Source organism: Parasedimentitalea psychrophila, assembly GCF_030285785.1.
Taxonomy (GTDB): Bacteria; Pseudomonadota; Alphaproteobacteria; order Rhodobacterales; family Rhodobacteraceae; genus Parasedimentitalea; species Parasedimentitalea psychrophila.
This window is the reverse complement of sequence record NZ_CP127247.1, coordinates 3293222-3350460: the sequence shown is the minus strand read 5'-3', so window position 1 is coordinate 3350460 and position 57239 is coordinate 3293222. Positions and strand designations below refer to the sequence as shown.

Here is a 57239-nt window from a genome sequence, read left to right as displayed (position 1 = left end):
CGCTCGAACTTCTGCAAGTCCACCTCGACAACAATCACCCCCAACACTTCTGAGGAATCCTCCAGACGCCGTGCATAGGTAAACCGGTAGCCGCCGGCCTCTCGCTCGATCACCGAAAACACCGTGGTATTGGCCCGCACCGCATCGACAAAATAGGGTGCGCTGCGGTGAAGCTCCCCCAGACGGAGCCGATCCGTTGCCGCCACGGTGCGCCCGTCTTGCGACAACAGCATGAGCGACGCGGCGCCGATTTCATCGACAAACGAGATCAGCCGCTGGGTGGATAAAGAGAAATCATTGGACTGCAGCGCTGAAATCAAGGTCTGATCCCGCGCCAAGAGCTGCGGCACAATCGCATTCTGGCGCAGTTCGCTCAACAGGTTGCCAGAGTAAAGGGCCAGCCGTAATTCGGCCCGGTTCCGGGTGGCCTGGGTGAACCGGTTGGACAGCAACCGGTTGGTTTGCCACACCGTGACCGCCACCACCATCAGCAACAACGCCAAGGCCAGCCGCACTTTCCAGGAAAATGTCTGGGAGGGAGGGCTGGTGTCAGATTTTTGGGGAAGAGTATCTGGGGCAGTCATGACGCAAATCTACGCTGACCGCCCCGGCATCACAAGTCACGCCGTAGCAACGATACCCGCCAATGCGCGGAACACTGCCACCCCATCGGTGCCACCGTGGGCTGCATCTGCGGCCCGTTCAGGGTGCGGCATCATCCCCAGAACCCGGCGGTTCTGCGACAAGATACCCGCGATATCGGCCATCGCGCCATTGGGGTTATCGCAATAGGTAAAGGCAATCCGATCCTCGCCCTGCAGCTTCGCAATGGTTTCCGCATCGGCAAAGTAATTGCCGTCATGATGGGCAATGGGCACGCTGATCACATCCCCGGCACAATAGCCTTCGGTGAAGACGCTGTCGGCAGTTGTGACCTTCAAATCAACGCTGCGGCAGATATATTTCAGCCCCGCATTGCGCAGCAATGCACCGGGCAGAACACCGGTCTCAGTTAACACCTGAAAACCGTTGCAGATGCCGATCACATAGCCACCGCGATTTGCATGTTCCACCACGGCCTTGCAAATCGGAGACTGCGCCGCAATCGCGCCACAGCGCAGATAGTCGCCATAGGAAAACCCACCCGGCACACCAACGATATCTACCCCTGCGGGAAGCGCGCTCTCCTTGTGCCAGACCATCGCCACCTCAAAACCGGCGCGCTCAAAGGCAACCGCCAGATCGCGATCGCAGTTCGAGCCGGGGAACACAACAACCGCCGCCTTCATCACAGCAACTCGATGCTGTAGGATTCGATCACCGTATTGGCCAGCAGCTTTTCACACATGTCCGTCACATCTGCCTCGCTCGAGTCCGCAGCCAGGGTCAGATCAATCACCTTGCCCTGACGCACGCCGGTCACCTTGTCAAAGCCCATCGCCCCCAGGGCATGGCGCACGGCCTCCCCCTGCGGATCCAGAACTCCCTCTTTCAGCATCACATGCACACGTGCCTTCATCGCGTCATTCCTCGGTTGCAGTGGCAAAGCCCAAGAGCTTCTTTTTGCCAAAAATACTCATATTCCAACCCCCAGTCCGAGGGCTGGACGTTAGTTGACCAGTGTCGGCTTGCCGGATTTGGGCGGCGTGTTCGGCATCAAACCCAATCGCCGCGCCACTTCCGAATAGGCATCCGTCAGGCTGCCAAGATCACGGCGGAACACATCCTTGTCGAGCTTCCGACCGGTCTCGATGTCCCACAAACGGCAGCTGTCAGGGCTGATTTCATCAGCCACAACCAAGCGCTGAAAGTCACCCTCATAAACCCGGCCGAACTCAATCTTGAAATCGATCAGGCGAATGCCAACAGCCAGCATCACACCGGACATGAAATCATTGACCCGCAGGGTCATGCTCAGGATATCATCCATATCCTGCTGACTGGCCCAGCCAAAGGCCGCAATATGCTCTTCGCTGACCAAAGGATCGCCCAGGGCGTCATCCTTGTAACAGAACTCGACAATCGGACGCGGCAACTGGGTGCCTTCGTCGATGCCCAGCCGTTTTGACAGGCTGCCAGCGGCATAATTGCGCACGATCACTTCCAGCGGCACAATCTCACAAGAGCGGATCAACTGCTCACGCATATTCAAACGTTTGATAAAATGGGTTGGAACGCCGATTTGCCCCAGCCCGACCATGAAATATTCGCTGAGCAGGTTGTTCAGAACGCCCTTGCCTTCGATAGTGGCTTTTTTCTCGGCGTTGAAAGCAGTGGCATCGTCTTTGAAATACTGCACCAGAGTTCCCGGCTCGGGGCCTTCATACAGAGTTTTGGCCTTGCCTTCGTATATTTTTTTGCGACGCGCCATGGACAGCCTTTCAGGTAAGCCTGGTGAGGATGAGTGAATCCCGGATATGCCGCCCTCATAGAGCAAGCCCGCCAGTGCCGCAAGCGACCCGCGCACCCTTGTACCGATGCGTTGCGGGGCTAGTATCAGAACTATAGGATTTCACTCTTAAATAAGGCGAAGCCGCATGACTACATTTGATGAACGTGAACAAGCGTTTGAGGCAAAATTTGCCCGCGACGAAGAGATGCAGTTCAAAGCGCAGGCGCGATGCAACAAAATGCTGGGCCTTTGGGCTGCCGAAAAAATGGGGAAATCCGGCGTTGCCGCCGAAACCTATGCCAACGCCCTGGTCACCGCCAGTGTCGAGGACGCCGACCATGAGGATGTGGTGCGCAAAGTAACGGCCGATCTTCAGGGACATGTGACCTCGGATGAGATCCGGCAAAAACGCGCGGCCCTGTTGCCCGCTGCGCAACAGCAAATCCTGTCAGAAGCCAGCTAGCCCTGCCAGTTCGTTGCGAAACCCGCGGTCACCGCCCAAAAGGCGGATGGCACCACGCCCAAAGTCGGCAACGGACTCTGCAATTCCGTGTCTCACTGGCCAAACGCTTGCCCCCTCCTCCCAGCCCGAGCTTTGATCCGCCAAAGGTCGGCGCGTCGCTGCCAATCGCTCCGGCCCCGGGGTGGTGAAAACCGGCGCCTCATAATGAAGATGAGCAAAATGAATTTGCCTTGTCGGCAGCTGCGTGACACAGGACATCAAAGATAATTGAACCACCGATGCGGTTCGGGGTCTTGCCCCAGCGTTCACAGGATACCAGACATGACCAATACCTTTATTGATTTGCTCAACAGCAAAGATGTACTGCTCGCCGATGGCGCCACCGGCACCACCCTGTTCAACATGGGCCTGCAAGCGGGTGATGCACCAGAATTGTGGAACGTGGACAAGCCCGCCAAGATCAAAGCGCTCTATCAAGGTGCGGTTGACGCAGGCAGCGACCTGTTCCTGACCAATACCTTTGGCGGCACCACCGCGCGGCTGAAACTGCATAACGCCCAGGATCGGGTGTTTGAACTGAACCGGATCGGCGCCGAGCTGGGCCGCGAAGTTGCCGACAAATCCGCCCGTCAGATTGCCGTGGCCGGCTCGGTCGGCCCAACAGGTGAGATCATGCAGCCGGTCGGCGAACTGAGCCATGCCCTGGCGGTTGAAATGTTTCACGAACAGGCCGAAGGTCTGAAAGCTGGCGGTGTTGACGTTTTGTGGCTGGAAACCATCTCAGCCCCCGAAGAATTCCGGGCCGCAGCCGAGGCCTTTGCCCTGGCCGACATGCCCTGGTGCGGCACCATGAGCTTTGACACCGCCGGTCGCACCATGATGGGCGTGACCTCATCCGCGCTGGCTGATCTGGTCGAACACATCGACAATAAGCCGCTGGCCTTTGGCGCCAACTGCGGCACCGGCGCCTCGGATATTCTGCGCACCGTCCTGGGCTTTGCCGCTCAGGGAACCGAACGTGCGATCATCTCAAAAGGGAACGCGGGTATTCCCAAATATGTTGATGGCCACATTCACTATGATGGCACGCCTGCACTGATGGGCGAATATGCGGTCATGGCCCGTGACAGCGGTGCCAAGATCATTGGTGGCTGCTGTGGCACCCTGCCCGACCACCTGCGTGCCATGCGCGAGGCGCTGGATACGCAACCGCGCGCAGCGCGCCCGACGCTGGAGAAAATTGTCGATGCCCTTGGCCCGTTTTCCTCGGCCGGCGACGGCACCGGTGACGACGTCGCCCCCGTACGCGAGCGCCGCGGACGCCGCAAAAGCTAACAGCAAATGTCATCGCAGCGATATAGGGCTGCGGTGACATTGCTCTGGCGGCGCAGTTTGCGCGTCAATGCCGCCACCAATAACAGCGCCCCACGGCCGCCCCAAAGCCACCGCGACAGGCGTTAGAAGAACGACAGTTGATCGCCAACTTGGGCCGGGCTGGAAAACAAATCACACCGCAGCTCTGCCGTTTTCTCCTGCAACCCCAGCTTTCTGCATGCAGTCTTGAACCTATGTCCGATCATCCGGGCATATTCTCCCTCGCCGCGCATACGTTGCCCCCAACGCGGATCATAATCCCGCCCCCCATGCATCTCTCGCAGCCGAGCCATCACTTTGGCGGCCCGTCCCGGCTCATGCTCCGCCAGCCATTGTTGCCACAGCTCCGATACCTCACGCGGCAGCCGCAGCATGATCCAGCTGGCCGCATCGGCGCCAGCCTCGGAGCCCGCAGCCAACAGCGCTTCGATCTCGTGATCCGTCAGCCCCGGCACCACCGGGGCCACCATGATCCGCACCGGTATTCCGGCCTCGCTGAGCCGCCGGATGGTCGCCAGCCGCCGGGTTGGGGTTGGCACCCGAGGTTCCATCCGGCGGGAAAGATCAGGATCCAGTGTCGTCACCGAAACCCCTACCCGGACCAGCCCCCTGGCCGCCATTGGCGCCAGAATATCGATATCCCGTTCAATCAACGCCCCCTTGGTGATCACCGCTACGGGATGGTTAAATTCGCTCAGCACCTGCAAGCAGCGGCGCATGACCAATTGCTGCTTCTCGATCGGCTGGTAGGGATCTGTATTGGTGCCAATGGCCAAGGGAGCCACCCGGTACTTGCCGGCCCGCAGCTCCTGACGCAGCAGCTCTGGCGCATTCGGCCGCGCCACCAGTTTGGTCTCAAAATCCAATCCGGCAGACAGCCCGAGATAGGCATGGGTCGGGCGCGCAAAACAATAGATGCACCCGTGTTCACACCCCCGGTATGGATTGAGAGACCGGTCAAAGGGCAAATCCGGCGATCGGTTGTAACTGATGATGGTCCGGGCCGCCTCCTGACGAATCTCAGTCGCAACACGGGATGCGTCCGGCTCGGAAACCCAGCCATCTTCAATCGTCTCGCACGACAGGTCAAAACGCCCAGCTTGGTTGCTTAGCGCAGCCCGGGCCGTATGGATTCTGATCTTGGTTCGGTCTTGGCTCTGCATGGCCCCCTACATGCCACACAAATGAGAACAAAAATAGAACAAAATCACCAAACCGAAGATCTCCATGTGAAATCTTCATTATTATTTTGATGTTTTTGCGCCTATAAGTCGGTTCACGCCATGGCAGTGTCGCAAATATTGCAGTTCCCTCGCGACCTTTTGGCAAAAAGGGACAGGAACACGGCCACACCGGGGCAGCCCCCCGACTTAAGTCAAGGAAGACACCCATGTCAGAAGAAGAAGACATCATCCTGGCGGAACTGGACGACGAAGAACTTGTCCAGCAGATGTTTGACGATCTTTATGATGGTCTGCGCGAAGAAATCGAAGAGGGTGTCAATATCCTTCTGGCCCGCGAGTGGACGCCCTACAAAGTCCTCACCGAGGCGCTGGTCAGCGGTATGACCATCGTTGGTGCCGATTTCCGCGACGGCATCCTGTTTGTGCCCGAGGTTCTGTTGTCGGCAAACGCGATGAAAGGTGGCATGGCCATCCTGAAACCGCTGCTGGCGGCGACCGGCGCGCCCCAGGTTGGCAAAATGGTGATCGGAACGGTCAAAGGCGACATCCACGACATCGGCAAAAACCTTGTGTCGATGATGATGGAAGGCGCCGGCTTTGAAGTGGTGGATCTGGGGATCAACAATCCTGTAGAAAACTACATCGAAGCGCTGGAGCGGGAAAAGGCTGATATTCTCGGCATGTCCGCTTTGCTGACCACCACCATGCCTTACATGAAAGTGGTCATCGACACGCTGATCGAACAGGGCAAACGCGACGATTATATCATTCTGGTTGGCGGCGCGCCGCTCAACGAAGAGTTTGGCAAGGCGATTGGCGCTGACGGCTATTGCCGCGACGCGGCTGTTGCGGTGGAGATGGCCAAAGACTTTGTTGCGCGCAAACACAACCAGATGAGCGCCTGACTTGGCCCGGCGGGGAAGAGCGTCACGCCTGCAAGGCCGTGTCGCTGTTCGCCCGCCACCAACCAGTACCCCACTGGATGAAAACCCAGTGGCTAAAGACCCACTGACGCAACGGCGCCAGGCTGCAGCAGAATTCAAGCCAGGCCGCATTCTGCTCATCGCATGTGGGGCGCTGGCGCGGGAAATCCTCGACATCAACGCCAGCAACCAGTTCAACCATATCGACCTGACCTGCCTGCCTGCCAACCTGCATCTCTATCCGGACCAGATCCCTGCGGCCGTCACCGTCGCAGTGACAAAACATCGCGCCTGCTATAGCCAGATATTCGTGGTCTATGCCGATTGCGGCACAGGCGGCGCGCTGGCACGCCGCTGCGCCGAATTGGGCGTCGAAATGGTTTCGGGGCCACATTGCTATTCTTTCTTCGAAGGCAATCAAGCCTTTGAAGACAAAACCGAGGCCGGCGAGATCACCGCCTTCTACCTCACAGACTTTCTGGTGAAACAGTTCGACGCCTTTATTTGGCGACCCATGGGACTGGACAAAAACCCCGAACTCCGCGAGATGTTTTTTGGCAATTACACCAAGCTGGTCTATCAATCCCAAGTCAGTGATCCCGCCCTCGTACAGCGGGCTGCAGACTGCGCAACGCGACTTGGCCTTGCCTTTGAGCACCGCCATACCGGCTATGGCGACCTGGAGATTACCCTGCGGGATTGGGCCGGCTCCGCTCCTTCATCTGGCTGAAAATATCCCGGGGTGAATTGGCCGCAGGCCAAGAGGGGCAGGCCCCTCTGAAAAAGCCGTGTCAGCCTTTTTCTGCCTCAGCCGTGATCAGACGAATTCGATCAATCATTGAACGGACGCCATTTGAGCGCTGCGCCGACAGGTGATCGTTCAAGCCAAGACGGGCAAGCTCGGCCCTAGCATCCACCAACCCGACTTCTGCCACAGGCAAGCCGCTATACAAGGCCCTCAATACGGCAACCAACCCGCGCACAATCATCGCGTCACTGTCCCCATCAAACGAAAATATGCCCTGGTTGATTGTCGGATGGAGCCACACCTGACTGGCGCAGCCATGGACTTTGGTCGAGGGCACCTTCAGGGCGTCATCCATCGCCGCCATCGCCTTGCCATAGTCAATGACATAGCGATATCGGTCCTCCCAATCCTCTAGGAATTCGAAATCCTCGACGATGTCCTCAAAGGCAGCGCTGGCCATGATTTGGATCCGATCAATTGATGCAAATGAACTGTCTTCGACCTATGCTGACCGATGTTTTTTTTCAACCGCTTTTCATCATGCTCACAATCGGGTAATCCCTTGTAAGGACAATTCAAACGGGCGGCTTCCATGCGCATTTCTATTGCAGTTCTTTTGGTTACCGGAATTACACTTTCCGGTTGCAGCGGTTGGCAGGGTTCCAAAGCGAACCCCAGCAACTGGTTTAGTAAATCACAAACCGCCGATGCTGCCAGCGATGCCAGCACTGGCGAGGTCAATGCGCTGATCCCCGAGAAAGAAGGCTCCGGCCTGTTCAGCAGCTCCGACGGCCCCGAAGAGGATTTCAGCGTCGCTATCGCCCAGGTGACCGAGTTGAAGATCGAAAAGACACCCTCTGGGGCGATCATCTATGCCACCGGGCTGGCCAGCCGACAAGGCGCCTATGATGTCCGGCTCGGCCTGAACGAGGATAGCGACGGCGCCAGCCTCGACTATAGTTTCCGGGTGGTTTATCCCGAACAGGCGACACCCATTGGATCGGAAAACAGCCGAACCCTTCGGGTCGCCGTGAGCCTGACCCATCAAGAGCTGGCGGGCATAAAGCTAATCCGTGTTTCCAGCGAAAGCAATGCGCGCGAAACACGGCGCTAAGGAAGATTGCAGACGAGCGCCCCTTGGGGGCCTCGTCCTGACCGTTTCAGACCCAGTCCCGTTTCGGACCAGACCAGACCCGATCAGAGTTCGACAACCCGGACCATCTGACCTTTGGCCGCCAGGCCGATCTCGCCATCACAAAGCCTGAGAGCATCTGCGCCAAAAACCTCTAACCGCCAGCCCGACAGGGCAGCAACATCGCGTTGTCCGGCGGCAATGGCGTCCAGATCAGCGCTTGGCGCAATCAGTTTTGCGGCCACACCGGCGTTTTCAGTTTTAGATTTCAACAACACTCGTAACAGGTCGGCCAGGGCCGGATTGACTTGCAGCTTTTCCTTACTGCGATCCACTTTTGGCATTTTATCCGCCGGACAGTTCACCCCAATGGTGACGGCTTCAAGGATACCGTCGGCGATGGCACCGCGGCGGGCCTCGCGCAGCAATAGCCGTGACGCCCCCAGATCAGATCCCGTCTTTGGCTTGGTCGAGGCCAGCTCGACCAGCGCGTCATCCTTGAACACCCGGTTGCGCGGCACATTGTTGGTCTGGGCGTAATCCTCACGAAAGGCGGCCAACTCACGCACCACGGCCAGAAACTTGGACGAGTTGGTACGGGTTTTAATGCGCTGCCAGGCGTCCTGCGGCTGAATGTCATAGGTGCCGGGATTGGTCAGCACCTGCAGCTCTTCGGTGACCCAATGGCCCCGCCCGCTCTTCTCCAGCTCGGCAGCCAAATACTGATAAACGACGCGCAGATGGGTCACATCCGCCAGCGCATAGGTCTTTTGAGCATCGGTTAGCGGACGCCGCGACCAGTCGGTAAAGCGAGAGCTTTTGTCGACACTCTCTTTCACGATCTTGCGGACCAGAGTTTCATACCCGGCCTGATCGCCGAAGCCACAGACCATTGCCGCCACCTGGGTGTCGAACAGCGGTTTGGGGAAGACTTTGGCGTCTACCCAGAAAATCTCCAGATCCTGGCGCGCGGCATGGAACACCTTGACCACCGATTCATCGCGAAACAGATCATACAGCGGATCAAGCGCCAGATCGGCAGACAGCGGGTCCACCAGCACCGCATTTTCATCCCCTTCGCCGGGAAAGGCCAGCTGTATCAAGCAGAGCTTGGAATAGTAAGTTCGCTCGCGCAGAAACTCGGTATCCACCGTCACAAAGGGATGTTTTGCAGCTTCTAAGCAAAACTCTTTAAGCTCTTCGGTGGTGGTCAGAGTTTTCATAAACGGCGTCTTTTCCTGTTTTTTCCAGCATTGTTCATCCCTGATACGCGCTTGTGGGTCGCTTTGCAAACCGCCCCACAGGTTGCGCAGGATCACCCCAGAAGAACTGGGGTTCGATCACCCGCAGCATAGCGGCGCAACACCGCCGGGTATAGAATATGTTCTTGGGTGAGCACCCGTGCCGCCAGCGTCTCGGGGGTGTCATCCGCCAGCACAGGCACCTGCGCCTGCCCCAGCAGCGGGCCATCATCCAACACTGCGGTGACCTCATGGACCGAGCAGCCATGCGCGCTGTCCCCCGCCGCAAGGGCACGGGCATGGGTGTGCAACCCGGTGTATTTGGGCAGCAACGAGGGATGGATATTCAGCATCCTTCCCTGAAACTGGCTCACAAAACCAGCGGTCAGAACCCGCATGAACCCGGCCAGACAGACGATATCCGCGCCTGACTCAAGAATCGGCTTCACCAGCTCTGCCTCAAACGCCTGCCGGTCACCCTTGAACGGGCGGTGATCGACGACAGCGGTTGCAACACCCGCAGCGGCGGCCTTTTCCAGACCACCTGCCTCTGCGGTGTTGGACAGCACCAGACAGGGCCGCGCCGGATGATCGCCAGTCATGCTGTTCACCAGCGTCATCATATTGGAGCCGCCACCCGAAATCAGGATGGCGACCGTTTTATGTCGGCTCACAGCAGGTTGCCAGAGTAACGCATACCCGCGCCTGCCGTGACCGTGCCCAGACGCGATACTGTCTCGCCCTCGGCGGTCAGCAATTCGGTCAGTGCGTCAGCACGATCGGCTGAGACGCTGAGAATCATGCCAAGGCCGCAGTTGAATGTCTTGAGCATTTCGGCTTCGGCGATATTGCCGGTCTGTGCCATCCATTGGAACACGCCCGGCAGTTGCCAGGCATCCAGATCAATGTCAGCGCCCAGATCATCGGGCAGGACACGGGGCAGGTTTTCGGTCAGGCCACCGCCAGTGATATGGGCCAGCGCATGCACGCCCCCTGCCCGCACCGCAGCCAGACAGGATTTCACGTAAAGACGTGTTGGCGTCAGCAGCACCTCGCCCAGCTTGCCTTCCTCGGCAAAGGGGCAATCATCGTCCCAGCCAAGGCCCGCGACCTCAACCAGACGCCGCACCAGCGAGTAGCCGTTGGAATGCACCCCGTCTGAGGCCAGCCCCAGCAGCACGTCGCCTTCGGCCACCTCAGCAGGCAGCGCGGTGCCGCGCTCCATGGCGCCAACCGAGAAACCGGCCAGATCGAAATCGCCCTTGGGATACATGCCGGGCATTTCAGCTGTTTCGCCACCGATCAGCGCACAGCCTGAGCGCACACAGCCCTCGGCGATACCTTCGATGATCCGCGCGGCGGTCTCGGTCTCCAGCTTGCCAGTGGCAAAGTAGTCGAGGAAGAACAGCGGCTCAGCCCCCTGACAGACCAGATCGTTGACGCACATGGCGACCAGATCAATGCCAACGCCGTCAACAACGCCGGTGTCGATGGCGATCCGCAACTTGGTGCCGACACCGTCGGTGGCGCCAACCAGGATCGGATCACTATAGCCGGCCGCTTTCAGATCGAACAAAGCGCCAAAGCCGCCCAGGCCGCTCATCACGCCCGAGCGGTTGGTGCGTTTGGCTGCCGGTTTGATCCGGTCCACCAGAGCATTGCCTGCATCAATATCCACGCCTGCATCCGCATAGGTCAGGCCGTTCTTGCCAGTGGTCATCGCTTGGCTCCTTGGTATGAGGTTTGGGTGCCTTTAGCGCAACATCAGCCAGAATGAAATAAGCGAATCTGTCGCGCCCCAAAAACAAGGCGCAACGGCGGTCCTTTGGCCCGCTGGCCAGGCAGCAACTGCAAACACCGCCTTGCCTTCGCAAAGCCGAACGCCGCCCTAATTCATTCGCCGCCAAGGCCAATCACCGCTTGACCTGTTGCCCACCATTGCATAACCACCAAACCCGGCGGACCTGTCGCTAACGGTGCGAGCAAAGCGCTCATAACTCTTTGGTTGCGGGTTCAAATCCTTGTCAGTAGGCTTATGCGTGCTGATGGATTGATCTGGTCAATAGGCCTTGCGCTTTACGGCTGGTAAGATCAAAAAGACCTTACGGGTACGGCTTGCAAATTCGCTTCCCCGTAAGACACTTGGCCAGACGATCGGCCACCCTTGGCGGTACTGCAGTGTTTTTGTAGTCACCGCTTGTTCCTGGGGGATTAGCTCAATGGTTAGAGCAGAGCGCTCATAACGCTTTGGCTGGGGGTTCGAATCCCTCATCCCCTAGGTGGACATCCCAGACGGCCCAGTCAGGTATCCCGGTCAGATGTGGTGGGCAGATATCGGGGTCAGATCGCGGCGGCCATCAGCCGGTACACAATCTGTGCAGCGGTGAAATCCCAGGCGGCGTTGCCATCCGGGGCCAGTTCAACCACGTCCAGGCCAATGCATTTGCGCCCCTTCAGGGCGTGCTCCACAAGCCGCAGAGCCTGGTAAAATCCCAATCCGCCCGGCACCGGCGTGCCGGTGGCCGGCATTTGTGCCGGATCCAACCCATCGACGTCAAACGAGACATAGATCAGCTCGGGGAAATCCTCGGGGAGATCAACCGCAAGCGTATTGGTGGTCACCAGATCCTCGGCGTCCCTGAAAAAGACGTTGTTTCGGGCCCGGCTGTCCACCTCTTGCTGGCACAGGGCACGCACCCCAAACTGGGCGATGCGGATGCCCTGCTCGCTCAGCAGGTGCATCACCGAGGCATGCGAGTGTGCTTCACCCTGATAGGCGATGCGAAGATCCGCATGGGCATCGATTTGCACGATACCAATGGGTTTCCCCAGTGCCCGTGCAACGCCCATGACAGCCCCGTATGTTAGCGAATGTTCACCGCCCAGCGTGACCGGGATCTGCCCGGCAGACACGGCCGCCTCGGTGCGAAGGGCCAGCCGCTCCATCACCTCTGGCAAGGGACCGTCGCAATTCACAGCGGGCTCGGTGAAAATACCCCGTGCGCAGGGTTCAGACCCATTGCACAGGCGCTCCAGCTCATCGCTGGCCTCAAGAATGGCCTGTGGCCCAGCTTTAGTGCCTGCGCCATAAGACACGGTGCGTTCCAACGGCATTGGGATCACCCGGAACAGCGCGTATTGGCTGCGCTCGGCTTTGGTCAGTTCGCTGTCTAGAAAAATGCTCATGTCATGAAAGCCTGTTGCGGAAGTCGTCATAGGTGAACTCGCGGATCATCGTCAGCTTGTCTGTCTCAGAATTCCACAAGGCAATGGCCGGCAGGGCAACCCCGTTAAAGGTATTGGTTTTGACCATCGAATAATGCGCCTGATCCAGAAACGCAAAGCGGTCGCCGATCTGCAGCGGCTGCGCCCGCGCATAGTCTCCGATCACGTCGCCTGCCAGGCAGGAGGGGCCGCCAAACCGATAGAGGCGGCCCTCCGCGACCTCATCCAGCATCGCCGGGCGATAGGGCGCTTCAATCACATCGGGCATGTGACAGGTGGCCGAAATATCGGTGATGGCAAGATTGATCTGGTTCTGCGGCAGGTCCAGCACCTCGCCCACCAGAATTCCGGCGTCCAGCGCCACCGCCTCGCCCGGCTCCAGATAGATCTGCAAGCCGGTGCGGGCGCGCAGATCGGTTATAAAACCAATCAGGGCGTCGCGATCATAATCGTCGCGGGTGATGTGGTGGCCACCGCCAAAATTCAGCCACTTCAACTGACCGAGATAAGGCGTGATACGCTGCTCGATCGCGGCCCAGGTGCGTTCGAGCGGCGCAAATCCCTGTTCGCAAAGCGTGTGCATATGCAAGCCGTCGACGCCCTTTAGCGCCGCAGGATCTAGCTGCGAAATCGGTGTGCCCAGCCGCGATCCCGGGGCGCAGGGGTCATATTTGGCAATCTCGCCCTCGGAATGTTCCGGGTTAATCCGCAACCCCACATGGATCGGACGACCCGAGGCGGCAACCCGGGGTAGAAAACGGTCCTTTTGCGCCGGAGAGTTGAATATCAGGTGATCCGAGAGCGCTATGATCCGGTCAATCTCGTTGGATTTGTACCCAGCGCAATAGGTGACCACGGTGCCGCCGTATTCTTCGCGCGCCAACCGTGCCTCATAAAGCCCCGAGGCACAGGTGCCGCCCAGATAGCGCCGCACCAAGGGCGCCAGCGCAAACATCGAAAACGCCTTGAGCGCCGACAGCACCTGGGCACCGGATTGATCCGCCACATCGCGCAAGATCGCGAGGTTGCGTTCTACCGCAACCTCATCCACCACAAAGCAGGGGCTGGGAACCCGGTTCAGGTCAAACTGCCTGAAGGCCCCAGCGTCGCCGGCCTGTGTTTGCATCACTTCAGCCAAGGTTCAGAACTCAACCGGGCCGTCAAGTTCATGCACCTGCCAAGGCAGACCTTGGGTGTTCAGCATATCCATGAAATCATCGGGATCCAGCTGTTCCATGTTCCACACCCCCGGCTTGCTCCAGTTGCCCTTGAGCACCTGCGCCGCACCAATCATCGCCGGCACCCCGGTGGTGTAAGACACAGCCTGACTGCCCACTTCGGCGTAACATTCCTCATGATCGCAGATGTTGTAGATGTAATAGGTCTTCTCGCCGCTGCCATCCTTGGCCTGACCTGTGGCGATATCACCGATACAGGCCTTGCCCTTGGTCAGTGCCCCCAGATCGCTGGGATCGGGTAGCAATGTGGTGAGGAATTTGATCGGGATGATCTCATGACCGTCGTGCATCACCGGCGCAATGCCAGTCATGCCGACATTCTGCAACACTTTGGCATGCATGATATAGGCGTCGCCAAAGGTCATCCAGAACCGCGCCCGCTCGATCTCGGGGAAGTGGGTCGACATCGACTCCAGCTCTTCGTGATACATCAGATACATGTTCTTGGGGCCGACACCGGGAAAGTCATATTCGACCTTGTGGGTCATTGCCGGGCTTGGATGCCAGGCGCCATTTTCCCAATGGCGCACCTCGGCCAGCACCTCGCGCAGGTTGATTTCGGGGTTGAAATTGGTGGCAAAGGCCTGACCGTTGTCGCCGCCATTGGCGTCCAACACGTCGATCTGGCGGATGGTGGCCAGTTTGTGCTTTCGCAACCAGGTGGCAAACACCGAAGTAACCCCCGGATCAAACCCCGAGCCCAGAATGGCGGTCAGACCAGCGGCCTTGAACCTGTCCTGATAAGCCCACTGCCAGTGATACTCAAACTTGGCCTCATCCTCGGGCTCATAGTTGGCGGTGTCCAGATAGTTGATACCGGCCTCAAGACAGGCATCCATCAGTTTCAGATCCTGATAGGGCAGCGCCAGATTGACCAGCAGTTCAGCGCCGGTCTCGCGGATCAAGGCCACAACGGCGGCTACGTCCATCGCGTCGACCTGCGCCGTGCGAATGTCGACGCCAGTGCGGGACTTTACCGCAGCGGCAATGTCATCACATTTGAATTTGCGACGCGACGCCAATGTGATCTCGGTGAATATATCCGAGTTCATAGCCATCTTATGCACGGCCGCAGACGAAACCCCGCCCGCGCCGATCACCAGTGTTTTACCCATGGGTTTGCCTCCAGGTCGTTATGTTATTCATAGTAAGTATAGCCGTTTATGCTGTCGCGGTATGCGGCCATTAGTGTTTTTCGATCCCGAGCATCCAGACGGCGTTCCGAAACGGCCTGATCAATCAGCTTGCGAAAGGCCGCAACACAGTCGCGGGGATCATATTCGACATAAGACAGGACCTCGGCAATTGTATCGCCCTCCTGTTCATGCAGCAGATCAAAGCTGGCATCATCGCGCAGCTCAATCGTGGCGATATTGGTGTCGCCAAAAAGATTGTGCAAATCGCCCAGTGTTTCCTGATAGGCGCCAACAAAAAAGGCGCCAATGTAATAGGGTTGGCTGTCGTCCAGCGTATGCACCGGCAGTGATCCGGACACCCCGTCTGCCAGAATGAAGCTGTCGATCTTACCATCCGAGTCGCAGGTGATGTCAGACAGAACCGCGCGTCTGTCCGGCACCTCGTTCAACCTTTGCAAGGGCACCACCGGATGCAGCTGATCAATCGCCCAGACATCTGGCAGCGACTGAAACAGGGAGAAATTGCAGTGGTAGATGTCAGCCAGTTTTTCCAGATGAGCGTCGATTTCGGGAGCCGTCCCCACCTCTGGCGCCAAGTGTTTGATCTTGGACATCAGGTGCAGATAAATCCGCTCTCCCCGGGCCATCTGGCGCAGGTCGATATAGCCACGGCGAAACAGCGCCCTGAGCTCGTTTCGATAGAATGTCGCATCGTTCAGACATTCCTGCAGACGATCCTGGCTGAGGTATTCGGTAATTGCCGCAAGGTCGGTGACCAGATGATGGTCACTGGCATCGGGCTCAGGTGCCGAATGCGCGTCATATAGCGTCGCCTCGAGCACGTTGAACACCAGCATGGATGAGGTGGCAACAACGGCGCGGCCACTTTCCGTCACCAGGGTCGGATGATCGAGCCCGGCCTCGTCCAGCGCATAGGTGACGGTTTCCACCACATTGGCACAATATTCAGCCACCGAATAATTGATCGAGTTTTCACTGGCGGTTTTCTCGCCGGTATAGTCCACGCCCAAGCCGCCGCCGAGATCAAGATGGGTCAGCGGCACCCCTTCGCGGGTCAGTTCGATAAAATAGCGGCAGGCCTCGCCGACGGCGCGGCGCACGTCGTTGACATCGGGAATTTGCGAGCCAAGATGCGAATGCTGCAGTTTTAAGCAATGCAGCAACCCCGTCTCTCGGAGCCGGTCAACCACCGCAACCAATTGGTCTGTGGGCATGCCAAAGGTGGAGCGGTCGCCAGAGCTTTCAGCCCAATTGCCACTGATCTGGTTGGTCAGTTTGACCCGCACCCCCAAAAGTGGCTCCTGGCCCAGCTCAGCGACAACCTCCAAAACGGTTTCCAGCTCTTTGGGGCTTTCCAAAACGATGACGGTATTAAAGCCAAGCTTGCGCGACAGGATCGCCAGCCGGATGAATTCCGCATCCTTCACGCCGTTGCAGACGATCAGCGCATCGCTGGCCAGAGTATGGGCCAGCGCGATCACCAGCTCGGGCTTTGACCCCGCCTCCAGACCATAGGAATAGGGGCGGCCAAATTCGACGATCCGGTCAATCACCTGCGCCTGCTGGTTCACCTTGATCGGGAAAACCCCGCGATATTGCCCCTTATAGCCCACCCTTGTGATGGCAGCGGCAAAGCTGTCGTTGATGCTTCGGATACCCTGTTCAAGAAACGAGCTGACCCGAAGCAGCAGCGGTGTATGGATGCCACGCTCCTGCAGACCGTGGATGATTGACGGCAAGCTGACCACCGGCGCGTCGGGGCTTAGTGGGTTCTTAAGGCCGAGGTCGCCATTTGGCAGCACCGACACCAAATCCATGCCCCATCTGTCAATGGCGTAAACCGCGTGTGGCGTTGTCTTTTGCAATGTCACAGAGGGCCCTCCTGCGATGGGATGTAAGATGGCACGACTCGACCACGTTTTGCTCATATATCCCCAAATATTATTGTAACAAGTGGAAATATTGACTGCATCCGTTTTCGGCCACTGACCTTTGCCGCAACGCAGACCCCAGCTTTAAGTCAGGCTGTGTTTTTTTGCCGGAATCTCCATCCTGCCGATGCCGCAAAAGCTGATGAAAACCATCGCCGCTGCGGTTGCCAAACACAGCGCCAGCCCGCCGATCTGATAGGTCAACCCGGACAGGACCGTGCCAATCAACCGGCCAGCCGCGTTTGCCATATAGTAAAACCCCACATCCAAAGTGACCCGTCTGGCATCTGCCAGAGACAAGATAAGGTAGGAATGCAGCGATGAGTTAACCGCGAACACCCCGCCAAACAGCAGCAGACCCAGGACAATCGCCACCGTCAGGCCGTGGGACGCCCCGCCAGATAACAACACTGCGACAGCCAGTGCAGCGGGTACTGCGACCAACATAGCGGCCCAGACCCGTGCCTGCCCCAGCAGCTCCCGCTCGGACCTGGATTTGGCTTTCAAAATTCTGGGGGCCGATGCCTGAACAACCCCATAAAGGATCGTCCAGACAGCCATGAAAAAGCCAATGGCAAAGAAGGCCCCCCGGTTGCCCAGCTCGGACCCGTCCGACAACACCGAATAGAAATAGATCGGAATACCAACAACAAACCAGACATCTCTGGCGCCAAACAAAAACAAGCGGGCAAAGCTAAGCCAGTTGATGTTGCGGTTTTTTGAGACGACCTCAGAGAATTTTGCACCCTTGCGCCCAACTGGCAGCCCGGATGGCCGCACCGCAACCAGCGCGATCAGCACGATCATCAGCACCGCCGCCATTGCCAACACCGATGTAACAAAGCCAAAGACCGCCAGTAGCGCCGCCCCCAGCAAAAAGCCCAGCCCCTTTACCGCGTTCTTCGATCCGGTCAGCACCGCCACCCAAGTGAACAAGCCGCCGCTCGCCGTCGGCGCCAGGATTTTCACCGCACTTTTGGAGCTCATCTTGGCCAGATCCTTGGCCACGCCCGACAGGCCCTGCACCGACATCACAAAAACAACTGAGACTGATATGCCCCAGGAAGGATCAAGCTGCGCCAGCAACAGCAATGCGATCACTTGCAATCCAAGCCCGGCATATAGCGTTGTCGTCAGGCCAAAACGCGCCGCCAGCCAGCCGGCCGACAGATTGGTGACAACACCTGCGATCTCATAGAGAACAAACAGATAGGCCAGCTGCACCGGCGAAAAGCCCAGCGAGTGAAAATGCAGCAGCACCAACATCCGCAGGGCCCCGTCGGTCAGCATAAAGGCCCAATAGGCCGCAGTTACCGCGACATAGGCCTTGTAGCCCGCCGCATCTGTCACAGCGCGGCGCCCACCATGAACGCCACATCCACCAGGCGATGGGCATAGCCATATTCATTGTCGTACCAGGCATAGATCTTCAGCTGGGTTCCGTTCACCACCATGGTCGATGGCGCATCAATGATGCAGCTGCGTTTGTCATTGGTATAATCCGACGACACCAGCGGGCGGACCTCATATCCAAGAATACCCTGCAAATCCCCTGCCGCAGCCGCCTTGAACAGCGCATTCACCTCGTCCACCGAGGTGTCGCGCTGCATCTCGAATACGCAATCGGTAATCGACGCATTAAGCAGCGGCACCCGAACCGCATGGCCGTTCAGCTTGCCCGCCAGTTCCGGGTAGATCAGAGTGATTGCCGTTGCCGACCCGGTTGTGGTCGGGATCAGATTGTTCAGCGCAGACCGGGCGCGGCGAAGATCCTTTGCCGGGCGGTCAACAATGGTCTGGGTATTGGTCACATCGTGGATTGTGGTGATTGAGCCATGTTTGATGCCAATCCCCTCCATCAGAACCTTGACCACCGGAGCCAGACAATTGGTTGTGCAACTTGCGGCGGTGACGATCTGATGTCTTGCGGGGTCATACTCTCCCTCGTTGACGCCAAACACGATATTGGCTGTCGGCCCATCTTTGACCGGCGCCGAGACAACCACCTTTTTCACGCCCGCAGCAAAATAGGGCGCCAGGCTGGCCGCGGTTTTGAACACCCCGGTGCAGTCAATCACCACGTCCACGCCCGCAAGCGGCAGCTCTTCCAAGTTCCGGCTGCAGGTGACAGGAATACGGGCACCATCAATCGAGATCGACGCATCATCAAAGGAAAACTCAGCCGGCCAGCGCCCATGAACACTGTCAAACTCCAACAGATGGGCATGCATTGCCGGGTCGCCCACAGCATCATTGATGAAGGCAATATTGGCGCCGCGCTCCAGCAAGGGGCGCAGCGCAAGTTTGCCCATGCGGCCAAGGCCATTCAAAGCATAAGTCGTCATATCTCAGATATCCTGCGTTGACTGATATTGGCCGATTTCAACAATCCGCCGTTGACCTGACGCTCTATCCAGAGATTTGAGGCTGTGCGCCGTTCAATAAGGAAAGAGTCCATATTTCATGACTACATAAATTGGCAATCCAGGACAAATGAAGCTTTTGTAACGCGGTCGGATCGCAGATGTCCCGGAGTGAGTCGCCACAGTCTGACAGCCAAGGCGGCTTAGCTCTGCATCAATTTGTGGATATGTACTGCGAAGGCGTAGGTTATTGGCAGGCCGAGCAGCATGCCGATGGCGATGGATGTCAGTGGCGTCAAAACGGGCCAGCCGATCCAGGAGGTGATCAGCGAGGCAAAGAACACGTTCACCGCTGCCGCGCCGGCGCCAAACGGATAGAGCACCAGAGTCAGCTTCGCCTTGCTCCAGCCTTGGGACTCCTCTTGGGGAGCTGTGGGGCCTGAGGTCTCGTCTTCTGCTCCAGCCAGCCCACGGGTCATCTTTTGTGGACCAGCCAGCCCACGGTGACCAGGGCGCCGACCAGCAGTAGCGAGGCCATGAAGAACCAGAACTCGGCGGTGGCGCTTTGGGCCTGCGGCACGGGCCGGTTATAGGCCTCGGCCCAGACCTGGGCGGGCAGCAGGAACGCTGCGATAAGGGTATAAAGGCGGATCATTTCAGGTCTCCTGAGTGAGGCAACGATAGATTTGCGGCAGTGCCCGGCTTAACCGGGTTGGATCGGGCAGCAGTGTGAACCCGGCCCGCCCAAAGATACGCGCAAACCAGTCCTGGCCGTCTTGATCTATGACAATTCCATGCACAACATGGCCCAGGCTGCGCGCCTCGCGCACTGCCATATGGCTGTCCTCAATGCCGTGGATGCCCTCGTAGTGGTCCAGATCATTGGGTTTGCCATCGGTCAGCACCAGCAGCAGTTTGCGGCTCGAGGGTTCCTGCTCCAGCATCGCGGTGCTGTGGCGGATGGCGGCGCCAAGCCGGGTGTAGTGGCAGGGGGTCAGCCCGCAGATCTTGCGGCTGACCTCTGGCGACATCGGCGCATCAAAGCCCTTGCATTTCTTCACAAAAACCCGGTCGCGGCGCAGCGAGGAAAAGCCCCAGATGCCCAGCCGGTCACCGCTGGCATCAATGCCACCTGCCAGCGCCACCAGACTCTCGCGGGCGATATCAAGCACCGTGGCATCGCCCACCGAGGCCTCGGTCGAGCGTGAGGTATCCAACAGAAAGCCCACCGAAAGATCGCGCTCTATCTGGCGCATGCTTTGGTAGATCCTATCGCTGGCGGTGCCATCCGCCTTTAGGTCCACCCGCGCCGAGATCAGCGCATCCAGGTCCAGCTCGCTGCCCTCAATCTGGCGTGGCCGCAGAATCCGGCGCGGCCGCAGCGCCTCAAACTGGCGGCGCACCGCCCGCATCTGGCGCGGATCCGGGGTAAGCGCCTGCGGCGCGTCCGCATCGGCATCCGCCTCCAGCACCCGGGTGTGGTCCGGCATATAGAGACGTTTGCGGTGGTCCCATTCGGGATATGTAAACACCCCGGACAGGCGCTCGTGGTCGGCATCCGCCGGCGCCAGATCCAGGTGCATCCGCAGCCGGGTGGCGGCCTTTTTGTCGTCGTGGCGCGACAGGATGATCTTGTCCATATCATCCGCCGCCTTTTGCGCGTCCGGGTTCTTGTCGTCATCGATCGAGCGGTTCAGGTTCATGCTTTCGACCCAGGACAGGATCGATTCAAACCGGTGGAAGATCAGACTGTCCTTGCGGTTGGCCTCGTCGCGGTCCTCGCGCGCCGCCATTTTGCGGTTGCTGGTCGCGGCAACGGGCGGCGGGCCAGAATTATTCGCCTCTTCTTCCTCGCCCGCACTGGCACCGGATCCGGGCGCCGACAACGACAACCAGATCGGCACCGGCGTAAAGGGCAGATAGCTTTTGGGGCTCTGCTGCGGTGCGGGAATATCTATCACCTGCGCCTGCGGACTGTTCAGCTGGTCACGAATGGCAGCTTCAAGCCGGGCCTCTTCGCGGGGCAACATCAGTTTGGGCCGGGTCACCAGAATAAAGCTGCACATCCGCTGATAGGCGCCGCGCAAGCCCGGGCAGCGTTGAAACGCCAGATCGGCGGCCTGCGCCATCGCCTCGATCTGGGCGTGATCGTGCAGACAGCCGCAGCCAGATACCGCAGGCAGGTTGGGCCGGGTCGCGGCCAGCGCGACCAGCCAGAAATAGGCCGCCCGGTTCATCGCAGCTTCCGGAAAGACATCCATCACCGGCGGCAGGCTAAGGCGTTCGCCGTCAAAGCGCGGCACAAACAGCAGCTCGCCCCGGTTGCCCAGCTTGCGCGCCACCGATTGCCGGTGATGTGAGCGCAGGGCGGCGGCCTCGCCGATCTCCACCGAGGCCTCGCCGCCAAGCGCCCGGAACAACAGCACCAGGCTGGGCCGGAGATCGGACAATTGCACCGCCGCCTGCGCAAAGCGCGGCTGCGCCCCCATGGAGCTGGCGTAATCATGCCAGAGGTTGCCGATTGCTTCCTCGGGGTCCATCAGATCAAGCGGGTGAAGGGCCATTTATGCTATCCGTATACCACGGAGATCAGATCGCGCAGGGCGGTCTGAACATCCGGCTCATCTGTCAGTGGTTCAACAATCGCCGCCTGCAGCGCCTGCTCAAGACCCATGCCGCTGGCGATCAGCTGTGCCGCATAGATCAGCAGCCGGGTCGAGACCCCCTCCTCCAGATCCATGCCAGACAGCGCCCGGATATGGCCCGCCAGCCGGATCAGAGGCTTGACACGCGCCTCGTCCAGACCGCTTTCGCGGGTGACAACAACCGTTTCGGTTGCGGCATCCGGAAAGGTAAACGACACCGACAGGAAGCGCTGCCGGGTTGAGGGTTTCATCCGCTTCAGCACGCTCTGATAGCCGGGGTTATAGCTGGCAACCAGCATAAAGCCTTTGGGCGCCTGCAGTTCTTCGCCGGTGCGATCCACCATCAGGGTGCGGCGGTTGTCGGTCAGCGGATGCAACACCACGGTGACATCCTTGCGCGCCTCGACCACCTCGTCCAGGTAACAGATGGCGCCTTCGCGCACCGCCCGGGTCAATGGCCCGTCAACCCATTCGGTTTCGCCGCCGCGCAACAGATAGCGGCCAATCAGATCCGCCGCCGACAGATCATCGTGGCAGGCGACAGTGTATAGCTTGCGGCCGCTGCGCGCCGCCATGTGTTCGACAAACCGGGTTTTGCCGCAGCCGGTCGGCCCCTTCAAAAGAAGGGGCAAACCGTTGGTATGGGCTGTTTCAAACAAGGCACATTCATTGCCAACCGGCTGATAGAATGGCACGTCAAAATCAGTGCTTTGGGCGTTCATAATCACTCTCCAGCCACAGGTGCATCAGAGCGTTTTGCAAACAGTTCACGACGCGGCACCATCATCGAATAGATGAACAACAGCGCGCCAATCACCACAGCCAGACCAGAACCAAAGCGCATCATGTAGAACAGGCTCAGACTGTCCTGCACCTCCATGAAGTTCTCTCCCAGCACCCGCTGCATGTGGGTTTGAATGGTGCCGGCAAAGGTCAGAACAAAGGTCATGAAGGCCATGCCACCGGTCATCAGCCAGAACGAGACCATGTTCAGCACCTGATTATAGGGATCACGTCCACGCAGATGCGGGATCGCATAGCTCATGATCGCAAGGTTGGTCGCCACATAGGCACCGTAAAAGGCCAGGTGACCGTGGGCCGCAGTGATTTGCGTTCCGTGGCTGTAGAAGTTCACCCCGTGCAAAGTATGCAGGAAGCCCCAGACACCAGCGCCAAAGAAGGCGACAGTCGATGCCCCAAGCGACCAAAGCAACGCGGCCTTATTGGGGTGATTGCGACGGCCCTTCCAGACCATGACAAAGGCAAAGCTCATCATCAGGAAGAACGGAATGACTTCCAAAGTCGAGAAGATCGAGCCGATCCACTGCCAGTAGCCCGGCAGACCAATCCAGTAAAAGTGGTGACCGGTGCCCAGAATGCCCGAGAACAGTGCAGTGGATACAATGACATAGAGCCATTTTTCAACGATTTCACGGTCCACACCTGTCAGCTTCAGCAGCAGGAAGGCCAGGATCGACGCCATCACCAGTTCCCAAGTCGCTTCGACCCAGAGATGGATCACGAACCACCAGTACATTTTGTCCAGGCTCAGGTTGTCAGGGTTGATAAAGGCAAAGATCCACAGCAGCGACAGCAGCCACAGACCGGTCAACAGCACATTGGTAATGGCCGTTTTACGTCCCGCCAGCACCGTCATCGAGATGTTGAACAGGAAGATCAGCGCCGCCACCAGAATGCCCAGTTTGACCCAGGTGGGCTGCTCCAGGAACTCGCGCCCCTGCATGCCCAGCAGATAGTTGCCCGGAAACGGGTTAAACACGTAAGTGAGAACCGCGCCCAGGGTGCCGATCACCAGAATGATCAACTGCAGATAGGCCAGATTGACCGAGTAGATCTCGCGCTCGCTTTCCTCGGGGATCAGGTAATAGGCCGCCCCAAAGAAGCCCAGCAGCAGCCAGACAACAAGCGCGTTGGTGTGCAGCATGCGCACCACGTTGAACGGCAGCAGTTCAGACAGAAAGTTTGGCGAGACGTAGATCCAGCCGGCGATAAGCCCGCCCAGAACCTGAATGGCGAACAGACCCATCGCCACCAGGAAATAGGCATAGGCCACTTTTTGTGATTTATATTTCATAGCGTGTCTCCTTAACCCGCATCATTGGGCGGCCAGCCCTGAGTGTCGGTCTGGTCGGCCCAACGCAGAAACTCCGCGAGACCGCGCATTTCTTCTTCGTTGATCTCAAAATGAGGCATCTGACGGCGGCCCTCAATGCCGCTGGGCTGCGCCTGCATCCAGCCATCGAGGATTTCATAAGCGCCTTCCGGGTCATCCAGCGTGTCCCAGCGGGTCATCACATTGCCCAGCTCCGGGGCAAAATAGGCGCCCTCGCCGTGCAGCGTATGGCAGTTGATGCAGCTGTTCCGCTCCCAGACATGTTTGCCCAGAATGACCGCTTCACTCAGCGGCATTCCGGCGGTTGATGTGTCCACCACATATCGGTGGCTTTGAACGGACAGGACCCCAAAGATCACTACAAAGAATAGCGATCCTCCGTAGAATATGTTGCGGGCCCGTGACTTCGTTAGGATCTCAGACATTTGGGGAATCCAGTCGTGGTTTCGGGTGGGTCAGACCTAGAGGCAATTGACCACGCCGAGTTTGATACAGAACAAAGTCGCCGGGTTTTTTGGCGCTATCGTCCAATATACCGCAGGCTGCCTGCGCAGAACCAGGGATCAGGATCGCATGGTGTTGATAGACAAGACCCTTCTCGTCTCCGAGATCCTGGCACGATACCCGCAGACGGTGCCGGTCTTTCTCAAATACCAGATGCTCTGTGTCGGCTGCCTGGTGGCGCCGTTTCACTCAATCGAGGACGCCTGCCTGGAACACGACCTGGACGAGGATGCGTTTCGCGCCGATCTGACCACTGCAATCGCCCAAGCAACCCAAACCGACAAATCAGCCTGACTTCTCGCTCAACACCACCAACCGATGCGCGTCGGTCACCACGATATGGCGCCGGGTGCTTTTGACCAGGCCAACTTTCTCCCAGCCGCTCATCAGCCGGCTGACCGTGTGCAGGGTGGTGCCGGTCATGTCGGACAGGTTTTGCCGGGTGATCGGGAAATCGATTTCAATGCCGCCCGCCACTTTGCGGCCCGACTGGCTGATCAGCCGCAGCACCGCCCGCGCCACCCGTTGTTCCACCTGCTGGGTGGCCATTTCCACCAGACGATTGTTCATCTCCCCCATCCGCTCGCCGACAACCTTGTAACTCTCGGTTGCAAAACCATCGTAATTGGCGGTGAAATTCGACCACTGGCTGGTCGGCCAGGACAGCACCAGACAGTCATCCACCGCCATCGCGGTCGCCGGATAGGTGTCACGGCCGATGGCCGCCGCAATGCCAAACAATTGCCCCGCCACAATATGCAGCGCAATCACCTGATCGCCGCCTTCGGTGGTTCGGATCACCCGGATATGGCCATCCAACAGCAGGTAAAACCGCTCCGCCGCCAGCCCCTCTTCAAATATCGCCGTGCCAGCGGCATAACGTTTCGGCTCAGCCAAATCCAGTATCGCACGGATCTCAGGGCGCCCCAGTTTCCGAAACGGTGGTATATGACCCAACAGGCTTTCATCCAGTTTTCTCAATATCCCAACCCCAAGTTTGCTGAAGAACAAAGACCCCCCAATCCCCCATATCCTAATATCAAATCAAGACAAGCGCTTCCAATATTCTGCCGAAAGGCCCTATACAAAATGATGCCTCGAAAAGAATACACCGGACCTACTCTGCTAAGCTACGGGTTTCGGCCATTTTTCCTGTTGGCGCTTGGTTTTGCCAGCATCTCCATCCTGATGTGGATGTTGATCTATCAAGGTGAGTTGACCCTGTCCGGCCCGTTTCAGCCGCTTGATTGGCACATTCACGAGATGCTGTTTGGCTATAGTTCGGCCGTTATCACCGGGTTCCTGTTTACAGCCATTCCAAACTGGACTGGTCGCATGCCGGTGCGAGGCTGGCCACTGGCCGCCCTGTCACTGTTATGGATTGCTGGCCGCCTGGCCGTCGCCGGCATCATTCCGCTTTCTTTCACCGCAACCATGCTCCTTGACTGCGGCTACCTGACGGCGATCCTTGTCATTGTACTGCGGGAGATAATTGCCGGTAAAAACTGGCGCAACCTGATGGTCATCGGCCCCATTGGGGTGTTTTTGGTCGCAAACATTCTATTCTACATCGAAGTTCTGCAAAATGGAGAATCTGACTACGCACGCCGATTGGCCTTTGCAGTGGTGATTTTCCTGATCACACTGATCGGCGGCCGCATCATCCCAAGTTTCACCCGGAACTGGCTTGTCAAAAACAATCCGGGACCGTTGCCCGCTGCGATGAACCGATTTGACAAGCTCTGCCTTCTGGCCGCTGCAATTGGCCTGTTGCTTTGGGTGGCAGCCCCTGATTGGGGGATTTCGCAGGGCGCTTTGATTGGCGCGGCAATCATGCATGTCGCCCGGCTGCTGCGCTGGCGGGGTGATCGGGTTAGAGCCACCATGCTTTTGTTAATGCTACATATTGCCTATGCGTTCATTCCGCTGGGGATGCTGCTGTTCGGCTTGGGCCTGACCGTAAGCGGGCTGCATATATTTGGCATTGGCGCCATTGGCGGTATGACATTGGCCGTGATGATGCGCGCCACCATGGGGCACACCGGGCGCGTTCTGGCGACAAGCTGGGATCTTGCATTCGCCTTTCTGCTCCTGATGCTGGCCGCAGTGGTTCGCAGTGCGCTGGTCGACATTTCAACAGACCCGATGATGGCTCTCTGGACCGCGGCAACTCTGTGGACTGTCGCTTTTGCCATGGTTCTCATTCGTATCGGCCCTTGGTATTGCAGACAGAACCCGGCGCGGCGCAAGCCAAGCTGAGCAACAAGGGACCACCGGTTTGACGGCCTGTGACACAGGCTACCGCGAGGTCCGCGCCAGAAACCACTCTCCAAACACTGCAGCCGCCGCAGAGCTCTTGTTGACCGACAGATAAAACCCTTCCTTGCCGGCAATCGAAGCCTCATGTGCGCGCATCAATAGTCCAGACTGGATACCGTGCTCGGCTAATAGCTCGCTGACAAGGGCCACACCATTGCCGTGCATCGCCATGTGAAGTGCCATACCATAGGAATCGGCAAAAATCTTGGGCCTGAGGTCGCCGCCAATATTTTGGTTCCAGGCTTTCCAACCGTCCGAGGTACCGACCGTCTCAATCAATGGCAGATCAGCCAGTGGCCCGGTCAGGCGCGGCGATTTCAGCGCGATCAACCGGTTGGGGGTCAATGGTATCGCATTGCTGCCAACTTGTTTTTCCGACCCAAAGCGGATCTCGACATTGGCACGGGCGGTGTGAAAATCATCGGGCCAGACAGCGCTGAGAAACCGCAGCCGAATATCTGGATATCGTTGGGTGAAATCCATCAGATGTGGCGCGATTATCCACTGGGCGACGCTGGCCGACGTCGCAATCGTCAAAAGATTTTCCGGTGGCGCGGCATCAAAGGTATCCGTCGCAGCCGCAAGGGTTTCCAGGGCGGCGCCCACTTTGGGCAGCAATTTTCGCCCATCATCGGTCAGCGACAACCCCCGTGCATGGCGGCTGAACAATGCCACACCAAGCCGCATTTCCAGCGACTTCACCTGCTGGCTGACCGCCGATTGCGTCAATCCAATTTCATTTGCGGCAGCGGTAAAGCTCAGCTGGCGCGCCGCGGCCTCAAAGGCCCGGAACCAAGTCAGAGGAGGAAGGGATTTTGCCATTGATCAACCGAGCCATTAGTCTTTCTAATACCTATGCGCATAATTCATTCGTTTGTCAAAAAAGATGACTGGCAGGATAACCTTTTGGCGACGAACAGGAGAATGACGATGCAACCGGATATCCGAAAAATAGTGACCTACGACGAAGAGGTTTTGATCGAAGGCTTTCGCAAGGCAGACAGGCCCTGGCGCATGTTTGCGGTGGCGGCGGTTGTTCGCAACCCCTGGGCGGGGCGTTATGTTGAAGACCTGAAACCCGAAATTCAGGCCTATGGCCCGGTGCTTGGGGAGATGATGACGGACCGCATGATCCGACTGGCTGGCAGTGGAGATGCAATCGAGGCCTATGGCAAAGCCGCAGTTGTCGGCCTGAACGGTGAAATCGAGCACGCCTCGGGGCTGATCCACACGCTGCGGTTTGGCAACCATTATCGCAACGCAGTGGACGCCAAATCCTACCTCGCCTTTACCAACACCCGCGGCCCTGCAAATGCGCCGATTATGGTGCCGCTGATGGACAAGAACGATGCAGGCCGCAGGTCGCACTACCTGACCCTGCAGTTTTCAATCCCCGACGCGCCACGCGATGACGAAATCGTCGTTGTGCTTGGCGCCGCAACCGGAGGCCGCCCCCACCACCGCATTGGCGATCGTTATCAGGACTTAAAGGATTTGGGACATGACCTGGACAACCCTGCCGCGGTCTAAGCAGGGGGATCTGTCCACAATCGTTTCAGGCGATGGCCCGCCGCTGCTGCTGATCCACGGGGTTGGTTTGCGCGGCGAGGCCTGGTGTGGACAGATCGACACCCTGTCGACCAATTACAAAATCACCGCGGTTGATATGCCGGGGCATGGTGCCAGTGTTTTACCCGCTGGCGACATGACTCTGACCCGCTATGCGGATCGCATAGCTGCCACCCTGTCAGAACCAAGTGTGGTCATCGGTCACTCAATGGGGGCAATGATCGCCCTGGACATCGCCATTCGGTTTCCCGGTCTTGTTCGCGGCGTTGTGGCTCTGAATGCCATTTACCAAAGGGGTACCGCCGCCCGCAAGGCTGTGCGGGCGCGGGCTGCAGGTCTTGATGGCCTGTCGCACCCGGACCCATCCGCAGCCCTTGAACGCTGGTTCGGGACCGCAACTTCCCCTGCCAGAGAGGCCTGCCGGGGCTGGCTAAGCGACGTTGATCCCAGGGGATATGCAGCGGCCTATCAGGTGTTTGCCAATGAGGACGGCCCCGCACCGGACGACCTCGCCACCCTGCCCTGCCCGGCGCTGTTTATGACCGGAAGCAAGGAGCCGAATTCCACCCCCGCCATGTCGCACGCAATGGCCGCCCTGGCGCCGCGTGGTCGGACCAGCATCATCGAAGGTGCTGCCCACATGATGCCAATGACCCATGCCGATCAGGTCAACGCTGGCTTGATGGCGTTTGCACAGGAGTGTTTCCGATGAGCAAAATGGACCCCCGCGCCCTGCGCAATGCATTTGGCAGCTTCATGTCTGGTGTCACCGTTGTCACCGCACTTGACCCCGATGGCCAGCCGGTGGGCTTTACCGCCAACTCGTTCTCGTCGGTATCACTGGACCCGCCGCTGCTGTTGGTCTGTCCCGGCAAATTCCTGTCGAGCTATGAGGTCTTTGCCAATTGCAGCCATTTCGCCATCAATGTCCTCGCCGAGGGACAGGAAGAGATCTCAAACACCTTTGCCAGTTTCAAAGGCGACCGTTTTGCACAGGTCGAGCATCTGCCAGATTTACATGGCGTGCCATTGATCAGAGGCGCTGTTGCGCAGTTTTCCTGCACCACTCACCAAACCCTAGAGGCCGGGGACCACAGCATACTGATCGGACATGTCGAGGGCTACAGCCATGATTCCGTTCCCGGTTTGGGCTATGTTGGCGGGCAGTATTTCAGCCTTGGCCTGGAACGCGCCGCGCTTGAGAGCCCGAGGGGCACGGTGGTCTGCGGCGCCATTATCCAACAGGCCGATCATGTTCTTCTGGAACGGACACCGCATGGGTTCCGGCCGCCGCAGATCACCTGCACCGACCGCGGGCAATTGCGCCATACCCTGTGCCAGAACCTGACCATGCGCGGCGTCCCTGCACAACTGGGCCAGGCCTATTCCGTCTTTGACGACCCCCAAAGCAGCCTGCACTACGCGTATTTCCTGGCATCCGGCACTGGTGTCTCGCAACAGGATCCCTTGCAGGCAGTGCCGATCTGCGACCTCGCCACCTTGAACTACACCACCCCTGCCATCGCGCAGATGATGAGGCGTTACGCCATTGAGGCCCGAAGCCGCAGCTTTGCTCTCTATCTTGGTGACGCGCTGCACGGCGATGTTCACGCCCTCCCTGAAAGGACTTGAGAAATGGATTTTTCACTTTTTGCACATATGGAGCGCCTGACCCCGGATCAGCCCCATAGTGTCCTTCACCAAGAATTCATCGCGCTGTGCAAGATGGCTGATGAGGGCGGGATGCGTGCGGTCTGGACCGGTGAGCACCACGGGATGGAATTCACCATCGCGCCCAACCCCCTGCTGACACTGGTAGATCTGGCCCACCACACCAAAAATGTGCGCCTTTGCACCGGCACCGTAATCGCGCCGTTTTGGCACCCAATCAAGCTGGCAGGTGAGGCCGCAGCTGCCGACCTGATGACCGGTGGACGGATCGAACTGGGGGTCGCACGCGGCGCTTACTCGTATGAATATGAGCGCATGATGCCGGGTTTGGACGCCTGGGAGGCCGGGCAAAGGATGCGCGAAATCGTTCCACTATTGCCGAAACTCTGGGCCGGCGACTGTGCCCATAAGGGCGAGTTCTTTGACTTCCCCTCGACCACATCTGCGCCAAAACCCGTGCAGGAAAACGGCCCGCCCATCTGGCTTGCAGCGCGCGATGCCAATAGCCACGAATTTGGCGTTCAGAACGGCTGCAACATTCAGGTCACGCCGCTATGGCAAGGGATAGAAGAAATCGAAAGCCTGATGGACCGGTTCAATGCCGCCTGTGACGGGCATTCCGGACCCCGGCCAAAAATCATGCTGCTGCATCACACCTATGTTGGTGCAGATGAAGCGGATATCACCCAGGCCGCACAAGATCTGTCGCGCTATTATTGTTATTTCGGCGCCTGGTTCCAGAACAAACGCCCCGTAAAACAGGGGTTGATCGAGCCGCTGTCAGACGAAGACATCGCCGCCAACAAGATGATGGCACCCGAAAACCTTATTCGGGATCTGACCATGGGAACGGCCCAGCAGGTGATTGACCAGATCCGCCGCTACGAGGACCTTGGCTATGATGAATACGCCTTCTGGATCGACAGCGGCATGAGTTTTGAGCGCAAACGAGACTCGCTTTCCCGGTTTATCAACGACGTCATGCCAGCATTCAGATGAGGGACAAAATGGATCAGAAACCGCATTATCAACTGTTCATTGACGGCGATTGGACCGAAGGCGCCAGCGGTCAGGTGATGACCTCGCTGAACCCTGCGACCGGCAAAGGCTGGGCGACATTCGCCTGCGCCGCCCCCCAGGATGTGGATCGTGCCATCGCAGCCGCACGGCGGGTGCTGGAGCAGCCGTCCTGGCGCGACATGACGCAAACCCAGCGCGGCAAACTGCTGTATCGACTGGCTGATCTGATCGAAGGAAACGCCGATCAGCTTGGCCATGTGGAAACCACCGACAGCGGCAAACTGTTGGTCGAAACAACCAGTCAAACCAAGTATGTCGCCGAGTATTACCGGTACTACGGCGGGCTGGCTGACAAAATCGAAGGCGCTGTGCTGCCGATCGACAAGCCGGACATGCATGTCTTTACCCGCCGCGAACCGATCGGGGTGGTGGTGGCGATTGTGCCCTGGAACGCTCAGATGTTTCTCACGGCGACCAAGCTGGGACCGGCCCTGGCGGCGGGGTGTTCGGTTGTGCTGAAAGCCTCTGAGATGGCGCCAGCGCCAATGCTTGAATTCGCCCGATTGTTTGAGCAGGCCGGGTTCCCGCCCGGCGTGGTATCAGTTCTGACCGGAGATGCTGAAAACTGTGCAATTCCGCTGACACGGCACCCGGACATTGACCGGATTGCCTTTACCGGCGGGCCAGACACCGCGCGCCATGTGGTGCGAAACTCTGCCGAAAATTTCGCCGTCACCTCGTTGGAACTGGGTGGAAAATCGCCAATCCTGGTGTTTGAGGATGCGGATCTGGACGGCGCTGCAAACGGCCTAATTGCCGGCAATTTCGGGGCCTCAGGGCAAAGCTGTGTCGCCGGATCACGCGGGTTGATCCAGCGCCCGATTTTTGACGAATTGGTACGCCGGATTGAAGAAAAAGCAGCTTCGATCATCGTTGGCGACCCACTGGCAGCCGCGACCCATGTTGGTCCGCTGTGCACCGCCGCGCAGGTCAAACGGATCGAGCAAACTCTGGCAGTGGCAACCTCGCAAGGTGCCGCGATCCGCTTTGGCGGCAGCCGATTGGATCGTCCGGGAAACTACATGGCACCAACGCTGGTCGAATGCCGGGATCTGAACACCGAAACACTGAAGGTCGAAATGTTCGGGCCGGTCATGTCGCTGCTGCCTTTCGACACCGAGGAAGAGGCCATTGCCATCGCAAATGGCACAGAGTTTGCCTTGGGCTCTGGAGTGTTCACCCAAAACCTGGCCCGCGCCCACCGGGTTTCCGCCCGGTTGAAAGCTGGCATCTGCTGGATCAACACCTATCGTGCCGTCTCTCCGATTGCGCCCTTTGGTGGCTATGGTCAATCCGGATATGGCCGCGAAGGTGGCATGGAAGCGATCCAGGATTATACCCGGACCAAGACCACCTGGATCAGCACATCTGAGGCTCCGATGGCCAACCCGTTTGTTATGCGTTAGCCAAGGCTTAGCCGATAAGAACAGGTGCTGGGCGGCGTAAAATGCCGCCCCTCCCACTAATGCCACAGGTTTCGACTGGCCGGTTTTCCCGTGGGTCTTTTGGCGCAGGATCTAGGCGCGATCTCAAGCGGTTGCCAGTTTTTCATACGCAGAAATCCGGCAGGAATCACCAGCCAGCCAACTGGTGCCGAGAGCATCAAGAATGACAAAGTGATCCCGGCCAGAAACCGTCTTGTCGGCAAGCCGAAGCTGGGCCTGACTGCGCATCTCGGCCGACCGCTGCAGGCCCCAGCCAATGGTATCCACGCGGCCCGTTTCAAAGACCTGAGCAATCGCCTGAGCTTTCAGATCAGCGTCAGCACCGTTCAAAGCGACAGTCAGCGCCGCCTGCCGCACCCCTGCGACCGGATCGGCAATAAAATCGAGCAGCCGGTGTCCGCGCAGATGCCCCACCGCATCTGCGCGCAGCAGCGCATCGCTGTCCTCAATCGCCTGCAGCACAAATTTGTCGACCTGATCACTTGCAACAAGCACCGCAAATGCATTGCGGCGCACCTCGGGCACCGTGTCAGCCAAGGCCATTGGTGCCGCCAGAGCCGTCTCGAGGCAGGTTGTGAAATCCGCCCGCAGAAGCCGCCATACTGCGATCCGCATCATGTCTTGCGGGGCTGTGATCCGGTCCAACACCGCAGCGGCAATTTGGACCGCGTTCAACCCCGTCGCCGCCGCCATAGCCGCGCAGCTCAGATCATCAGCCACCGCATCCGGGCCTTCGACGGCCACCCTATGGCTCTTTTTTGTGGCGCTGCGGCTGACAGCGGGCTCATCCGTCGCCAAAGGCGTGGCCTGCAAGGACGCCAGGGTGGATCCAGAGACATCCGGCTCTTCCTCACCTGCCTCCAGAATGTCACCGTCTTCGCTGATGCGGATATTCCTCGACCCTTCTTGCTGTTGCATCCCAACATCTGCCGCCGCCCCAAGATCAAGCGGTTGCACGGCATCGTCTTCTGCCAGCAGGGTGCCATCAATGGCCCGCACCAGATAGCTCAGCGCCTGCCGATCTCCGCTCAAAGCCCGCGATCTGATCTCGTGCAAGGCCACCAGCCTCAGCTGTTGGCTTCGGTCCGCAAGCAACAGCTGCAGTATGTCCAGTACCGCCGGGTCGCAAAGCCCTCCCAGACTGCGGGTTGCGGCTATTCTGGCCTCGATCACCCAGCTCGGGTCCACAACAAAAGCGCTCAGCACTGCCACCGCACGGTTGGCGGCAAATTTCGGCAACAGCTTGGCAGAAGCCAGGGACAGAACATCATCCCCCGTCTGCAACCAGGCCTGCATGTTATCCACCAGCATATCACCAAGATCGTCAGGCACAGGCAGCACCAATAGCCCCAGCGCGGTGGACTGAACGGTGGCAGATGGGTCCGCCAATGCCGCAATCACCCATTCTGGACGGGCCCCGGCAAACCGGCGCAATGCAACGCAACGCAGATGTTCGGAAGGATCACGAACTGCCAGATCCTCGGCTTGCGGCATATCCTCCGAGAGCAATTCAAGCCCCAGCAGGCGCAGGCCAACCTCCTCTGCCTGAAGCAGTTGATCCAAATGAGCCCGCAGCAATTCCGGGTCCACCTCAGCCAGCGCATCAGCGGCGCGCTGGCACGATAACCCCTTGCCGCCCTCGACACTGGCCAGCAGTTGGACCAGCCCCTGTTTGCCCAGTTGCGCCAGGGCGCGAAACACTGGGATGTCCAGGGTCTGGCCCATCTCATCATTCAACGCCGCCAGCAGATCATCAATGCTGTCTGTCACCCCCAGACTGCCAAGGGCAGCAATGGCAGCAATCTGAACGTCGAGCCAATCGTCCCAATCGGCAATTTCATCTTCCCAGGCAATAGCGTCTTCACATTTGCTTTTTGCCAGCGCCCGCAATTGCGGGATGCAGCTTTGGTCCTGCAGGCCAACCAGAATTTGGATCGCAGCCAGTTTGACCTCGCGCACCGGATCGCCTTGCAGCGACTGCAGGATCACCGCAGCGTCCTGGCGGCACGCCAGCGGTGCCAGCGCTTCGATTGCATCACTGCGAACGTCGGGATCAGGGTCACGCAGCAGGCCAAGAAGCACCTCGCGGCTGCGTCGGTCGGCGGTGCCATAGCAGCCCAGCGCGCGGACGGCAGCGCATCGGATCACTTCGTTTTCGCTTTGGATATGGCCCAGGATTGCGGTCGTGATGTCTTCGCAGCGGATCGGATCAGCCACCATGGCATGCCTCGTATTTCGTCGTCAATCAGTGATCACCGGCGACTGGATGCCGCCGATAACCCTAGGCTTAGGCGATGTCTCGCCGGGCAAAGGACATCGAGCGGAACTGGTGTTTGTAGGGGCTTTCACCCATTTTACGCAGCTTGCCGACCCCCATTTTGAAATTGTAATTGCCGCTGATCCAGTCAACCACGCGGCCAGACAGCGCGTTGGCTGGCTGAGCCGGGTGCAAGAAGTCCATATAGCCCAGGTTCTCTTTGACCGCCGCAGTGACAATCGCCACTGCGGTGATCGACCCTTTGGTCAGCTCAATATGGCCATTCTTAAGCAGCGATGAAAATTCAAAATCATCACCATTGACGCCCACAATCGTCTCAGTCTGAACCGGGATCCGGTCCGAGTAAACTTGAACGTAATCGCCATTTTCGATGCCACGTGCCGCTGCCACCTTTGGGTGGATCTCGATCCAGTTTTCCGGCCAGCGCTGCACGATATAAGGGCGGCGGCGGTCGTCGTAACCGGACTGCCAGCGCTCGTTGATCCTTCCCGAGCTGATCCAGATTTCATCCTCGCGGGGTTTCATCCATTCCCAATAGGAGCTGAACAGATCCCAGGGGGCTTTCTGGATGTTGCACTTGCCAGTCTGAGAGTTGAAGTGGGTCAGTTTCTTGTTGAAGACGTTACCGCCCACCGGCCCCTCAGCTGGCAGTTTCCGGGTGATGTCATGCAGCCGTTTGGTGCCCTCCAGCGTGCCATCGGCCCGCATCAGCACCGGGCCCTGGATACCATTGGTGCCAAACTCGCCCAGTTTCTGGTGCAAGGTCTTGCCTTCGCGGTGCGCCGCAACCTTGACCATGTAGAAATCCTTGCGCGACCCGCGCGAGAACCGGGCCCCCTCTTCCAGCACGTCGTTGGAGTTTTGCCAGTCAAAGCCTTCAAAACCCATTTTCCGGGACAGCTGGGCGATGATCCACCAATCCGGCTTTGCCTCCCCCGGGGCATCGTAGAACTTGGGATACAGACGGATGCGCCGTTCGCCGTTGGCGCGGGTAAAGTCCTCTTCACCCCACCCCGACGCAGGCAACACGATGTCCGCATAGCGGGCCCCTATCGGATCGACCAGATAGATATCCTGATTGACCACCACCGTGCCTCCACTGTCGGCGCGCATGATCAGCGTGTCGATGATATCCTGTTTTTCAAAGCTGGACACCTGATGTGGGTTGCGGGTTGTTAGCTCGTCGAACTTGGTTTGCAAAGATTGGGTGCCGCACATCGCCTGCACCCAGGTGGTGCCGATGACATGGGCGAACCGGGTGTGACCAGCCATGAAATACCGGTCGGTGTCCATCGCCCGACGGCGACGGCCCGGAAGTTTCTCCGGCGATTTGTTGCGTGGGTATCCGCCACCGCGCAAGCCCCCCCGCTGGTGGCCACCCGCCCGGCCAATCACCTGGCCCGGACGACCGCCACAGCCACAGGCAATGCCAAGCGCCGAGATCGCCTGAGTGTTGCCGGTGTTGTTGGACCAGTAAAAGCCCTTTTCGATCATGATCGAGGTTTTGGGGCGGCTGCCATCTGCTTTGGGTTTGGCCATCCATTCGGCAGCAGTATAGATTTTCTGCACATCAATCTGGGCAATCTCGGCAGCCTTTTCCGGCACCGAATAGTCCTGCGCCAGCAGCCAGTCTTTCCAGTCGTCAAAGCCATCGGTCTGGAACTTGCCCCATGTGGTGCGCCACTGCCAGGGCGTGTTCCGCGTCCCCTGACCAAACCCCGAGGAGCTTTCCCATTTGTTGTTGACCCAAGTCTTGATCCAGTCGTCGTCCTGCCAGTTGTTTTCGACAATGATGCGGGCAATGGCCAGCACCACCGGCAGATCGGTGCCGGGCTGAATGTCCAGCAACAGGCCACCGTTCTTCACGGCAAAGGCCACTCCGGCGGTACTGCGTGGCAACATAAAGATCGCCTTTTGCCCCCCCAAGATGGCCGGCATGATAAAGTCGGTAAACAGGATGGTTTTTGTCTCGTAGGGGTCGGTGCCGCACATCAGCAATGTGTCCGCCTCGGCCCAGTCGTCATAACTGGGGGCAAAATTGTCAAACCCCGCGTCCCGGAAACCAGGCGTCGACGACACATCCGAAGGCGTGTCATGAAAGGTGAAATTGGCGGTTCGAATATTGCCCAGCGCGTATTTGGTAATCGCGTAGGTGTTCTCCATGTAGCCGTAAGAGAAGGTTTTGACGCAATAGGCATTGGTGCCGTGCTTTTTCAACACATCGTTGCCAACGGCAGCGACGATATCCAGGGCAAAATCCCAGGTCACCGGCATCAGCACCCCGAACATCCGCACCATCGGTGATTTCAGGCGATCCCGGGTTGGGGTCTGCGGATTGTAGACTTTTTGCGCCAGAGCACCGCCCCGGATCGACGAATTACCAGAGTAGTTAACGAATTCGGCATCCTTATCAGGGATGATCACCACATGGTGCGGCTCGCCATTGTGCAACACGATATTATGCTGGTTCGGAGCAACCCAAGGCCCCAGTGGCGACACCGGGAAATCTTCGCCAAATGCGTTCTGATCCGCCAAAGCCCCGCCCCGGTTGCCACCGCGCACCGGCCAGCGGTACACCTTGTAACCACAAGCAACGATGCAGTAATCACATGCCGTTGCAATCACCTCGGCATCGGGTGGAGGCAGCGGAACGGCTTCTTCCGGGACATAATACGGAGTGGACATCAGTGGTACTCCTCAGGCCTGTAGATTGTCAAAGCGGCCGTAGATCAGGCCAAACATGCCGACGGCGTAAATGTCGTCACCATCCAGTTCGAGCAGCACCTGTGGCAGCGATTGATAGGCCTGACCCGAGATAAAAATCCCGTGCCGGGTCAGATCAAAGGTGGTCAGGTGCAACGGGCACGGGCCCAGCGCCTTGTCAGCGGCCTGATAGGTGCCCTGCAGCGGCCCGCCCTGATGGGTGCAGGTGTAGTTAAAGGCCACCACGTCCTTGTCCGGGCCGATGCCGCCACCAGATACCTGGCCCAGCTTGACCAGGATCGACTCTGCGTATTCGCCTTCGTCGGGGTATTCAAAGTCAAACGGTTCGTCGGTCTTCAGCGCGCTCAACTTGGCGATCAGCTTGCGTGGATAGGTCGAGATCACCGCCGGAGTCTGCGCCTCGGGCGCTCCGGGGATCCCCACCATCACCAGAGATGTGGCAATGCCACCACTCAGCAGCACCTGACGACGGTTGATCAGGCATTTGCGGGTTCCGGCCTGCGCCGCCTCGTCATTTTCGCCGTTGATTGCGGCAGCAATTTTGGGATCGAGTACAGTCACCTCAGATCTCCTTTCAGTTGGACGCCGCAGGAAGCGGCTGCATCTCGGGAATGTCAGGGAATTCCGGCAGGATTTCTTCGCCTGACAGGCTCTCAATGAAGGCCACAAGATCATCCATTTCAGCCTCCGACAGGCCCAGCGGCTGGATCAATTCGGATTTGGTCTTGGAGAACTCGTTGGTCCCGCCACCGTTGTTGTAGAATTCGACAACATCCCGCAGCGTTTCCAGCATGCCATTGTGCATGTAGGGATAGGTATATTGAGTATAGCGCAGCGACGGCACCCGGAACTTGCCCTTGTCGACGCTCTCTTTGGTGCGGAAATACAGCCCCGGATCATCCTTGGTGCTGCGGTACATCACTTCGGTTGACCCCTTCGCATAAAGCTCAAAGCGATAGGTGATCTGGGCGATCGGATCATCCTGCCAGCCGTCATAAGGCGGCACGCCAATATTATAATAGGCCTCGTTACTCAGCAGCGGGCCGTTATGGCAGGTGACGCAGTTGCCCCTGCCGGTGAAGATATCCAGACCACGCTGTTGCTGATCGGTCAGGGCGCTATCATCCCCCCTCATGTAGTCGTCAAACGGGGTGTCGGTCTGCACCAATGTCCGCTCATAAGCGGCGATCGCCATATAGGCATGACGGATATTGGGCCAGTCGTCGCCAAACACCTCGGCAAAGGCCGCGCGGTATTCGGGCACAAAGGCCAGTCGCGCCTCCATCATGTCGTCTTCACCATTGCCGGCCACACCGCCGCGCGCCGCCGACCGGGCCTGCGCCTCAAGCGACTTGGAGGAGCCAGCCAGGAACAGTTTGCCGTAATAGGCCGAGTTGATGATGGTCTGGCTGTTGCGCCAATGGGTGGTGCCGGGATAGCCAAAGCTGATCTTCTCCTGCACCGCCCAGCCTGAATCAGGCATGTGGCAAGAGACGCAGGGCATCGCAAAATTGCCCGACAGGATCGGATCAAAGAACAGCATTTCACCCAATGCGATCTTTTCGGGGGTCTGCGGGTTATCCGCAGGGATCGGCGGCGGGCCAAGCGGTGCCAATTGGGCCGGCCGCTCGCCCTCGGCCAGAGCGGTTGTTGCCCCGATGACAGCAAGGCCTGCCATAAGCGTCTGAATGCGTTTCATGTCCCGGCCTCCTTCAATTGTTCACGTTGCGCCAGTCTTCGATCAGCTGGTAGCCAAAGTCGGCATCCGGCCAGACATAGGCCTCAGTCTCAAAACTGTCGCCGCTGAGCGCCTGCAGGAAGGCCACCAGATCATCCTTTTCACCCGAAATCAGGCCCAGCGGTTGCAGAATGCGGTCTTTGTTGAGGTCCTCTCCGCCGCCGCCATCGTAGAAGTCCACCACATCTTGCAGCGTCGCAATCATCCCATTGTGCATGTAGGGCGCGGTATAGGTCAGCTCGCGCAGGCTGGGCGTCAGAAAGCTGCGCTTGGTTTCTTCCTGGTGGGTCCGCACATAGGCGCCCAGGTCTTCGCGGATGTTCATGTAGTTCTCGACCCCCATGAACTTGGCATAAGTGACAAACACTGAATGGCGCATGGGGTCGGACCAGATTTCCGGATTGTTCGGCACGCCAATGTTATGTGGCCTGTCATCGGTGAACCGTTCACCGCTGTGGCAAGTCGCGCATTGCCCCTTGCCCTGGAACAAGACCTGACCGCGCTGCGCCGACTCTGACATTTCACCCGTATCCACAGGCGCATTGCGCGATATGATGGTTTTCAGAAATTCCTGCAGGGCATTGCGGGCCCCGCCATTGGATGGCTCACCATAGCCGGCAGCCGCGAACATATCGACATAGACCGGATCCTGTTTGAACCGCTCCTGCATGATGCGCATATCCATGTTCATCAGGAAGGTCTCAGTGATCATCTCCCGCGCCACATCGTTCAGATTGGTGCCCAGTTTGCCGTCATGCAGCCAGGCAGCCCGGTAGCCGACATTGGCCAGACCCGGTGCATTGCGGAAATGGGCGCCGCCGCTATAGGCCTGCGACAGCGCCTCGCCGTCGGCAAAGGCCTTATCAGCCTGATGACAACTGGAACATGACAGGCTGGTATCCCCAGATAGGCGCGCATCGTAAAACAATCGCTTGCCCAGCTCAGCCTGCGCAGGGTTCACCTCAAAGGGCGGCAATGGCGTCACAGCCTCTTGCGCCCATACAGAACTGCCAGTAATCAACGCGCCCGCAACCAGGGTTCTAAACAGCATCGGCATCGCCTTTCCCGTATCGACCTTGCAAAGGGGGCGATCCCGACCGAAGGTCTCTGTTGATCAGCGCGGCCCTTGCCGGGTCCGGCGTCCAAGCCAACCGGGGCCCACCGGCCCACAGAAACAGGAGTGGCCCTCCGGCTGCTCGCCGTGACGCTAACCGATTCCCGCCCTCAAGATGTTGTGAGCAAGGTGACGAAATGTTCTGAGATGTGACGGAATGTGACCACCCCGGATCGCCGGACGGATAACTGGACGGTTAACTGGGGCGTCAACTATTCACATCATCCAGAAGTTGGCGCAGGAAATGCGCCAGCTGTGCGGGATCGACCGGCTTGTCCAGCACCTGTGGCAGCCCCCCCGGAACCGAAATCCCATCCAGCTTATAGCTTGAGCAAAACAGGATCGGAATGTCAGGCCGAATCCCACGGATTGAGGTCGCCAGCGCCTCTCCACTCAACTCGGGCATCATCAGGTCCGACAGAATGATATCGAACCGGTCTGGCTTCTGCTTGAATCGCTCCAATGCGACAACCGGCGATGAAAATGCCTCGACCCGGTAGCCCAACCGCAACAATACCCGCCGGAAGGTTCCGGAAATCTCGATATCATCGTCCACCAGCATGATGGTTTCACTGCCACGCGGCAAATCCCCACGTGCCTTCGCTTCGGACAGGGCCTGTTCCGAGCTGCCGGGCAACAGGATCGAAAAACAGCTTCCGTCTCCCCGCTGACTGTCGACCGAGATCTGCCCGCCCATGTCCTGCACCAGCCCGTAGACCACCGCCAGACCAAGCCCCGAGCCTTTGCCCAGTGGTTTGGTGGTGAAGAACGGCTCGAACAAATGTGACCGGGTTTCCTCACTCATCCCCGAGCCGTTGTCATGCACTTGCAGCTGCACCCAACCGCCGTCGCGTTGAGGCAAGCCAGTCGGGGTGTCAACGGACGAAAATGAAACTGTAATTATGCCGTCGTCTGCTCCGATGGCCTCTAGCGCATTCCGGCACAGGTTCATCACAATTTGATGCAGGTGGGTCGGGTCGCCCAGCACCACGACGGGCGCGGATCTGGCGCAGTTGAGCTTAATTGTCGGCGGCATAGAGGCCCGCATCAACCGCGTCACCTCGCGGGCAATCTCACTCAGATCGACGGCTTTCAGCTGGCCGGGCTCGCGCCGCGCAAAAGTCAGCAACTCGCGCACCAGATTCTGCGCCCGGCGCGCCGCAATATCTATCTGTTCGATCTCGCCAGCCAGATCACTGCCTTCGTCGGCATCCAAGCCAGCCAGATGAGCCGAGCCAATGATTGTCGTTAGAATATTGTTGAAATCATGCGCAATACCGCCCGACAGCTGCCCCACCGCCTCCAGCTTTTGCGCCCGCACCACCTGATCCCTTGCATGGCGTTGCTCGGTGACATCTTCGCCGGTGGCGATAAAGCTCTGAATGGTGCCATCCGCCGCCATCAGCGGTAATATTGTCGTATCAATCCAATACTCCAAGCCATTTTTCTTTCGGTTCAGAAACACCCCGGACCAGCTGTCTCCGGCCAACAATCGCTGCCGCAGGTTGGCATAGGTCCCATTGGAGGTTCTGCCCGATTGCAAAAAACCCGGTGTCTCTCCCAGAACCTCATCCCGGTTCCAGCCGGACAGGGTTTCAAACTTCCGGTTCACATATTGAATGCGCGCATCGGTGTCGGTGATCACGATTGTTGCAGGGCTTTGTTCAACCGCAGTGGTCAACTGGCTTTCAGAGCGTTGCAACCGGCGGCGTTCACCCAGTTCCAGCGCCAGCAGCGACTGCGCCCTATGTAGATTCTGCACCAGAAAGTATATCATTCCGGCAATAATGACCGAGGCCAGTGACAGCGCCAAAATCGAGACAAAGCCAATCTGGATCAATTGCTGCCCCTGCAGCACAGCCGCTTCGATGCGGCTGCGCGACGCCAGCTGGATCGCCTCCCAGTTGGCCTCCAATGTGGCCAGCGCCGCAATGGCCGCCCGGTCATCAACCCGCACCAAAGTATCAATCTGCGCCGCACTCCAACCTTTGCCAGCGGCATGGGTCGCAATATCCAGTCGCGCTTCATACACCCGTATGGTGCTCAAAACGACAGCCAGCGCCGCCTTTTCCTCGGCATCAATCTCCAGTTGCTTGAACTCTTCGACCACCGCGTAAAACTGGCCAATCTGGGCGCGCGCCTCGACCAGATAAACCCGGTCCTGACGCAATACGTAATTCTTGAAATTGTGGATGATGCCACCGAATCCCAAATGGGCGCGCAATGAGCCAATCAGTATCCCCTTGCGCTCGGCAGCGCCGGAATAGGTGCCCCAACTGGAATGGATCTCAACAAACTGCCGCCGGCTCTGCAGCCCCAGCACCCCGCCCAAGACAACGGTTCCCAAGATCAGAACCACAGCGGCACCGGCGATCATACGGGGCCAGATCTGCCGAGAGAGATATATCTCTGTATCCATGGTATAGTTTTGGATGTCATTGTCACTCACTACAAGGCCCGTTATCACCTCTGTAGCAATCAGGAGCCGCGCATGACCGAGCACGTTCTCGTTGTCGATGACGACAGCCAGCTGACCGCATTTCTGGAACGGTTCTTCAGAAAGCACGGCTATCGCGCAACCATCGCCAATACCGCCAAGCGCGTTTTTGCTGAACTTCAAAAACACCAATTTGACCTGATTATTCTGGACCTGAACCTGCCGGACGATGACGGGCTGGATGTCACCCGTGAGATCCGCAAGAGCTCGGCAGTGCCAATCATCATGCTGACGGCGCGGGATGAGGTGTTTGACAAGATCATCGGCTTGGAAGTCGGCGCCGACGATTACATGACCAAACCCTATGAGCCGCGCGAACTTCTGGCCCGGGTTCGCTCTGTGCTGCGGCGCCGGGTCAGTCTGACGGCAAGCCCGGCCAGGGACACCGCCGCGGCACGCTGGCTCAGGTTTGAGAACATCGAATTGGACATTCTGAAGTCCAAAGCCAAGCGGATATCGGATGGCTTGGATCTGGGGCTGACCAGCACCGAATTTGCGCTGGCCAAGGCGCTGGCGGACGCCGCAGGCGACGTCTTGACGCGCGACCGGATCATGGACCTGATCTACGGCAACTCACTCACCGCCACCGACCGCGCCATTGATGCCCATATCGCACGGCTGCGGCGCAAATTAATGGCTGATGACGATACATCCAGCGTCATTTTGACGGTGCATGGATCAGGCTACAAACTGGCAGCCACGACAACCAAAATTGCCTGACTCAGTCAATATTCCAGGTTTCAGTCTTCTATGTATCACCACTACGATGGTGAACGGCCCAAATCAGACTGGTTCTGACATGGGCCGTTGCACGGTTAGCCGAGCACTTCGGACACGGCCTCTTTGCAGACAGATACCACCTGATCCACTTCTGCCGGGGTAATGCACAGCGGCGGGGCAAATCCGATGATGTCGCCCTGGGGCATCGCGCGGGCGATCACATTGCGCTTGGCCATCGCCGCCGAAATGGCATAGCCAACCTTTTTGGCCGGATCAAAGAACCCCAGAGGCGACTTGGTCTCGGCAAATTCGATCGCACACATCAGACCTTCGCCGCGCACCTGCGCCACATATGGATGATCGCCAAAGGCCGCCGTTAGTTGCTCCAACAGATAGGCCCCTGTGGTGGCAGAGTTCTCAACCAGCCCCATTTCATCAATCAGCTTCAGGTTGGCAACACCAGCCGCCGCACCGATTGGGTGGGCCGAATAGGTCCAGCCATGGCCAATGGGACCATTTTCGTCGGTGCCCTGCTCTAGCACTTTCCACATTTTGTCGGACACAATCGAACCAGACAGCGGCGCATAGGCCGAGGTCAGACCCTTGGCAATGGTGATCAGATCAGCTTCGATCCCATAGTGAGTTGCGCCAAACATCGAGCCAAGGCGGCCAAACCCGGACACCACTTCATCGGCAATCAACAGGATGTCATACTTCTTCAAAACCGCCTGAATGGCAGCCCAATAGCCAGCCGGAGGCGGCACAATGCCACCCGTTCCCAGCACCGGTTCACCAATGAATGCCGCAACGGTATCTGGCCCTTCAGCAAGGATCATCTCTTCCAGCTTGGTCGCACAATCGGCCGAGAACTCTTCCTCGGACATGCCCGGCTTGGCACCGCGCAGGTAATACGGCGCTTCGGTATGTACCACCTGAGACAGCGGCAGGTCGAATTTGTTGTGGAACAGCTCCAGCCCGGTCAGGGATCCGGTCATCAGGCCCGAGCCATGATAGCCACGCCAGCGCGAGATGATTTTCTTCTTTTTTGGCCGACCCAGAATGTTGTTGTAATACCAGACCAGCTTGATGTTGGTTTCATTGGCATCCGAGCCGCTTTGACCAAAATAGACCTTGGACATGTTGTCCGGGGCGCGGTCCAAAATCATTTTCGACAGGGTGATGGATGCCTCGGTGCCGTGACCCACATAGGAATGATAATAGGCCAACTCGTGCGCCTGCTTTGAGATCGCCTCGGCGATTTCAGTGCGGCCGTAGCCCACATTGACGCAATACAGCCCGGCAAATGCATCCAGCATTTTGCGATCATCCCGATCGACGATATAAACACCCTCGCCGCTTTTGATCACCCGTGTCGGGGTCTCACCGCGGGCGTGTTGGGCAAGGTGAGTGGAGGAATGAAAGAAGTTTTCACGATCCCATTGGGCAAGTTGATCATTGGTCAGCAAGTTTATTTTCCTTTTTGTCTTCCTGTGCCAGAACCGCCAAACAATCGCCGGGCTGGATCAGGCCATAAGTGTGCCGGACCGCCAGTAGGCCATCCATTTTTGAGTAAATGTCCAAGGGGGGCACCCCGGTACGGGTGGTGTCCCAAATACGTGCAAGCACATCGCCCTTTGCAACGGGGCCACCAAGGTTTGTGGTGTATTCGATCATTCCGCCAATCGGCGAAAAGTGAAAACAGTTGTCATCATCCTGAACCAGATGCCTGCTGGGCGACAGCTGCATTTCGCCCTGCATAATGCCGGCATGGATCAACAGGTTGCGCAGGCCCTTACGGGCGATGGCAACAGTTTCAGGGGTGCTGGTCCCTGCCCCGCCCAGTTCTGTGGTGACAAAGGTTTTGCCCAGGGCTTCAACTGCGTCGTCATACATTCCGGCGCTGTCTATCTCGAGCATGAGCATCGAGTACGGAGCATTGAACGCATCCCGGGCGGCACTACAGCGCGCCTCCTGCTCCTTGTCCGCCAACACATGTGACGCCGCAAATGGCAGGAAGTTCAGGGTTTTTCCGCCGGAATGGAAATCCAGCACAACATCGGCCAGCGGCAACAGATACCGCTGGAAATAATCCGCGATCTTTTCCGTCACCGTGCCATCTGGCCGCCCGGGAAACACCCGGTTCATATTGCCCGCATCTATCGGCGAGGTGCGCGTGCCTGCCGAAAAAGCAGGCATGTTCATGAACGGCACAATGATGACGCGCCCGGTCAACTCAGCCACGTCAATGGTCGAGGCCAACGCGGTCAGCGCCAAGGGCCCTTCATACTCGTCGCCGTGATTGGCCCCGGTCAACAAGGCTGTGGGGCCATCGCCATTTTTCGCCACAGTAATGGGGATCATCACCGATCCCCAGGCACTGTCGTCGCGGCTGTAGGGCAAGCGCATGAAGCCATGCGAAACGCCATCCGCATTCAAATCAACCGTCAATGATATGGATGAATCCCGCATGACTTAGCCTTTCACCATCAACCCGTGCGGGGTTGAGCACAGGTTTTCCGCCCCGGTTTCAGTGATCAGAACCGGCTCAGTTATCTCAATGCCGCCATCATCCAGCCAAAGCGCAGGCATGAAGTGAAAAGTCATCCCCGGTTCAAGAACCGTCTTGTCATCGCGGCGCAGCGAAAAAGTATGCTCGCCCCAGTCCGGCGGATAGGACAGGCCAATGGGATAGCCACAGCGACTGTCTTTCTCAAACCCCAGCTTGTTCAGCGTGGCGTTAAACGCATTGGAAATGTCTTCGGCAAAATTCCCCGGTTTTGCCTGCTCCATTCCAGCTGCCACTGCCTCGATCACCGCCGCCTCGGCGGCGCGGTATTTCGCAGGTGGCTCGCCAAAGAACAGGGTGCGCGATTGCGGAGCGTGATAGCGCCGGTGGACGCCAGCGATTTCAAAGAACGTCGCCTCGCCCGCCTGCAACTCACTGTCATCCCAGGTCAGATGCGGCGCCGTGGCATCCTTGCCCGAGGGGGCCAGCGGCACAATCGAAGGATAATCCCCCCAATGCCCGTCAACACCGGTTATCGCCGCGTGATAAATTTCCGCGATCAGGTGGTTCTTCTTCATGCCGGGTTCTGCACGGTCCAGAATTGTGGCGTGCATATTCTCGACGATTTTTGCCGCACGACGCATATAGGTGATCTCAGTCGGGCTTTTGACCGCCCGCTGCCAGTTCACCAACACATTGGCATTCACCCATTTGGCATCGGGTAGTTCTTGCACCAGTGACATGTAGGCAGCGGCGGTGAAATAGTAATTATCCATCTCCAGCCCGATGCGCGCACCTGCCCAGCCCTGCGCCGCCAACAGCCGCGCCAGATCTTCCATCGGATGCTTGTCCGGGTTCTGGACGAAAGTGTCTTCATAGCCAAAGACCGCCTCAGACTGCATATAGACCGTCCGCAACGCCCCCAATGCATCCATCGCGCGCCCCCACCAGAGCGGCGGGCCGGAGGGGCCAACAATGACCGCTTGATGCACGTAAAACGACCAACCGTCATAGCCGGTCAACCAGGCCATATTGGCCGGGTCAGTCACCACCAGGACATCGCAGTCGGCTTGTTCCATCGCGGCACGGACCTTGGCCAATCGGGCGTCATATTCGTCCAGCCCGAAGGGAAGATTAGAAGTGGTCATCAGGCGATCTCCAAGTCGTTGTTTTCACATTTAACACTGCAACGTTCAGGCCGTGATGCAAATGGATTCAGTCCCGCATCGTACCGATACGGCTTGCAAAAATAACGCAAACGCTCGAAAGACGTGGGTAAAATATGCAAAAAACAACGAGCCATGAAGATTATGTTCAAGCTGGACGATTTCGATCGAAAAATTCTCCATGAAGTGCAGCTCAACAATCAGCTGACATCCGCCCAACTCTCCGAGAAAATCGGCCTCTCGCCCACCTCGACACAGCGGCGGCTAAACCGGCTGCGCAGTGAAAAGGTGATCGAGGCTGAGGTCGCTATCGTTTCCGGCGCCGCCGTTGGCCGCTCTCTGACGATGATGATCGCCGTCACATTGGAGCGCGAACGCTCTGACATCATAGATCATTTCAAGAAATCCGTCCGCCGAGAGCCGGTCGTGATGAGCGCCTATTACGTGACCGGAGACAATGATTTCATCCTCATCGTCAGTGTCAAAGACATGGAAGAATACGAGGAATTCACCCGTAGTTTTCTATACAATAACCCAGATATCAAAGGCTTCAAAACCACTGTGGTGATGGACCGGATAAAGGCGTCGTTTTATATACCACCTTGGGAAACGACATAAGGCCCCGCATTATCATATCCGCATTCGGACAGCCCACGGGTCATCTTTTGTGGACCAGCCAGCCCACGGTGACCAGGGCGCCGACCAGCAGTAGCGAGGCCATGAAGAACCAGAACTCGGCGGTGGCGCTTTGGGCCTGCGGCACGGGCCGGTTATAGGCCTCGGCCCAGACCTGGGCGGGCAGCAGGAACGCTGCGATAAGGGTATAAAGGCGGATCATTTCAGGTCTCCTGAGTGAGGCAACGATAGATTTGCGGCAGTGCCCGGCTTAACCGGGTTGGATCGGGCAGCAGTGTGAACCCGGCCCGCCCAAAGATACGCGCAAACCAGTCCTGGCCGTCTTGATCTATGACAATTCCATGCACAACATGGCCCAGGCTGCGCGCCTCGCGCACTGCCATATGGCTGTCCTCAATGCCGTGGATGCCCTCGTAGTGGTCCAGATCATTGGGTTTGCCATCGGTCAGCACCAGCAGCAGTTTGCGGCTCGAGGGTTCCTGCTCCAGCATCGCGGTGCTGTGGCGGATGGCGGCGCCAAGCCGGGTGTAGTGGCAGGGGGTCAGCCCGCAGATCTTGCGGCTGACCTCTGGCGACATCGGCGCATCAAAGCCCTTGCATTTCTTCACAAAAACCCGGTCGCGGCGCAGCGAGGAAAAGCCCCAGATGCCCAGCCGGTCACCGCTGGCATCAATGCCACCTGCCAGCGCCACCAGACTCTCGCGGGCGATATCAAGCACCGTGGCATCGCCCACCGAGGCCTCGGTCGAGCGTGAGGTATCCAACAGAAAGCCCACCGAAAGATCGCGCTCTATCTGGCGCATGCTTTGGTAGATCCTATCGCTGGCGGTGCCATCCGCCTTTAGGTCCACCCGCGCCGAGATCAGCGCATCCAGGTCCAGCTCGCTGCCCTCAATCTGGCGTGGCCGCAGAATCCGGCGCGGCCGCAGCGCCTCAAACTGGCGGCGCACCGCCCGCATCTGGCGCGGATCCGGGGTAAGCGCCTGCGGCGCGTCCGCATCGGCATCCGCCTCCAGCACCCGGGTGTGGTCCGGCATATAGAGACGTTTGCGGTGGTCCCATTCGGGATATGTAAACACCCCGGACAGGCGCTCGTGGTCGGCATCCGCCGGCGCCAGATCCAGGTGCATCCGCAGCCGGGTGGCGGCCTTTTTGTCGTCGTGGCGCGACAGGATGATCTTGTCCATATCATCCGCCGCCTTTTGCGCGTCCGGGTTCTTGTCGTCATCGATCGAGCGGTTCAGGTTCATGCTTTCGACCCAGGACAGGATCGATTCAAACCGGTGGAAGATCAGACTGTCCTTGCGGTTGGCCTCGTCGCGGTCCTCGCGCGCCGCCATTTTGCGGTTGCTGGTCGCGGCAACGGGCGGCGGGCCAGAATTATTCGCCTCTTCTTCCTCGCCCGCACTGGCACCGGATCCGGGCGCCGACAACGACAACCAGATCGGCACCGGCGTAAAGGGCAGATAGCTTTTGGGGCTCTGCTGCGGTGCGGGAATATCTATCACCTGCGCCTGCGGACTGTTCAGCTGGTCACGAATGGCAGCTTCAAGCCGGGCCTCTTCGCGGGGCAACATCAGTTTGGGCCGGGTCACCAGAATAAAGCTGCACATCCGCTGATAGGCGCCGCGCAAGCCCGGGCAGCGTTGAAACGCCAGATCGGCGGCCTGCGCCATCGCCTCGATCTGGGCGTGATCGTGCAGACAGCCGCAGCCAGATACCGCAGGCAGGTTGGGCCGGGTCGCGGCCAGCGCGACCAGCCAGAAATAGGCCGCCCGGTTCATCGCAGCTTCCGGAAAGACATCCATCACCGGCGGCAGGCTAAGGCGTTCGCCGTCAAAGCGCGGCACAAACAGCAGCTCGCCCCGGTTGCCCAGCTTGCGCGCCACCGATTGCCGGTGATGTGAGCGCAGGGCGGCGGCCTCGCCGATCTCCACCGAGGCCTCGCCGCCAAGCGCCCGGAACAACAGCACCAGGCTGGGCCGGAGATCGGACAATTGCACCGCCGCCTGCGCAAAGCGCGGCTGCGCCCCCATGGAGCTGGCGTAATCATGCCAGAGGTTGCCGATTGCTTCCTCGGGGTCCATCAGATCAAGCGGGTGAAGGGCCATTTATGCTATCCGTATACCACGGAGATCAGATCGCGCAGGGCGGTCTGAACATCCGGCTCATCTGTCAGTGGTTCAACAATCGCCGCCTGCAGCGCCTGCTCAAGACCCATGCCGCTGGCGATCAGCTGTGCCGCATAGATCAGCAGCCGGGTCGAGACCCCCTCCTCCAGATCCATGCCAGACAGCGCCCGGATATGGCCCGCCAGCCGGATCAGAGGCTTGACACGCGCCTCGTCCAGACCGCTTTCGCGGGTGACAACAACCGTTTCGGTTGCGGCATCCGGAAAGGTAAACGACACCGACAGGAAGCGCTGCCGGGTTGAGGGTTTCATCCGCTTCAGCACGCTCTGATAGCCGGGGTTATAGCTGGCAACCAGCATAAAGCCTTTGGGCGCCTGCAGTTCTTCGCCGGTGCGATCCACCATCAGGGTGCGGCGGTTGTCGGTCAGCGGATGCAACACCACGGTGACATCCTTGCGCGCCTCGACCACCTCGTCCAGGTAACAGATGGCGCCTTCGCGCACCGCCCGGGTCAATGGCCCGTCAACCCATTCGGTTTCGCCGCCGCGCAACAGATAGCGGCCAATCAGATCCGCCGCCGACAGATCATCGTGGCAGGCGACAGTGTATAGCTTGCGGCCGCTGCGCGCCGCCATGTGTTCGACAAACCGGGTTTTGCCGCAGCCGGTCGGCCCCTTCAAAAGAAGGGGCAAACCGTTGGTATGGGCTGTTTCAAACAAGGCACATTCATTGCCAACCGGCTGATAGAATGGCACGTCAAAATCAGTGCTTTGGGCGTTCATAATCACTCTCCAGCCACAGGTGCATCAGAGCGTTTTGCAAACAGTTCACGACGCGGCACCATCATCGAATAGATGAACAACAGCGCGCCAATCACCACAGCCAGACCAGAACCAAAGCGCATCATGTAGAACAGGCTCAGACTGTCCTGCACCTCCATGAAGTTCTCTCCCAGCACCCGCTGCATGTGGGTTTGAATGGTGCCGGCAAAGGTCAGAACAAAGGTCATGAAGGCCATGCCACCGGTCATCAGCCAGAACGAGACCATGTTCAGCACCTGATTATAGGGATCACGTCCACGCAGATGCGGGATCGCATAGCTCATGATCGCAAGGTTGGTCGCCACATAGGCACCGTAAAAGGCCAGGTGACCGTGGGCCGCAGTGATTTGCGTTCCGTGGCTGTAGAAGTTCACCCCGTGCAAAGTATGCAGGAAGCCCCAGACACCAGCGCCAAAGAAGGCGACAGTCGATGCCCCAAGCGACCAAAGCAACGCGGCCTTATTGGGGTGATTGCGACGGCCCTTCCAGACCATGACAAAGGCAAAGCTCATCATCAGGAAGAACGGAATGACTTCCAAAGTCGAGAAGATCGAGCCGATCCACTGCCAGTAGCCCGGCAGACCAATCCAGTAAAAGTGGTGACCGGTGCCCAGAATGCCCGAGAACAGTGCAGTGGATACAATGACATAGAGCCATTTCTCAACGATTTCACGGTCCACACCTGTCAGCTTCAGCAGCAGGAAGGCCAGGATCGACGCCATCACCAGTTCCCAAGTCGCTTCGACCCAGAGATGGATCACGAACCACCAGTACATTTTGTCCAGGCTCAGGTTGTCAGGGTTGATAAAGGCAAAGATCCACAGCAGCGACAGCAGCCACAGACCGGTCAACAGCACATTGGTAATGGCCGTTTTACGTCCCGCCAGCACCGTCATCGAGATGTTGAACAGGAAGATCAGCGCCGCCACCAGAATGCCCAGTTTGACCCAGGTGGGCTGCTCCAGGAACTCGCGCCCCTGCATGCCCAGCAGATAGTTGCCCGGAAACGGGTTAAACACGTAAGTGAGAACCGCGCCCAGGGTGCCGATCACCAGAATGATCAACTGCAGATAGGCCAGATTGACCGAGTAGATCTCGCGCTCGCTTTCCTCGGGGATCAGGTAATACGCCGCCCCAAAGAAGCCCAGCAGCAGCCAGACAACAAGCGCGTTGGTGTGCAGCATGCGCACCACGTTGAACGGCAGCAGTTCAGACAGAAAGTTTGGCGAGACGTAGATCCAGCCGGCGATAAGCCCGCCCAGAACCTGAATGGCGAACAGACCCATCGCCACCAGGAAATAGGCATAGGCCACTTTTTGTGATTTATATTTCATAGCGTGTCTCCTTAACCCGCATCATTGGGCGGCCAGCCCTGAGTGTCGGTCTGGTCGGCCCAACGCAGAAACTCCGCGAGACCGCGCATTTCTTCTTCGTTGATCTCAAAATGAGGCATCTGACGGCGGCCCTCAATGCCGCTGGGCTGCGCCTGCATCCAGCCATCGAGGATTTCATAAGCGCCTTCCGGGTCATCCAGCGTGTCCCAGCGGGTCATCACATTGCCCAGCTCCGGGGCAAAATAAGCGCCCTCGCCGTGCAGCGTATGGCAGTTGATGCAGCTGTTCCGCTCCCAGACATGTTTGCCCAGAATGACCGCTTCACTCAGCGGCATTCCAGCGGTTGATGTGTCCACCACATATCGGTGGCTTTGAACGGACAGGACCCCAAAGATCACTACAAAGAATAGCGATCCTCCGTAGAATATGTTGCGGGCCCGTGACTTCGTTAGGATCTCAGACATTTGGGGAATCCAGTCGTGGTTTCGGGTGCGTCAGACCTAGAGGCAATTGACCACGCCGAGTTTGATACAGAACAAAGTCGCCGGGGTTTTTGGCGCTATCGTCAAATATACCGCAGGCTGCCTGCGCAGAACCAGGGATCAGGATCGCATGGTGTTGATAGACAAGACCCTTCTCGTCTCCGAGATCCTGGCACGATACCCGCAGACGGTGCCGGTCTTTCTCAAATACCAGATGCTCTGTGTCGGCTGCCTGGTGGCGCCGTTTCACTCAATCGAGGACGCCTGCCTGGAACACGACCTGGACGAGGATGCGTTTCGCGCCGATCTGACCACTGCAATCGCCCAAGCAACCCAAACCGACAAATCAGCCTGACTTCTCGCTCAACACCACCAACCGATGCGCGTCGGTCACCACGATATGGCGCCGGGTGCTTTTGACTAGGCCAACTTTCTCCCAGCCGCTCATCAGCCGGCTGACCGTGTGCAGGGTGGTGCCGGTCATGTCGGACAGGTTTTGCCGGGTGATCGGGAAATCGATTTCAATGCCGCCCGCCACTTTGCGGCCCGACTGGCTGATCAGCCGCAGCACCGCCCGCGCCACCCGTTGTTCCACCTGCTGGGTGGCCATTTCCACCAGACGATTGTTCATCTCCCCCATCCGCTCGCCGACAACCTTGTAACTCTCAGTTGCAAAGCCATCGTAATTGGCGGTGAAATTCGACCACTGGCTGGTCGGCCAGGACAGCACCAGACAGTCATCCACCGCCATCGCGGTCGCCGGATAGGTGTCACGGCCGATGGCCGCCGCAATGCCAAACAATTGCCCCGCCACAATATGCAGCGCAATCACCTGATCGCCGCCTTCGGTGGTTCGGATCACCCGGATATGGCCATCCAGCAGCAGGTAAAACCGCTCCGCCGCCAGCCCCTCTTCAAATATCGCCGTGCCAGCGGCATAACGTTTCGGCTCAGCCAAATCCAGTATCGCACGGATCTCAGGGCGCCCCAGTTTCCGAAACGGTGGAATATGACCCAACAGGCTTTCATCCAGTTTTCTCAATATCCCAACCCCAAGTTTGCTGAAGAACAAAGACCCCCAATCCCCCATACCCTAATATCAAAGCAAGACAAGGGCTTCTAATTTCGCAATGAAAGAAATCAACATGTTTGCAAAACTCACCGTGATGACTGCCGCCGCCGCATTATTTGCCAGTGTCGCAGCCGCCGAAACCTTTGAAGTTCGGATGCTCAACAAAGGGGAAGACGGATCCATGGTCTTTGAACCCGCCTTTGTTGCCGCACAGCCGGGCGATACCGTCACCTTCATTCCGTCCGACAAGGGCCACAATGCCGAAACCATCAAAGGCATGTTCCCAGAAGGGTTTGACAAATTTAAAAGCAAAATCGGCAAGGAGTTCTCGATCACTCTGGATCTAGAGGGTCTCTATGGTATCAAATGCAGCCCCCACTATGGCATGGGTATGGTGGCGCTGATCCAGGTTGGGGAGCCCGTCAATTTGGAACTGGCCGCAGCCGTCAAGCAGAAAGGCAAAGCCCGGAAACGTTTTGCGCCGCTGTTCGAACAGGTCACCTCCGAAATCGCGGCATCGAACTAAACTAGCTTTATCCAAAGTCATCCGCTGATGTTGGACCGGGGCGGCATGTGTAAACATGCTGCCCCTTTTTTGACTGCGATAATCCTGTGATAATCCTGCGACAAATGACATCTCAAACGGAGGATGGCGGGATCGGGCAAAACAGCCGTTCCGCCAATCGCACCATGCCCATAGGCGGCAGCCCCATGGGCGGAATCGGCGCCCCAACGGGGGGCGGGCTGAACAGCTGTTAGTATTCACTAGGTTTGATACCCCCATTTCAGTGGGTTTGATTCCGGAAGAAGCGGGCAGTCCTCGGGGTTATCCCGGACCGTCCGCAACTCACTTCGTAACTGCGGACGACGCCTGATGTCAGGCATTGTTCTGCCACCATTTGTGGATCGCACTCTTGCCAGCGCGGCGCTCCGGCGGAAAATGTTCCGCGACGTCCGCAGCAAGACCTGGCAAACCTACTCATCCGAGTGAGCCCGGGAACGCCATTGGTTCGAGAAATTGGGCGAACAAGATCCGCATTGTTTTAGCGGGCTTGCGTGGCAAGGAAAGCATTTCGGCACTGTGCCGCCGCGAAGGAATTTCTGAGGGGCTGTATTACAGTTGGTCCAAGCACTGCCCGGCAGTGCATATTTATATGCATGAGAGGGAAGTTCCTCGAAGCTGGGACGCGTCGTTTGTCCGGTGATACGGCCCGTCAGGTATGAGGCGGGTCAGAGAAACTGGAAATCATCCGCACCGTTGAATGGTCCCATCTGTCCCGTTGCCCGGCAGGCGATGCCCGCATCGCCGAGAGGCCGCAGAGCCAAGGCAAGATCCCTCTCGGGACATTGCTGCACAATGCCCTGCCGGGCAGTGGAACACTGGCATCAATCCATGAAGAACCGGGTTCTGCTGGAAAACGACTATCTGCCCGGCGATCTCGAACGCCAGATCGACACATTCGTCAATGACTACAATAACGAACGCTACCATGAGAGCCTGAACAACGTCACACCGGCAGACGTCTATTTTGGGCGCGACAAAGCCATCATCAGAGAAACGGCAAAGATCAAGAAGCCGACAATCCAAAACCGCCGCTTGCAACATCAAAAACAAGCCGCATAATCAATCACGCTAACGAACCAGTCGAAAGCCAAGATGGTCTGGGGGAATGCCAACAGCGCAGCCTCCCACTTTGGCGTCCCGAACGAAGTCGATGATAAAAGCCCGGTGTTTCCCTTGCACCGCGCGCACACCGCAATAACTGGTTTGTTTGGTGATTTCGCTGCCGTCCGCCGACAGCTGCCCATTCACAAAGCAGCTTTCAGTCCATTCCCAGACATTGCCAGCCATGTCGGAGACGCCAAACTCGTTGTCGCCAAAATACCCCCGTGGATGAATTTCAATATCAGTGTCGCCCCGGACCGTCAGCAATTTGCGATAATTGGCCAGCCAGCGTTTGGCGGGGTCATCCTCATCCTTGCTGATCTCAAGCCCGGCATCCACGTAGCGCTCACCAGCGGCGCGCACCCATTCATCGTCAGTCGGCAAACGCCAGGTTTCCAGAGTCATCTGCGAAAACCAGCGGGCAAAACCAGTGGCGTCCACATAACTAATATCAACTTGCGGCGCATCCACCTGGCCGGACATAGCTGTCGGGTTACAGGCGCCAGCAGCAACACAGAGCCCATATTGCGCCTCGCTGACCGGGTATTTCATGATTTGGAAATCTGAATTTGCGCGGCGCAGCTCACGCGGCGCATCCACCGCGCGGGTGCCGATGCGAAAATCACCGGACGGGCGATAGCTGTAAGACCCGGCAGGGATGACCACGGTTTCTGGCAAGTCCGTTATCTGTGGCACTGCGGGCCACCACATCACAGCCACCGCAGTCATTACGGCACCAGCTGCGCAGATGGCAGAAAGAGTAACAAAAGGTCGCATCACGTCACCTCATCAAGGGTAAAAAAGGGCAGCCGCAAAGCGGCCGCCCTTGAACGTCACAGCAGACAGGCGGCCTTATTATGGCAACGCAGTCTTACCCTCATGCATTACGTCGTATTCACTTGGGGCGACGACCTGTTCCATCAGATCGTTGTTCCATTCGCCCTCGACCAGAACGTGCGCGGTGGCGCCCAGATTGACCGCCTCGATCAAGTTGTGGTTGACGTAGGCATAGACCCCAGGCTGCAGGAATTCATACAACGCGGCCCCGGCAGAGCCACCCCGGATGAACCATGTTTCCAAATCGCGATCCGGCGCATTGTTGAATTTCCCGGTTTCCCAGACCAAATCACCGTGGCCACCAATCAGGTGTGGGCGACTGTCCCGGTTGGCCTGCGAGTGTACAAACAGCACCTTTTCACCTTGAGTTGCGGTCAGCGCGTTGTCGCCAGTCAAACCGCCAACTTTACCGTTAAAGGTCACGTGGCTTGGGATCAGTCCGTTCATCACCTCAAGTGTGTCGCCATAACTGTCGCCGGCGTCCTCAAAGCGCATGTATTCGCCATTTTCATCTTTGGGAATGTAGAAGTCATTCTCGCCGATGTAATAGATGCGGTCATAGCTGACTGGCTTGCCTACGTGGTCTTTCAGACCGTCGCGTGGCAGCACCATAATGGCACCTGACATGCCGGAAACGACGTGCCATGGGATCATCGGCCCACCTGGCGCACAGTGATAGACAAAGGTGCCCGGACGGGTTGCCTTGAACCGCAGAACTGTCTTTTCACCTGGATTGACCAGGGTCAGCGAACCACCACCCAACGCGCCGGTGGCGGCG

56 protein-coding genes, 1 tRNA gene and 1 pseudogene (2 of these 58 running past the window's edge) are annotated in these 57239 nt (G+C 58.3%); 18 read left to right on the top strand and 40 right to left on the bottom strand.

Going from position 1 to position 57239, the window contains the following annotated elements:
• From QPJ95_RS16335 to purC, 4 genes are all read right to left on the bottom strand, one after another.
• Positions 1-584, bottom strand: the beginning of a protein-coding gene (locus tag QPJ95_RS16335; RefSeq protein WP_270917171.1) for a sensor histidine kinase. Its footprint begins 1189 nt before the window's first position; the window shows 584 of its 1773 coding nt (coding positions 1-584); it begins with the start codon at positions 582-584; the stop codon falls past the left edge of the window.
• A 36-nt stretch (positions 585-620) separates the two neighbouring features.
• Positions 621-1289, bottom strand: coding sequence for a phosphoribosylformylglycinamidine synthase subunit PurQ (purQ, locus tag QPJ95_RS16330; RefSeq protein WP_270917170.1), 669 nt, complete (start codon positions 1287-1289; stop codon positions 621-623).
• Complete coding sequence (gene purS / locus QPJ95_RS16325; protein ID WP_270917169.1) at positions 1289-1519, bottom strand: phosphoribosylformylglycinamidine synthase subunit PurS; 231 nt, start codon at positions 1517-1519, stop codon at positions 1289-1291. Before purS ends, purQ begins: the two co-directional genes overlap by 1 nt.
• Before the next feature lie 90 nt (positions 1520-1609).
• Positions 1610-2371, bottom strand: coding sequence for a phosphoribosylaminoimidazolesuccinocarboxamide synthase (gene purC / locus QPJ95_RS16320; protein WP_270917168.1), 762 nt, complete (start codon positions 2369-2371; stop codon positions 1610-1612).
• 166 nt (positions 2372-2537) lie between these two features.
• Between purC and QPJ95_RS16315 the strand changes: the two genes are divergently transcribed.
• On the top strand, positions 2538-2855 hold the full coding sequence (locus QPJ95_RS16315; RefSeq protein WP_270917167.1) for a DUF1476 domain-containing protein: 318 nt from the start codon (positions 2538-2540) through the stop codon (positions 2853-2855).
• Between the two features lie 321 nt (positions 2856-3176).
• The gene (gene bmt, locus QPJ95_RS16310) at positions 3177-4190 is read left to right on the top strand and encodes a betaine--homocysteine S-methyltransferase (RefSeq protein ID WP_270917166.1); all 1014 of its coding nucleotides are present in this window, start codon (positions 3177-3179) and stop codon (positions 4188-4190) included.
• Between the two features lie 122 nt (positions 4191-4312).
• Here the strand turns inward: bmt and QPJ95_RS16305 are convergent, their stop codons facing one another.
• A complete protein-coding gene (locus QPJ95_RS16305; protein ID WP_270917165.1) occupies positions 4313-5392 on the bottom strand; it encodes a PA0069 family radical SAM protein in 1080 nt (359 codons plus the stop codon).
• A 227-nt stretch (positions 5393-5619) separates the two neighbouring features.
• Here QPJ95_RS16305 and QPJ95_RS16300 point away from each other — a divergent pair, with 227 nt between their 5' ends.
• Positions 5620-6318 carry a corrinoid protein gene (locus tag QPJ95_RS16300; protein WP_270917164.1) on the top strand — a complete coding sequence of 233 codons (699 nt, stop codon included), beginning with the start codon at positions 5620-5622 and terminating at the stop codon, positions 6316-6318.
• A 1-nt stretch (position 6319) separates the two neighbouring features.
• Complete coding sequence (locus QPJ95_RS16295; protein WP_270917163.1) at positions 6320-7066, top strand: DUF1638 domain-containing protein; 747 nt, start codon at positions 6320-6322, stop codon at positions 7064-7066.
• A gap of 61 nt (positions 7067-7127) precedes the next feature.
• On the opposite strand, the gene QPJ95_RS16290 is transcribed toward QPJ95_RS16295, so the two are convergent.
• Entirely contained in the window at positions 7128-7544 is a 417-nt protein-coding gene (locus tag QPJ95_RS16290; RefSeq protein WP_270917162.1) for a SufE family protein, read from the bottom strand.
• 132 nt (positions 7545-7676) lie between these two features.
• Between QPJ95_RS16290 and QPJ95_RS16285 the strand changes: the two genes are divergently transcribed.
• Positions 7677-8198: a hypothetical protein gene (locus QPJ95_RS16285; RefSeq protein WP_270917161.1), complete on the top strand. Its 522-nt coding sequence runs from the start codon at positions 7677-7679 to the stop codon at positions 8196-8198.
• An 83-nt stretch (positions 8199-8281) separates the two neighbouring features.
• Here QPJ95_RS16285 and rnd read toward each other — a convergent pair whose 3' ends face one another.
• From rnd to purM, 3 genes are all read right to left on the bottom strand, one after another.
• Entirely contained in the window at positions 8282-9439 is a 1158-nt protein-coding gene (gene rnd, locus QPJ95_RS16280) for a ribonuclease D (RefSeq protein WP_270917160.1), read from the bottom strand.
• A 92-nt stretch (positions 9440-9531) separates the two neighbouring features.
• Positions 9532-10080, bottom strand: a complete 549-nt coding sequence (gene purN / locus QPJ95_RS16275) for a phosphoribosylglycinamide formyltransferase (RefSeq protein ID WP_286018285.1) — start codon at positions 10078-10080, stop codon at positions 9532-9534.
• Between the two features lie 47 nt (positions 10081-10127).
• On the bottom strand, positions 10128-11177 hold the full coding sequence (gene purM, locus QPJ95_RS16270) for a phosphoribosylformylglycinamidine cyclo-ligase (protein WP_270917158.1): 1050 nt from the start codon (positions 11175-11177) through the stop codon (positions 10128-10130).
• Positions 11178-11662: 485 nt separating this feature from the next.
• Here purM and QPJ95_RS16265 point away from each other — a divergent pair.
• A tRNA-Ile gene (locus tag QPJ95_RS16265) sits at positions 11663-11735 on the top strand.
• Between the two features lie 62 nt (positions 11736-11797).
• Here QPJ95_RS16265 and speB read toward each other — a convergent pair.
• From speB to QPJ95_RS16205, 12 genes are all read right to left on the bottom strand, one after another.
• On the bottom strand, positions 11798-12643 hold the full coding sequence (gene speB / locus QPJ95_RS16260; protein ID WP_270917157.1) for an agmatinase: 846 nt from the start codon (positions 12641-12643) through the stop codon (positions 11798-11800).
• 1 nt (position 12644) lies between these two features.
• A complete protein-coding gene (nspC, locus tag QPJ95_RS16255) occupies positions 12645-13808 on the bottom strand; it encodes a carboxynorspermidine decarboxylase (RefSeq protein WP_390922339.1) in 1164 nt (387 codons plus the stop codon).
• Between the two features lie 15 nt (positions 13809-13823).
• Positions 13824-15035 (bottom strand): saccharopine dehydrogenase family protein, encoded by a 1212-nt coding sequence (locus QPJ95_RS16250; RefSeq protein ID WP_270917155.1) that lies wholly within the window; start codon positions 15033-15035, stop codon positions 13824-13826.
• 23 nt (positions 15036-15058) lie between these two features.
• Entirely contained in the window at positions 15059-16894 is a 1836-nt protein-coding gene (gene speA / locus QPJ95_RS16245) for a biosynthetic arginine decarboxylase (RefSeq protein WP_390923835.1), read from the bottom strand.
• Positions 16895-17092: 198 nt separating this feature from the next.
• Positions 17093-18298: an organoarsenical effux MFS transporter ArsJ gene (gene arsJ / locus QPJ95_RS16240; protein WP_286018284.1), complete on the bottom strand. Its 1206-nt coding sequence runs from the start codon at positions 18296-18298 to the stop codon at positions 17093-17095.
• A gap of 56 nt (positions 18299-18354) precedes the next feature.
• Positions 18355-19353, bottom strand: a complete 999-nt coding sequence (locus tag QPJ95_RS16235) for an ArsJ-associated glyceraldehyde-3-phosphate dehydrogenase (protein ID WP_270917152.1) — start codon at positions 19351-19353, stop codon at positions 18355-18357.
• Between the two features lie 221 nt (positions 19354-19574).
• On the bottom strand, positions 19575-19763 hold the full coding sequence (locus QPJ95_RS16230; protein WP_270917219.1) for an NnrT protein: 189 nt from the start codon (positions 19761-19763) through the stop codon (positions 19575-19577).
• 83 nt (positions 19764-19846) lie between these two features.
• Positions 19847-20026 carry a hypothetical protein gene (locus QPJ95_RS16225; protein WP_270917133.1) on the bottom strand — a complete coding sequence of 60 codons (180 nt, stop codon included), beginning with the start codon at positions 20024-20026 and terminating at the stop codon, positions 19847-19849.
• A 1-nt stretch (position 20027) separates the two neighbouring features.
• Positions 20028-21935, bottom strand: coding sequence for a nitric oxide reductase activation protein NorD (locus QPJ95_RS16220; RefSeq protein WP_270917132.1), 1908 nt, complete (start codon positions 21933-21935; stop codon positions 20028-20030).
• A 5-nt stretch (positions 21936-21940) separates the two neighbouring features.
• A complete protein-coding gene (locus tag QPJ95_RS16215) occupies positions 21941-22738 on the bottom strand; it encodes a CbbQ/NirQ/NorQ/GpvN family protein (RefSeq protein ID WP_270917131.1) in 798 nt (265 codons plus the stop codon).
• A 2-nt stretch (positions 22739-22740) separates the two neighbouring features.
• Complete coding sequence (locus QPJ95_RS16210; protein WP_270917130.1) at positions 22741-24111, bottom strand: cbb3-type cytochrome c oxidase subunit I; 1371 nt, start codon at positions 24109-24111, stop codon at positions 22741-22743.
• A gap of 11 nt (positions 24112-24122) precedes the next feature.
• Complete coding sequence (locus QPJ95_RS16205; protein ID WP_270917129.1) at positions 24123-24575, bottom strand: c-type cytochrome; 453 nt, start codon at positions 24573-24575, stop codon at positions 24123-24125.
• 61 nt (positions 24576-24636) lie between these two features.
• On the opposite strand from QPJ95_RS16205, the gene QPJ95_RS16200 reads away from it, so the two are divergent.
• A complete protein-coding gene (locus QPJ95_RS16200; protein WP_286018140.1) occupies positions 24637-24948 on the top strand; it encodes a DUF1858 domain-containing protein in 312 nt (103 codons plus the stop codon).
• On the opposite strand, the gene QPJ95_RS16195 is transcribed toward QPJ95_RS16200, so the two are convergent.
• Complete coding sequence (locus QPJ95_RS16195) at positions 24940-25635, bottom strand: Crp/Fnr family transcriptional regulator (protein ID WP_270917127.1); 696 nt, start codon at positions 25633-25635, stop codon at positions 24940-24942. The two genes, QPJ95_RS16200 and QPJ95_RS16195, sit on opposite strands and share 9 nt — an antisense overlap.
• A 108-nt stretch (positions 25636-25743) precedes the next feature.
• Here QPJ95_RS16195 and QPJ95_RS16190 point away from each other — a divergent pair, with 108 nt between their 5' ends.
• Positions 25744-26913, top strand: coding sequence for an NnrS family protein (locus tag QPJ95_RS16190; protein WP_270917151.1), 1170 nt, complete (start codon positions 25744-25746; stop codon positions 26911-26913).
• Between the two features lie 39 nt (positions 26914-26952).
• Here QPJ95_RS16190 and QPJ95_RS16185 read toward each other — a convergent pair whose 3' ends face one another.
• Entirely contained in the window at positions 26953-27795 is an 843-nt protein-coding gene (locus QPJ95_RS16185; RefSeq protein WP_270917150.1) for a LysR family transcriptional regulator, read from the bottom strand.
• Between the two features lie 108 nt (positions 27796-27903).
• Between QPJ95_RS16185 and QPJ95_RS16180 the strand changes: the two genes are divergently transcribed.
• From QPJ95_RS16180 to QPJ95_RS16160, 5 genes are read left to right on the top strand one after another with little or no spacing between them, the layout of a single operon-like run.
• Positions 27904-28503, top strand: coding sequence for an amino acid synthesis family protein (locus QPJ95_RS16180; RefSeq protein WP_270917149.1), 600 nt, complete (start codon positions 27904-27906; stop codon positions 28501-28503).
• Complete coding sequence (locus QPJ95_RS16175; RefSeq protein ID WP_270917148.1) at positions 28475-29254, top strand: alpha/beta fold hydrolase; 780 nt, start codon at positions 28475-28477, stop codon at positions 29252-29254. Before QPJ95_RS16180 ends, QPJ95_RS16175 begins: the two co-directional genes overlap by 29 nt.
• Entirely contained in the window at positions 29251-30174 is a 924-nt protein-coding gene (locus QPJ95_RS16170) for a flavin reductase family protein (protein ID WP_270917147.1), read from the top strand. The genes QPJ95_RS16175 and QPJ95_RS16170 overlap by 4 nt, the downstream gene beginning before the upstream one ends.
• Positions 30175-30177: 3 nt before the next feature.
• Complete coding sequence (locus QPJ95_RS16165) at positions 30178-31212, top strand: LLM class flavin-dependent oxidoreductase (RefSeq protein WP_270917146.1); 1035 nt, start codon at positions 30178-30180, stop codon at positions 31210-31212.
• An 8-nt stretch (positions 31213-31220) separates the two neighbouring features.
• Positions 31221-32699 carry an aldehyde dehydrogenase gene (locus QPJ95_RS16160; RefSeq protein ID WP_270917145.1) on the top strand — a complete coding sequence of 493 codons (1479 nt, stop codon included), beginning with the start codon at positions 31221-31223 and terminating at the stop codon, positions 32697-32699.
• Between the two features lie 123 nt (positions 32700-32822).
• On the opposite strand, the gene QPJ95_RS16155 is transcribed toward QPJ95_RS16160, so the two are convergent.
• The 6 genes from QPJ95_RS16155 to QPJ95_RS16130 form a co-directional block, all read right to left on the bottom strand.
• Positions 32823-34958, bottom strand: coding sequence for a HEAT repeat domain-containing protein (locus QPJ95_RS16155; RefSeq protein WP_270917144.1), 2136 nt, complete (start codon positions 34956-34958; stop codon positions 32823-32825).
• Between the two features lie 67 nt (positions 34959-35025).
• Positions 35026-37701, bottom strand: coding sequence for an arsenate reductase (azurin) large subunit (locus QPJ95_RS16150; RefSeq protein ID WP_270917143.1), 2676 nt, complete (start codon positions 37699-37701; stop codon positions 35026-35028).
• Between the two features lie 12 nt (positions 37702-37713).
• On the bottom strand, positions 37714-38301 hold the full coding sequence (locus QPJ95_RS16145) for an arsenate reductase (azurin) small subunit (RefSeq protein ID WP_270917142.1): 588 nt from the start codon (positions 38299-38301) through the stop codon (positions 37714-37716).
• Positions 38302-38314: 13 nt separating this feature from the next.
• Positions 38315-39439 carry a cytochrome-c peroxidase gene (locus tag QPJ95_RS16140; RefSeq protein ID WP_270917141.1) on the bottom strand — a complete coding sequence of 375 codons (1125 nt, stop codon included), beginning with the start codon at positions 39437-39439 and terminating at the stop codon, positions 38315-38317.
• A gap of 13 nt (positions 39440-39452) precedes the next feature.
• The gene (locus tag QPJ95_RS16135; RefSeq protein ID WP_270917140.1) at positions 39453-40529 is read right to left on the bottom strand and encodes a cytochrome-c peroxidase; all 1077 of its coding nucleotides are present in this window, start codon (positions 40527-40529) and stop codon (positions 39453-39455) included.
• A 271-nt stretch (positions 40530-40800) separates the two neighbouring features.
• A complete protein-coding gene (locus QPJ95_RS16130) occupies positions 40801-43041 on the bottom strand; it encodes a hybrid sensor histidine kinase/response regulator (protein WP_286018139.1) in 2241 nt (746 codons plus the stop codon).
• 42 nt (positions 43042-43083) lie between these two features.
• On the opposite strand from QPJ95_RS16130, the gene QPJ95_RS16125 reads away from it, so the two are divergent.
• Complete coding sequence (locus QPJ95_RS16125; protein WP_270917138.1) at positions 43084-43809, top strand: response regulator transcription factor; 726 nt, start codon at positions 43084-43086, stop codon at positions 43807-43809.
• A gap of 95 nt (positions 43810-43904) precedes the next feature.
• Here QPJ95_RS16125 and QPJ95_RS16120 read toward each other — a convergent pair whose 3' ends face one another.
• The 3 genes from QPJ95_RS16120 to QPJ95_RS16110 are packed head-to-tail and all read right to left on the bottom strand — an operon-like array spanning position 43905 to position 47463.
• Positions 43905-45275: an aspartate aminotransferase family protein gene (locus QPJ95_RS16120; protein WP_270917137.1), complete on the bottom strand. Its 1371-nt coding sequence runs from the start codon at positions 45273-45275 to the stop codon at positions 43905-43907.
• The gene (doeB, locus tag QPJ95_RS16115; protein WP_270917136.1) at positions 45262-46278 is read right to left on the bottom strand and encodes a N(2)-acetyl-L-2,4-diaminobutanoate deacetylase DoeB; all 1017 of its coding nucleotides are present in this window, start codon (positions 46276-46278) and stop codon (positions 45262-45264) included. Before doeB ends, QPJ95_RS16120 begins: the two co-directional genes overlap by 14 nt.
• Before the next feature lie 3 nt (positions 46279-46281).
• Entirely contained in the window at positions 46282-47463 is a 1182-nt protein-coding gene (locus QPJ95_RS16110) for a M24 family metallopeptidase (protein ID WP_270917135.1), read from the bottom strand.
• A 153-nt stretch (positions 47464-47616) separates the two neighbouring features.
• Here QPJ95_RS16110 and QPJ95_RS16105 point away from each other — a divergent pair, with 153 nt between their 5' ends.
• Positions 47617-48099, top strand: a complete 483-nt coding sequence (locus QPJ95_RS16105) for an Lrp/AsnC family transcriptional regulator (protein ID WP_270917134.1) — start codon at positions 47617-47619, stop codon at positions 48097-48099.
• Positions 48100-48139: 40 nt separating this feature from the next.
• On the opposite strand, the gene QPJ95_RS16100 is transcribed toward QPJ95_RS16105, so the two are convergent.
• From QPJ95_RS16100 to QPJ95_RS16080, 5 genes are read right to left on the bottom strand one after another with little or no spacing between them, the layout of a single operon-like run.
• Positions 48140-48319, bottom strand: a complete 180-nt coding sequence (locus QPJ95_RS16100) for a hypothetical protein (protein ID WP_270917133.1) — start codon at positions 48317-48319, stop codon at positions 48140-48142.
• Position 48320: 1 nt separating this feature from the next.
• Positions 48321-50228, bottom strand: a complete 1908-nt coding sequence (locus QPJ95_RS16095) for a nitric oxide reductase activation protein NorD (protein ID WP_270917132.1) — start codon at positions 50226-50228, stop codon at positions 48321-48323.
• Between the two features lie 5 nt (positions 50229-50233).
• Positions 50234-51031 carry a CbbQ/NirQ/NorQ/GpvN family protein gene (locus tag QPJ95_RS16090; protein ID WP_270917131.1) on the bottom strand — a complete coding sequence of 266 codons (798 nt, stop codon included), beginning with the start codon at positions 51029-51031 and terminating at the stop codon, positions 50234-50236.
• Positions 51032-51033: 2 nt separating this feature from the next.
• Positions 51034-52404, bottom strand: coding sequence for a cbb3-type cytochrome c oxidase subunit I (locus QPJ95_RS16085; RefSeq protein WP_270917130.1), 1371 nt, complete (start codon positions 52402-52404; stop codon positions 51034-51036).
• An 11-nt stretch (positions 52405-52415) separates the two neighbouring features.
• Positions 52416-52868 (bottom strand): c-type cytochrome, encoded by a 453-nt coding sequence (locus QPJ95_RS16080; protein ID WP_270917129.1) that lies wholly within the window; start codon positions 52866-52868, stop codon positions 52416-52418.
• A gap of 61 nt (positions 52869-52929) precedes the next feature.
• On the opposite strand from QPJ95_RS16080, the gene QPJ95_RS16075 reads away from it, so the two are divergent.
• Positions 52930-53241: a DUF1858 domain-containing protein gene (locus QPJ95_RS16075; protein ID WP_270917128.1), complete on the top strand. Its 312-nt coding sequence runs from the start codon at positions 52930-52932 to the stop codon at positions 53239-53241.
• On the opposite strand, the gene QPJ95_RS16070 is transcribed toward QPJ95_RS16075, so the two are convergent.
• Positions 53233-53928, bottom strand: a complete 696-nt coding sequence (locus QPJ95_RS16070) for a Crp/Fnr family transcriptional regulator (protein WP_270917127.1) — start codon at positions 53926-53928, stop codon at positions 53233-53235. The two genes, QPJ95_RS16075 and QPJ95_RS16070, sit on opposite strands and share 9 nt — an antisense overlap.
• Positions 53929-54031: 103 nt before the next feature.
• Here QPJ95_RS16070 and QPJ95_RS16065 point away from each other — a divergent pair, with 103 nt between their 5' ends.
• Together QPJ95_RS16065 and QPJ95_RS16055 are read left to right on the top strand one after the other, a co-directional pair.
• A complete protein-coding gene (locus tag QPJ95_RS16065; protein WP_270917126.1) occupies positions 54032-54484 on the top strand; it encodes a pseudoazurin in 453 nt (150 codons plus the stop codon).
• Positions 54485-55330: 846 nt separating this feature from the next.
• Positions 55331-55582 (top strand): annotated as a pseudogene (locus tag QPJ95_RS16055) (integrase core domain-containing protein); the annotation flags it as partial.
• Between the two features lie 9 nt (positions 55583-55591).
• On the opposite strand, the gene QPJ95_RS16050 reads toward QPJ95_RS16055, so the two are convergent.
• Positions 55592-56401 carry an SUMF1/EgtB/PvdO family nonheme iron enzyme gene (locus QPJ95_RS16050; RefSeq protein ID WP_270917125.1) on the bottom strand — a complete coding sequence of 270 codons (810 nt, stop codon included), beginning with the start codon at positions 56399-56401 and terminating at the stop codon, positions 55592-55594.
• Positions 56402-56479: 78 nt separating this feature from the next.
• Positions 56480-57239: the 3' portion of a copper-containing nitrite reductase gene (gene nirK / locus QPJ95_RS16045; RefSeq protein WP_270917124.1), read on the bottom strand. Its footprint extends 392 nt past the window's final position; only the last 760 of its 1152 coding nucleotides appear in the window; the start codon falls outside the window, past its right edge; the stop codon is at positions 56480-56482.

Coding starts and splice junctions, on each gene's coding strand:
- purQ (WP_270917170.1), bottom strand. CDS start 1,289: ATGAAGGCGGCGGTTGTTGTGTTCCCCGGCTCGAACTGCGATCGCGAT.
- purS (WP_270917169.1), bottom strand. CDS start 1,519: ATGAAGGCACGTGTGCATGTGATGCTGAAAGAGGGAGTTCTGGATCCG.
- purC (WP_270917168.1), bottom strand. CDS start 2,371: ATGGCGCGTCGCAAAAAAATATACGAAGGCAAGGCCAAAACTCTGTAT.
- QPJ95_RS16315 (WP_270917167.1), top strand. CDS start 2,538: ATGACTACATTTGATGAACGTGAACAAGCGTTTGAGGCAAAATTTGCC.
- bmt (WP_270917166.1), top strand. CDS start 3,177: ATGACCAATACCTTTATTGATTTGCTCAACAGCAAAGATGTACTGCTC.
- QPJ95_RS16305 (WP_270917165.1), bottom strand. CDS start 5,392: ATGCAGAGCCAAGACCGAACCAAGATCAGAATCCATACGGCCCGGGCT.
- QPJ95_RS16300 (WP_270917164.1), top strand. CDS start 5,620: ATGTCAGAAGAAGAAGACATCATCCTGGCGGAACTGGACGACGAAGAA.
- QPJ95_RS16290 (WP_270917162.1), bottom strand. CDS start 7,544: ATGGCCAGCGCTGCCTTTGAGGACATCGTCGAGGATTTCGAATTCCTA.
- QPJ95_RS16285 (WP_270917161.1), top strand. CDS start 7,677: ATGCGCATTTCTATTGCAGTTCTTTTGGTTACCGGAATTACACTTTCC.
- rnd (WP_270917160.1), bottom strand. CDS start 9,439: ATGAAAACTCTGACCACCACCGAAGAGCTTAAAGAGTTTTGCTTAGAA.
- purN (WP_286018285.1), bottom strand. CDS start 10,080: ATGATGACGCTGGTGAACAGCATGACTGGCGATCATCCGGCGCGGCCC.
- purM (WP_270917158.1), bottom strand. CDS start 11,177: ATGACCACTGGCAAGAACGGCCTGACCTATGCGGATGCAGGCGTGGAT.
- speB (WP_270917157.1), bottom strand. CDS start 12,643: ATGAGCATTTTTCTAGACAGCGAACTGACCAAAGCCGAGCGCAGCCAA.
- nspC (WP_390922339.1), bottom strand. CDS start 13,808: ATGCAAACACAGGCCGGCGACGCTGGGGCCTTCAGGCAGTTTGACCTG.
- QPJ95_RS16250 (WP_270917155.1), bottom strand. CDS start 15,035: ATGGGTAAAACACTGGTGATCGGCGCGGGCGGGGTTTCGTCTGCGGCC.
- speA (WP_390923835.1), bottom strand. CDS start 16,894: ATGGATTTGGTGTCGGTGCTGCCAAATGGCGACCTCGGCCTTAAGAAC.
- arsJ (WP_286018284.1), bottom strand. CDS start 18,298: ATGCTGACCGACGGGGCCCTGCGGATGTTGGTGCTGCTGCATTTTCAC.
- QPJ95_RS16235 (WP_270917152.1), bottom strand. CDS start 19,353: ATGACGACTTATGCTTTGAATGGCCTTGGCCGCATGGGCAAACTTGCG.
- QPJ95_RS16225 (WP_270917133.1), bottom strand. CDS start 20,026: ATGATCCGCCTTTATACCCTTATCGCAGCGTTCCTGCTGCCCGCCCAG.
- QPJ95_RS16220 (WP_270917132.1), bottom strand. CDS start 21,935: ATGGCCCTTCACCCGCTTGATCTGATGGACCCCGAGGAAGCAATCGGC.
- QPJ95_RS16215 (WP_270917131.1), bottom strand. CDS start 22,738: ATGAACGCCCAAAGCACTGATTTTGACGTGCCATTCTATCAGCCGGTT.
- QPJ95_RS16210 (WP_270917130.1), bottom strand. CDS start 24,111: ATGAAATATAAATCACAAAAAGTGGCCTATGCCTATTTCCTGGTGGCG.
- QPJ95_RS16205 (WP_270917129.1), bottom strand. CDS start 24,575: ATGTCTGAGATCCTAACGAAGTCACGGGCCCGCAACATATTCTACGGA.
- QPJ95_RS16190 (WP_270917151.1), top strand. CDS start 25,744: ATGATGCCTCGAAAAGAATACACCGGACCTACTCTGCTAAGCTACGGG.
- QPJ95_RS16185 (WP_270917150.1), bottom strand. CDS start 27,795: ATGGCAAAATCCCTTCCTCCTCTGACTTGGTTCCGGGCCTTTGAGGCC.
- QPJ95_RS16180 (WP_270917149.1), top strand. CDS start 27,904: ATGCAACCGGATATCCGAAAAATAGTGACCTACGACGAAGAGGTTTTG.
- QPJ95_RS16175 (WP_270917148.1), top strand. CDS start 28,475: ATGACCTGGACAACCCTGCCGCGGTCTAAGCAGGGGGATCTGTCCACA.
- QPJ95_RS16170 (WP_270917147.1), top strand. CDS start 29,251: ATGAGCAAAATGGACCCCCGCGCCCTGCGCAATGCATTTGGCAGCTTC.
- QPJ95_RS16165 (WP_270917146.1), top strand. CDS start 30,178: ATGGATTTTTCACTTTTTGCACATATGGAGCGCCTGACCCCGGATCAG.
- QPJ95_RS16160 (WP_270917145.1), top strand. CDS start 31,221: ATGGATCAGAAACCGCATTATCAACTGTTCATTGACGGCGATTGGACC.
- QPJ95_RS16155 (WP_270917144.1), bottom strand. CDS start 34,958: ATGGTGGCTGATCCGATCCGCTGCGAAGACATCACGACCGCAATCCTG.
- QPJ95_RS16150 (WP_270917143.1), bottom strand. CDS start 37,701: ATGTCCACTCCGTATTATGTCCCGGAAGAAGCCGTTCCGCTGCCTCCA.
- QPJ95_RS16140 (WP_270917141.1), bottom strand. CDS start 39,439: ATGAAACGCATTCAGACGCTTATGGCAGGCCTTGCTGTCATCGGGGCA.
- QPJ95_RS16135 (WP_270917140.1), bottom strand. CDS start 40,529: ATGCTGTTTAGAACCCTGGTTGCGGGCGCGTTGATTACTGGCAGTTCT.
- QPJ95_RS16125 (WP_270917138.1), top strand. CDS start 43,084: ATGACCGAGCACGTTCTCGTTGTCGATGACGACAGCCAGCTGACCGCA.
- doeB (WP_270917136.1), bottom strand. CDS start 46,278: ATGCGGGATTCATCCATATCATTGACGGTTGATTTGAATGCGGATGGC.
- QPJ95_RS16110 (WP_270917135.1), bottom strand. CDS start 47,463: ATGACCACTTCTAATCTTCCCTTCGGGCTGGACGAATATGACGCCCGA.
- QPJ95_RS16105 (WP_270917134.1), top strand. CDS start 47,617: ATGAAGATTATGTTCAAGCTGGACGATTTCGATCGAAAAATTCTCCAT.
- QPJ95_RS16100 (WP_270917133.1), bottom strand. CDS start 48,319: ATGATCCGCCTTTATACCCTTATCGCAGCGTTCCTGCTGCCCGCCCAG.
- QPJ95_RS16095 (WP_270917132.1), bottom strand. CDS start 50,228: ATGGCCCTTCACCCGCTTGATCTGATGGACCCCGAGGAAGCAATCGGC.
- QPJ95_RS16090 (WP_270917131.1), bottom strand. CDS start 51,031: ATGAACGCCCAAAGCACTGATTTTGACGTGCCATTCTATCAGCCGGTT.
- QPJ95_RS16085 (WP_270917130.1), bottom strand. CDS start 52,404: ATGAAATATAAATCACAAAAAGTGGCCTATGCCTATTTCCTGGTGGCG.
- QPJ95_RS16080 (WP_270917129.1), bottom strand. CDS start 52,868: ATGTCTGAGATCCTAACGAAGTCACGGGCCCGCAACATATTCTACGGA.
- QPJ95_RS16065 (WP_270917126.1), top strand. CDS start 54,032: ATGTTTGCAAAACTCACCGTGATGACTGCCGCCGCCGCATTATTTGCC.
- QPJ95_RS16050 (WP_270917125.1), bottom strand. CDS start 56,401: ATGCGACCTTTTGTTACTCTTTCTGCCATCTGCGCAGCTGGTGCCGTA.